Origin of the sequence: Streptomyces sp. NPDC048106 (assembly GCF_040706415.1) — a bacterium.
Lineage (GTDB): Bacteria > Actinomycetota > Actinomycetes > Streptomycetales > Streptomycetaceae > Streptomyces.
The window spans coordinates 1-57,671 of sequence record NZ_JBEZND010000045.1 but is presented as its reverse complement, the minus strand read 5'-3'; the positions used below and the strand labels follow the sequence as shown (position 1 = coordinate 57,671).

At 74.0% G+C, this 57,671-nt stretch carries 17 protein-coding genes and 2 pseudogenes (1 of these 19 running past the window's edge); 16 read left to right on the top strand and 3 right to left on the bottom strand.

The genetic code is table 11. The features are described from left to right. The 5 genes from AB0927_RS33375 to AB0927_RS33355 form a co-directional block, all read left to right on the top strand. Window positions 1-635, top strand: partial view of a hypothetical protein gene (locus AB0927_RS33375; RefSeq protein ID WP_366671550.1) — the final stretch only. The gene continues 2,608 nt to the left of window position 1, outside the view; 635 of the gene's 3,243 nt are visible here — the last part of the coding sequence; its start codon lies beyond the left edge, outside the window; its stop codon occupies window positions 633-635. 131 nt (window positions 636-766) lie between these two features. Then, window positions 767-1,567: a type VII secretion system-associated protein gene (locus AB0927_RS33370; RefSeq protein WP_366671549.1), complete on the top strand. Its 801-nt coding sequence runs from the start codon at window positions 767-769 to the stop codon at window positions 1,565-1,567. A gap of 53 nt (window positions 1,568-1,620) precedes the next feature. After that, window positions 1,621-2,055: a YbaB/EbfC family nucleoid-associated protein gene (locus AB0927_RS33365; protein WP_366671548.1), complete on the top strand. Its 435-nt coding sequence runs from the start codon at window positions 1,621-1,623 to the stop codon at window positions 2,053-2,055. Window positions 2,056-2,224: 169 nt separating this feature from the next. Then, complete coding sequence (locus AB0927_RS33360) at window positions 2,225-2,596, top strand: hypothetical protein (RefSeq protein WP_366671547.1); 372 nt, start codon at window positions 2,225-2,227, stop codon at window positions 2,594-2,596. Beyond that, window positions 2,593-29,610 carry a hypothetical protein gene (locus AB0927_RS33355; protein ID WP_366671546.1) on the top strand — a complete coding sequence of 9,006 codons (27,018 nt, stop codon included), beginning with the start codon at window positions 2,593-2,595 and terminating at the stop codon, window positions 29,608-29,610. The genes AB0927_RS33360 and AB0927_RS33355 overlap by 4 nt, the downstream gene beginning before the upstream one ends. 158 nt (window positions 29,611-29,768) lie before the next feature. On the opposite strand, the gene AB0927_RS33350 is transcribed toward AB0927_RS33355, so the two are convergent. Continuing rightward, window positions 29,769-29,981, bottom strand: a complete 213-nt coding sequence (locus AB0927_RS33350) for a hypothetical protein (protein WP_366671545.1) — start codon at window positions 29,979-29,981, stop codon at window positions 29,769-29,771. Window positions 29,982-30,648: 667 nt separating this feature from the next. On the opposite strand from AB0927_RS33350, the pseudogene AB0927_RS33345 reads away from it, so the two are divergent. The 4 genes and pseudogenes from AB0927_RS33345 to AB0927_RS33330 form a co-directional block, all read left to right on the top strand. After that, window positions 30,649-30,987: pseudogene (locus tag AB0927_RS33345) on the top strand (L-asparagine permease); the annotation flags it as partial. A gap of 208 nt (window positions 30,988-31,195) precedes the next feature. Continuing rightward, complete coding sequence (locus AB0927_RS33340; protein WP_366671544.1) at window positions 31,196-31,345, top strand: hypothetical protein; 150 nt, start codon at window positions 31,196-31,198, stop codon at window positions 31,343-31,345. 278 nt (window positions 31,346-31,623) lie between these two features. Then, entirely contained in the window at window positions 31,624-32,823 is a 1,200-nt protein-coding gene (locus AB0927_RS33335; protein WP_366671543.1) for a cytochrome P450, read from the top strand. A gap of 207 nt (window positions 32,824-33,030) precedes the next feature. Further along, on the top strand, window positions 33,031-33,165 hold the full coding sequence (locus AB0927_RS33330; protein ID WP_366671542.1) for a hypothetical protein: 135 nt from the start codon (window positions 33,031-33,033) through the stop codon (window positions 33,163-33,165). 102 nt (window positions 33,166-33,267) lie between these two features. On the opposite strand, the gene AB0927_RS33325 is transcribed toward AB0927_RS33330, so the two are convergent. Then, window positions 33,268-36,288, bottom strand: a complete 3,021-nt coding sequence (locus AB0927_RS33325) for an amino acid adenylation domain-containing protein (RefSeq protein WP_366671541.1) — start codon at window positions 36,286-36,288, stop codon at window positions 33,268-33,270. 260 nt (window positions 36,289-36,548) lie between these two features. On the opposite strand from AB0927_RS33325, the gene AB0927_RS33320 reads away from it, so the two are divergent. Genes AB0927_RS33320 through AB0927_RS33300 form a run of 5 tightly spaced genes read left to right on the top strand, consistent with a single transcriptional unit; the run spans window position 36,549 to window position 52,656 of the window. Further along, window positions 36,549-40,583: an amino acid adenylation domain-containing protein gene (locus AB0927_RS33320; RefSeq protein WP_366671540.1), complete on the top strand. Its 4,035-nt coding sequence runs from the start codon at window positions 36,549-36,551 to the stop codon at window positions 40,581-40,583. Next, a complete protein-coding gene (locus AB0927_RS33315) occupies window positions 40,580-49,996 on the top strand; it encodes an amino acid adenylation domain-containing protein (protein ID WP_366671539.1) in 9,417 nt (3,138 codons plus the stop codon). Before AB0927_RS33320 ends, AB0927_RS33315 begins: the two co-directional genes overlap by 4 nt. Before the next feature lie 8 nt (window positions 49,997-50,004). Beyond that, window positions 50,005-51,066, top strand: coding sequence for a GSCFA domain-containing protein (locus AB0927_RS33310; RefSeq protein ID WP_366671538.1), 1,062 nt, complete (start codon window positions 50,005-50,007; stop codon window positions 51,064-51,066). Further along, entirely contained in the window at window positions 51,032-51,739 is a 708-nt protein-coding gene (locus AB0927_RS33305; RefSeq protein WP_366671537.1) for a hypothetical protein, read from the top strand. Before AB0927_RS33310 ends, AB0927_RS33305 begins: the two co-directional genes overlap by 35 nt. 41 nt (window positions 51,740-51,780) lie before the next feature. Continuing rightward, complete coding sequence (locus AB0927_RS33300; RefSeq protein ID WP_366671536.1) at window positions 51,781-52,656, top strand: TauD/TfdA family dioxygenase; 876 nt, start codon at window positions 51,781-51,783, stop codon at window positions 52,654-52,656. A 48-nt stretch (window positions 52,657-52,704) separates the two neighbouring features. Here the strand turns inward: AB0927_RS33300 and AB0927_RS33295 are convergent, their stop codons facing one another. Continuing rightward, window positions 52,705-53,508, bottom strand: coding sequence for a SpcZ (locus tag AB0927_RS33295; protein WP_366671535.1), 804 nt, complete (start codon window positions 53,506-53,508; stop codon window positions 52,705-52,707). Between the two features lie 308 nt (window positions 53,509-53,816). Here AB0927_RS33295 and AB0927_RS33290 point away from each other — a divergent pair, with 308 nt between their 5' ends. Further along, window positions 53,817-55,985, top strand: a complete 2,169-nt coding sequence (locus AB0927_RS33290; RefSeq protein WP_366671534.1) for a hypothetical protein — start codon at window positions 53,817-53,819, stop codon at window positions 55,983-55,985. Between the two features lie 397 nt (window positions 55,986-56,382). Further along, window positions 56,383-57,519 (top strand): annotated as a pseudogene (locus tag AB0927_RS33285) (alginate lyase family protein); the annotation flags it as partial. Between the last annotated feature and the right edge of the window lie 152 nt (window positions 57,520-57,671).

Genomic DNA, 57,671 nt, shown 5'->3' with positions numbered 1-57,671 from the left:
ATCGGGAGGCGACGGAGGGCACCAAGAGGCGGGTCGCGGCGGAGGCCGCCACGGGGCCGGAGCCGGCGGAGGCCGTGTCCGGCAGTGGAGCGCCGGCGGTGCCGCTGCCGGACCTGCCCGATGACCGCGTCCCCGTGCCGGTCCAGTCCGAGGCGGCGGAGGACACCTCCACCTGGGACGTGGCGGCGGCCGGCTTCGGCATGCTGATGCTCGCGTTCGCGGGCCAGGGCTCGGCCGACGGCGAGCACCAGGAGAGCACCACCGGATACGCGACCGCCGCGCCGGCCGTCTGGGACGCTGAGGCCACGGGCACCGTCCGTGCCGCCGAGCGCACGGTGGACCCGGGCACCGCTCCGTTCGCCGAGCCGGAGCTGACCACATGGCGGCCCGCCGCGCGGGCCGCCACGACGGCCCAGGGCCCAGCGGCCCAGGGCTTCGCCTCCGATGTCGAGATCCGCTGCGGGAACGGGGACGGTGAGCTGCCGGAGGAGCCGGAGGCCGAGGGAACCGGGCCCGGAGCGGACGGCGAACAGGAGGAGGACGACGACGCCGACGGCAAGGGCATGGTCGACCTGCTGACGCAGGACGCCTCGACCTGGGGCACGCGTCCCGCCGTACCGGACTCCATCGGCTGACTCCCTCCACCGGGCAGCATCCGCCCGATGTCCCCTCGCCCGTGCCGGACGGCCCACCGCCGTCCGGCACGGGCGGAACACCTCGTCCCGCCGGGGCACCGGCCGCTTCGGCGGCCCAGGAGAACGGACCCATGAGCGACACCAGCACCCCGCCCGCCCCGCCCGCCCCGCCCGCCACGCCGGCGACGCCGGCCACGCCCGCCGCACCGGCCGCACCCCTCGTGCCGGAGCCGCCCGAGGACATCCGGGAAGCCGCGCGCCAGGCCCCGGACCACTGGTTCGGGATGGTCGACCCGGCCTGGGACGAGGCGGAGGGACCGCCGCCGGGCTGGGCCGTCATCGGCCGGTGGCGCTCGGACGCGACCGGAGAGATCGTCGAGTGGCAGGAGAACGACAGCTACCGCCCCTCGCCCGCCGCGCTGGGCTGGGCCCCGCCCACGGACCCGGCGGACCGCGCGGTGCAACGGGCCGCCACCGGCTACGGCCGCCCGGAGGACGTGGTACGGGCCCTCGTCGGCAGTGAACTCGCCGTGCACGTCCGCCCGGACGGCGGAGTCGTCACCGCCGTGACGCCGGAGGGCACCGCGGTGGTGCCCGTCTTCACCGCTCAACCCCAGCTGGACGCGGCCGGGCGGCTGGCGTACGAGGTCATGTCCTGCCGGGACGTCGTCGGACTGCTGCCGCCCGGCCATCTGCTCTACCTCAACCCGGCCGGAGCCGTCGCCCTCACCGGAGTCGCAACCCCTTCTCGACGCGCTGTCCGAGGCCGGGTCCGAGGTCGGTGCCGAGGCCGCCGCCCGCGCGGTGTGAGCCGTCCGCAACAACGATCCGCGTCTTTTCGTACAAGGTCGGTGTTCGCGCGGGCACGCCTCATGGGCGGCGGTTCTCGCCCGCCCGCCGGTCGTGTTCCCCTGAGTGGGCAGAGGCTGTGACCGCCTCATGTGTCCCCGAGTCCGCGCCGGGTGACTGTCCCAGCGTCCGACCCATGAGGAGCGAGCAGGTGTCCACGCCGTTCGACGAGGAGATCGAGGAACTGCGGGCGGCCTACCAGGCCCAGTTGGCGCAGATCGGTGAACTGCAGGCCCGTATGCGCGAGGTGACGGGGACGGCCACGGCCAAGGCGCAGGCCATGAAGGTCACGGTCGGCCCGCAGGGCGAGTTGCTGTCCGTGGAGTTCCCCACCGGCGCCTACCGCGGCATGGCCCCCAAGGAGCTGGCGGATCTCATCGTCTCCACCGTCCGGGAGGCCAGGGAGAAGGCCACCGCCGCCCTCGCCGAGATCATGGCCCCGCACCTGCCCCAGGGTCTCGACGCGGAACAGCTGCTGCGTGGTACGGGCGATGTGAAGCAGCTGATCCCGTCCGAGGCGGCCATGCCGGACGCGGTGCGGGAGTACGTCGACCGGGGCCGCCCCGCCTGACGGGCCGGCGACGGCCCCCGGACCGCCCGGAACCGGTTTGTCGCACCCGTCGTATCCGCTCTGCCCGTCGTCCCCGTCCGTCTCGAAAGCCGCGGCGGCACCGGCCCGGCCCACCGGCCGGGCTCCTTGATCCTCCCGTCGGCCCACTCGTCCAGAACGGAGCCCTGCCATGCCTGAGAACACGTTCATCGTCAACCCCCAAGGGCTCACGAGCGGGTGCGTGCCGCTGGAGGATTTGGCCGGGCGCTTGAACAGTCTCTTCAAGATGGCCGGGGCCCGGATCGCCGCGGACGGGTCCAAGGCGTGGGGGAACGACAAGCCCGGCCAACGGTTCGCGGCCGGATACCTCCCCGTCGCCGAGGACATCCTCAAGGCCGGCAGCGGTATTTACGAGGCGCTGGCCGCGTCCGTGGATGACCTGCGCACCATGGCCAGGGTCTTCACGAACGCCAATGAGGGTGCCATGCAGAGCACGGGCCGGCTCAACGGGCAGCTCGGCGGTACTACCCAGGGCAGGGGCAGCGGCGGCGGGCGCAAGTGAGTCAAGTCCCCGAGCCCCTTCGGTGGGCCGCGCTCATCACCGGCACCCAACTGCCGGAGGCCGATCCCGCCCTGCTGCGACAGCAGGGCGAGGTCTGGGGCGACCTGGCCCGGCAGGTCCAGGGCATGATGAGTGAGGTCAACTCGGTCCGCACCACGGTGCTTGCCAACATCAACGGGCAGCCGGCCGAGTCGTTCGACAGCTACATGCGGACGCTGGGCTCGACGCTGCCCGATCTGGTGCAGGCGGCCGACAACCTGCGTCTGAGGAGCGACGAGTACGCTCTTGAGACCGAGCACGCGACCGCGATGACCGAGGCGATGCTCGCCTGGATGCTGGTCGAACTGGCGTTCCTGGCGAACACGTTGTTCGGGCTGGCCGCCGTGCCCGCGCTCATCACCGGTGTGCGGCAGGTGATCCAGGCGATCCTGCGGCGGCTCCTCATGTCGGCGGCCGTCGGAGCGGCCTCCATGACGGGGCTGGAGACCCTCCTCCAGGGCATCGAGATCCTCAAGGGCACCCGTAAGCACCTGGACCTGAACGCCATCAAGGACATGGCCCTCGGCGGAGCCATCGGCGGCGCCGTCTTCGGCGGGTTCTCCGGCGTCGCCTCCCACTTCATGCCCAAGTTCGCCAACTCGCTCATCGGGCGCACCCTGATCGGTGGCGGGGCCGGCGTCGTCGGCGGTGTGGCCGTCAACTCCGCGCTCGGTGCCGACCAGGACCTGGGACTGGCCTTCCTGGCCGGCGCGGCCGGTGCCATGCTCGCCGCCCCGGGCACGGGCGGGGGCGGCAAGCCGGAGCGGGTCACGCCGACGGAGCGACTGGCCGACGAGTTCAAGTCGCTTTCCACCAAGGACCCGTTCACTTCGCCCGACGGCGTGAACAGCGCCGGTCTGTCCGCGTTCGGCGGCGCCGGCGGCCCGGGAGGCACGAAGGACCTCACCACGCTCGCCCCCGACTCCGCCTCGGGTACGCCGGGCGTCGTGCGGGCTCCTGACCGTTCGTCGTCGCCCGGCGCCTTGCCGCCCCATCCCCAGACCGTCGTTCCCGCGCCCGCGGCAGCCGTCCCTGCGGGTGCGGGGGCGGCTCATGGCGCGGGCGCCGAGGCGTCGGGCGCGGCCGGCGTCGGCGCCGGTGCCACGCGGACGGAACCGGTGGCGCGCGGTGGTGTCCCGGACCCCGCCGGGACCGGAGCCGCATCGCCGGCCCCCCGGGCGGCACTGGGCCTGCCAGGCTTCGAGGAGACGGGGACGGAATCACCGTCCGGCGCCGCGGGCGCGAGTGGGGCCGGTGCCCGTACCGGGCTGCCGGATTCCACGGCGCCTGAGCACGTGCGTGAGACGCCGGACGCGACGGTGAGCCAGGTGGGCCAGGCAAGGACTGGCAGGGAGGGTACCGAACCCGGAGGCCGCGACGTGCGGACGGACCCGGTCCGTGCGGCGCAGCCGGACGGCACCCAGGGTGCGGTGTCGTCGCGGACCGGCCGACAGGGCTCGGAGACCGTCCCGGGCACCGCCGGTCAGCCCGGCGCGTTTCCCGGTCGTCCGGCTGTCGCCGACTCCGGCGAGGTCGGAGACGGCGGCGAGGGCACCTCGACCGGCGGGGGTGCGACGCTCCCCGCGTCGCACCCGGCTGTGCTCGACAACGCGTCGACGACTTCCGGACGGCAGGCCGCGAACGCTCCGGCGCACGAGGCGGAATCGTCTGTGGCCCCCGACGGGACCGCCGCACCGGCCATGCCGTCCCCAGCCGCGCGGCAGCCTGGACCCGCCACGACGGCACACGCGTCCGAAGGGCAACGTCCGGGTGTCCCGGGTCGCGGCGCGGCTCCGGAGGTGCGTACGGAGGCGTCGTCTGGTCCTGGCGCTGCCGCGGTGGTTCCGTCTGGTGATGGTTCTGCTTCCCCTGTGCGGCCTGTCGGTGATGCGGCGGCGGTGGCGGACAGGTCGGCGGCGCCCGGTGGGGCGAGGTCGGTGGGGCGGCCTGACGTCGTAGGTGGCAACGTGGCTCCGCCGGTGCGTACCGACGCGTCGCCGGGTGCCGGTGCGGCGGAGCGGCCTGGTGAGGGGGCTGTCTCGGGTGTGCGTGCCGAGACGGCGGGGCCGGGGCGTGAGGTGTCCGGGACCGGCGGTGCGGGGTCGCGGGCCGGAGCCGGAGCCGGAGCCGGAGCCGGGGCAGGGGGCATGGGGGCTCCTGCTGCGCGTACGGAAACGGCGCCGGGTGTCGGTACGGCAGCGCGGCCGGGCGCGGTGGGCGGGGGGCCTGCCGACGCCGCCGGCGTGCGCGCTGGGGGTGGACCGGCGCGCACGAGCGAGGGCGCCGGTGCACGGCCCGACAGCTTGGTCAGCCCCAATGGGGACGCACGGACCGTGACCACGGCCGAGCGGGCCGCGTCAAGCGGTCGTACCGAGAGCCGGGTGGCCGCCGCCGACGTGCGCGCCGACGCCCCGGGCGTCACGCGGACCGAGACGCGGGGCCCACTGTCCCCGGCGGACGGCCGGGATACCGCGACGGCGGGCGGCCCCGCGCGGGCCGTCCACGGCGGGGCACCCGCCGATCGGGTCGACAAGCCCTTCACGCCCGAGATGATGCGCGAGACGGCAGCCCTGCCGGACATGGTGACCGGCAGGGGCCGGGACGGGAACGACTTCGGCTTGCAGCTGCCGGAGGGCTCGAAGGCGCTGTTCGACGGGTCGGGTGAGCTGCGGCACGTCGTGCTGCCGGACGGGGTGAGTTTCGAGCGCGGCTTCGACGATCTGTGGGGACCGCCGCGCCACAGCGCTGGTGAGGTGATCTCCAGGAAGACGGACAGCGATACCGTGCTCACCCTGCACGACGGCAGCACCGTGGTGCTGGGCAAGGAGAACGAGCGGATCACCGACACCGCCGCGGACAAGGTCCTGATGTACCGCCAGATCAAGGACGAGAACGGGGCGTGGCTGGCGCAGCCGAGGGTTTTCCTGCCGCACGAGAAGGGCGGCTGGGCCGAGCGCACCGGTCTGAACACCTCCACCTACGAGGGCTTCCTGGCGAGCGCCAACAAGGCGCATGAGGCGGCGCAGAAACTGTTCGACATCGGGGCCCGGTCGGCGCGGAGCGTGCCGGAGCACGAGCGGCTGGACCGCGTCGGTGAGGAACAGCTGAAGGAGCTGTACTGGCGTGGGACGGAGGATGACAAGATCGCGGCGCTGTACGAGTGGGTGCGGCGCAACCAGGGCGTGTCGCTGCGGTACACGCAGTTGGACGCGGTGATCGGCCTCGGCCGGGGCGAGATGGTCAACATGGCCGCCGGTGAGGGCAAGTCGTGGGTGTTCTTCATGAACGCCGCTCTACAGGCCGCGAAGGACGGCGTGTCGGCGTCGTACCTGATCACGCCGAGGGATGTGCTGGCGAACCGGGAAATCCTGCACTTCGAGAAGGTGCTGGGCGACTGGGCCCACGTCCACCGGATGAACTCCGACACGCCGCCTCCTCCGCCGGGCGGCGACAAGCCCACGATCTACATCGGCACCTCCGAGGACGTGGCGTTCGGGAAACTCAAGCACGGCCTGTTGCAGGGCCAGAGCAACCCGGGCGACGAGATCCGTGTCCACGTCGCCGTCGACGAGGCGGACGAGGCGTTCGTCTACGCCAACCCGACCTACATCCTCAGCGAGGGCGCCCAGCACGAGGCCACACCGGAGACGGTGACCGAGGTGAAGTGGGCCGGCGAGACGCTGAAGGACAGTCTGGACAGGCGGGTGCTGGACGAGACGGACTTCGGTCTGCGCACCGGTCATCTCGGCGGTGGTGGAGCGCAACTGACCGACGTCGGCAGGGCCAAGCTGGAAGCGGCGCTTCAGCGCGGCCTGAGCGAGCAGGAGGTGCACCGGCTGAGCATGGCCGCGCTGGCGCGGTGGGTGTACAAGCCGAAGATCCACTACGCGGTGCACGACGGCAAGATCTACATCATCGACCAGAACTCGCACAAAGTTCTCTACGACCCGGTCACCTCCTCGGAGTCGCGGTGGAACAACGGCCTGGCGCAGGCGATCGAACACCATCTGGGGCTGACCGTCCGCGCGGACTCGGACAGCAGCCGCAGCCTGACCGCGCAGGGCCTGGTCAAGCTCACGGAGTTCGGCCAGACCAGCGGCGCCTCCGGCACGGTCAAGGGACACGACTTCGGTGCGCTGGGCCTGTCGGACACCGTCCGGGACGTCAACCGCTACTACGAGCACCGGTTGGAGTTCATCCCGGACCGGATCAGTGAGGATCTCGTTCACAAGCTCGACGAGCTCGTGAACGACACGCTGAACGGTTACCCGGCCGACCGGCGCCCGCCGCAGCTCATCCTCGCCCACCGCAACGACCTGGTCGGTGAGATCGCGGCACGGCTGGAGGCCGCAGGCATGGAGCACACGGCGATCGACGCGAACTGGTTCCTGGAGAAGGGCAGGTTCCAGGAGGACGCCTTCGAGGAAGCCATCAAGCACGCAGGCCAACCCGGCAAGATCACCGTCATCAACATGACCGGCGGCCGCGGCGTCGACATCAAGGTTGCCGATGCGGCGAAGGAACTGGGCGGACTGCACGTCCGGATCACCGGCCGCTCGCACATCTCCGCCGACATCGACATCCAGGCCGAGAACCGGGCCGCCCGTGGTGGCGACCCGGGCAAGGTCACCTACTACGGCACCCCGCACGACGACATCTACCAGCTCTCCCCCAACCCCGACGTGCACCACGTCGTGGTCCGGTACACCGACGCGGTCAGGACGCACCAGGAGTCCCCCGCCCCGGAGACCGCGGAGGCCCTCGGCCACGCCGAGCAGGACCTGCGCGACCTGGTGCCGCAGCTACAGGACGGCGCGGCCGCCGCCCGCCGCGCCCAGTACGCACACGATGCGCTGCCGAACGCACCGCCCGCCGACACCACCAGCCCGGCCTCCACCACCGGCCAGGACACGCCCACCCGACCGCCCCAGCAGCCGGTGGAGCAGTCCGGCACGGGCTCCCGAGCGGACGTCCCGGCGCCGACCACCGACTCCGCCGGGGCACCGCCCAGGACGGCCGGCTCTCGGGACGAGATGCCGACGGCCCACGCGCCCCTGCTGGATGCCCTGGCCGGGCTGCGCGACAGGGTCGAGGCGCGGGAACGGGCGTACGAGGAGTTCGAGAGGCGGCTGGCGGAGTACCCCCCCGAGCTGCGCTCTCCCCTGGCCGCGGAGCGGGTCGCCGAGGCTCGCGAGACGTTCGCCGACGCGTGGGCGCAGGACCACCCGGCCGTGGGCCCCGCCGAGCTCACCGCCACCCGTACCCGCGCCCTCACGGATCTGACCGCGCACCTGGCGTCCGCACATGACGCCCTCACGGCACGGGAACAGGCGCAGACGGTCTTCGACCGTGATGTCGCCACGGTGGTGGTGCCGGACACACGGATCCGTACGGCCTTCCAAGGCTCCCCACAGGCGACGGCGCTGGCCGAGGACTTCCGGCAGACGGTGGCCGACTCGTCCGGCGGCACGGAAGCGGCGGTACGGGAATTCCGGCAGCGCTATGCCGAGGCGCACACGGCCGGGGCCGCCGAACGGCGGGCAGGCGCCGCGTTTGACAACGCCCTGCGGACCACGGGCCCGGACGGGCGGCGGATCCACCTCGCGGACGGCCTGGCGCAGTGGAGCGACCCGGTCCGCCGCTGGTACTCCGAGCGACTCGTCGCCCTGCGGGAGCAGTACGTCACCGAGCGGGCCGAGACGCTGGCCGTCGCGGACGAGGCCGAGCGTCAGACGCGCCTGGACCGGCTTGACCGCGACATTCGCCAAGCGGCGCTGTTCCAGCAGCAGCGGGCGCGGGCGGCGGTCGCGGAGAGCCGCCGGTTCACCGAGCACACCGCCCAGTTCGCGGCCGACCCGGCCTGGAACAGCGAGCTGACCGCCTGGTACGAGCACCGGCAGCGGGCACTTTCCGAGCCGCTCTTCGGGCAACTCGACCTGTACGGCCCCCAGGAGCAGGCGGCGGCCCTGGCGCGCTTCGACGAGCAGGCCACCGCACTGCGCAAGGTCGCCGAGTCCCGCCACCTGGCACACCAGGACTTCGAGCGGCTGCTGGAAGGCCACGCCGAGCACACGGGGCCGACGTCCCACCCTGCCACGGTCGACTTCACCCGCCGCCAGATCGCCGCCCTGCGTGACACCTACCTGGAGACCGCCCGGCAGGCCCGGGAGACGGCCCTGCCGGCCGAGTTCCTGGCCGCGCACCCGCAGGCCACCGCCGAGGACGACTGGCGCGTCCCGGCGTGGCAGGAAGCGCAGCGGGAGCTGCACCGTCACTATGCCGACCTGCTGGCCCAGGACCGTACCGAGGACACCACCACCGACGCCGATGGCGAAACCGTGGCGGAGGAGCGGGAGAGCGCCTTCGGCGAGGCGTTCCGTCAGGGGGCGCGGGAGCAGGCGCCGGGGGTGTCCGAGGAGCGGCCGGCCGCGGTCAGGGACCGGGTCAGGGAGAACCCGGACCGGTTCGGCGAGCCGACCGCCGACGGCACGGCGGCGGACCGGTTGCGGGACGCCTTCGATCTGGGGGCGGCGCGCGAGCTGGCCGCGGTCCGCGGTCAGCAGGCGTTCGACGCCGCGTTCCGGCGCTGGGGGCGGCGGTTGGCGGATGCCTGGCGGGGTCGGCTCGCCGACGGCACGCCGGCGCCGTTCGGGCTGGTCACGGAGATGGCCGAGTCGGTGCGGGAGCTGGCCGGCGGTGACTTCCGTGACCGGTGGGAGGGGGTGGTCCGGGACATCCTGGTCTCCGGCACCGATCTGCGTACCGGCGGCGGGGAGGTGGTGCGGGAGTCGGCGCGGATGCTGCGCGGGCTCGTCTCCAACCTGGAGGGGGAGTTCGACCGGTACGCGTTGCTCTTCGGCCAGCTCTCCCGGCTCGACGCGGTGTTCGAGCAGCTGGCGGACGGAGCCTTCCGAGACCGGCTCGACCAGAGCGGCCGTGACCTGCTCGCCGCCTTCGACGCCGAGCGCACCGAACTGTCCGAGGCAGGCCGGATACGGATCCTCGAAGACACCCGCCGGGCGCTGCGGGAGGCGTTCGACCGGATCTTCCCCACCGCGGCGTCCGTGGCCGGGCCGATCGCGAGCCGCGGGGCGCTGCCGCGCGTCTGGCAGGACCAGGTGCGTGCAATCCTCGACGGGCTGCCCGGCCGGCTGGCCCTCCAGGCGGCCCGCGAGGCGGCCATCCTGCGCTCGCAGCAGGACATCGCGGACGCCGTCACCACCTGGACCGACTCCGGCCCCGCGGCGGCAGCGACCTTCCTCGACCGCTTCCCGGTCTCCTTTGGCCAGGTACGCCCCACGCTGCGGCGCACCCTGGACGTCTCCGTCGCCGCCGCCGTCGACGACCACTTCGAACAGCTCTTCGGGCACGATGGTGTGACCACCGGACTGGAGGACGCCCCGGCCCGGCTGGAGCGCTGGAACACCGCGTACGGTGAGCTGACCGGCCGGGACCGGCTGCACACCTGGCTCACCGTGCGGCACGCCCGCGACAGCGTGATCACCGTCTCCGGGCGCCTCTTCGACGAACAGCTCCAGCAGTGGCAGGCGGCCCACGGCCACCAGGCTCTCACCGAGGCCGACATCACCCGCGCCCGCTCCGGCCTGGACGAGCGGCTGCTCACCGCCTTCGACGCGATCTTCACCAGCCGTCCGGTCAGCCCGGACGAGATGGCCGGCGCCGTACGGCAGTGGGACGCCCTGCTCGCCGAGCAGGCCCGGGCCCTGCCCGCGCACCTCACCTTCGAGTCCTGGACCGACGCCGCACTGCACGACGCCGCACGGTCCTTCCACACCCTGCGCCCGGACGACGACACCGCCCGGCAGCGGTGGGAGGAACACGCCGAGGACTTCCGCGCCGACTTCCTGGCAGCCTACGAACTGCTCTGGGCACCCCAGAAGCTGTCCACGTCCTGGGCCGCCCACGAGGCCGAGTACGCCGACGCGTTCGGCGCGGGCCTGGAGGCCGCGCGTCTGCGTGTCCAGGGCGGCGACGACAAGGGCAAGGTCCGGGCCGCCGGCGAACGGCCGGCCGAGTCGCTGCCGCAGGAGCTGCGCGGACTGGACCACGGGCGGCTGGCCGAGCTGATCGGCAAGGCCAGCCAGCTCGTACCGCCGAAGCTGACGATCGGCGGCGAGGCGGAGACAGAGGCGCTGCGCGAGGCCCACCGCAGGCGCGTGCTGGAGGTCGCCGCCGTCCTGCACACCCAGGACGAGCGCGCCGCCCGGAACCGGGCCACGGAACTCGGCGCCGACCCGGCACCGACCGGCATCCGCGCCGGCGCCCCGCCCGCGGACACGACGCGGCACGTCGGGGCGGGGCCGGCCCCGCTGCCCTCGGCGGCGGACGCGGTGGCGGAGCCGGACGCGGCGGTCGTCGGCGCGCGCCCGGACGAGTCGCGCAGGCTGGACGCCCTGCTGGCCCAGACTCTCGCACCGGAACCAACAATCGTCGCACCGGAGTCGGCAGTCGCCGTACCGGCGCCGCAGGCTCCTGTCCGCATGACGGCCAACGGGCAGATCGGCGGCGCTGACCGCGTCCTGCTTTCCCAGGAGACCACCCTCACCGTCACACGGGACCTTGTCGGGTACTTCGACGACGACGTCCTTACCCAGGCCCAGCGCGACACGCTCCGCGCCGATCTGCAGGCACAGCTCAGCAGGGAGGTCTGGCCGTCGCTGTCGGCCATGACCCGCGGTGAACTGCGCACCCTCACGATGGATGTGGCCGGCTTCAGCGGTGACATCACCGTCCGGGCCAAGGTGACGAGGGCGGAGACGGACGGTGCCTTCAAGAGCCTGGAGTTCGAAGACGGCAGCGAGTCCCTGGTCCGCGACGGCTTCCAGCGCGAGACGCGTTCCGCGGTCACCGCCGGCGTGCTCGTGAAGGGCAAGGCCGCCGCATACACCGACCTGACGGGATACCTGTCCTCGAACTGGTCCCGCTCCGCATCGCACCGCATGGTCTCCAGCGGCCGGTTGTTCAGCCGTACCAAGACCCCCGAGCCGGCGCTGAAGCTCGACGTCGAGGTCCGGTTGGAGTTCGACTTCTCCGCGGTCCGCGGCACCTTCGGCAAGCCCCTGCCCCTGCGCACCGGCGACGGCGGACCCGTGAGCCGGGTCAAGGTGTCGGCCAATGTGCCCGTGGCCTCCGCCGAGGCAGACCTCCGCCCGCCGTCCGGGATGCAGCACTACCTGCCGCCGGCCCGCATCGAGCAGACGCTCGCGCTGGGCGGCATGGACACCGTGCGTGACCTGTTCCTCGTGAACGCCGAGGGCGAACGGGTCTCCGGCACCCTGCACGAGGCCCTCCTGGGCACCCTCGACGACCCCGACTCGCTGGTGTCCTACGGCAAGCGCGCCTTCGGCGACAGCTGGCCCGGAGTCCGGGACCTGGTCCTCGACCGCCTCGGCTCCCTGGACTCCCTGCAGTACCGGCTCAAGGGCATGACGGCCGGCGAGACGCTGGAGATCGACCTGGGCCCGGACGCGGGAAGCCTGCTGGTGAACGCCGAGATCTCGTCGATGAAGCACCTGCGCAACACCGAGAAGACGGAGTTCAACACCGGCTCGGACGTCACCCGGGTCTACACCTACACGAAGAGCTCCGAGCACGGTGTCCGGGCGACGATGAACGTGCAGAGCGCCGACCTGCACGCCGGACCCACCACAATCACCGGCGTCGGCCAGGGCGAGTTCGAACGCGCGGGCGCCGTGATCGGACAGCAGTCGGTCCGCACCGGTACCGCAGTCAAGACGAAGGTCCCCGGCGCCGTCTTCGACGGCGTGGTCACACTCTCCTTCGTCCACCGCGCCGATCCCCTCGGCGCCGCGAAGCCGACGGTTCCGCGCACCTCGGCGACGGCCCACGGCGCCACGTCGGACACCGCTCGCGACGCGGCTCACCCGGTGACCGCCGCCCCGCACGGCGCCTCGCCGGAGGCGACCGGCGGGACGGTCCGCCCGGTGCGCGGGGGACGGGCCCAGGTCGGCTTCCAGGTCCTGGTGGACGCCGCGGACGCCCGTCCGGTCTCCGAGCCGGGCTCCTTCTCCGCGGCCACCCGGCCCCGGGGACCGCGCCGGACCGAGGCCCCCGCCCTGCGGGAGGGCGACCACGCCTGGCAGCCCTCGGCCGCGGTCTGGCACGACGGACTGCCGTCCCGCACGGTCGTCATCGACGTCCTCGCCGGTGAGGAACGCGCCGTCGGCGCACCGCAGCTGCCCCGGCTGAACGATCTCGTGGACGGTATCGGTCGCGACTACTTCGGCCCCGGCTGGGCCGACGCACGCCCGGCCGCGCAGGACATGGCCACCCGTGAGCAACTCGCGGCGGTGCTGCCCCAGATGACCCGGGGCACGAGCGCCCGCAGCGCTCCGCTGCCCATGCCACTGCGCTCCAATGCCCAGTTCACCCTGAACGGGCGACTGGAGTTGCTGGAGTTCGTGCGGACCCTGGACGCAGCCGAGATCAACCTGCTCAGTGACGTCGCGGACGAGCTCGGCGGCCGACTGGGATCCGGCTTCGGGCACGGACATTTGGCGCAGGGCGGTGTACAGCCGGAGCTCGCCGACAACGTCACGTTCGCCTTGCACGCTCCCGGTGGCGGTATGGCGCACCGGTACCGCAGCGGCAACGGCGTGTCGGGCGGCCAGAGCAGCGTGGCCGGCGCCAAGTACCCCGAGCCGATGGCGCTGTACATCGCCACGGCCAGTATCGACGCACACGTCGGACGCGTCGGGGAGACGGCGGCGCACGGCGGAAGCACGGACGTCCGCTTCGTCGTCGCCATCCCGAAGAGTCACACCGAGCGGTACGAGGTCACGAAGGCGGGTGTGGGCCCGCAGGTATTCCACCGCCCGGCCCCTGCGGAGGGCGCCGCGACCAGTCAGCCTGTGCCGGAGCCCGCCGCGACCAGTCAGCCTGTGCCGGAGCCCGCCGCGAACGCCGTGCGGTCCGACCTCACCGTCCGACCCCCGGACCGGGTGACCGGTTCCGGACGGATCGGCAACGGTGACGTCGTGGTCGAACTGCCCGGCGACGTCGTGGTCAAGGAACTGAAGAAGCAGCTCTCCGACACCAAGGAGCTGAAGCAGCAGCTCTCCGACCTCGCAGAGCGCTGGGACCAGGTCGAGGGCGAGGTGAGCCGGTTCTTCGACTCGATCGCCCTGCAGCCCAGGACCGCCGGACTCACCGGCGGCGACATCTGGGGCGGCACCTTCCGCGCCGGTCCGGTGACCGCGGACATCCACATCACCGCGGCCAAGGCCAAGATGACCGAGTACGTGAGGGTCGAGGAGAGCTTCGAGTTCGAACAGGGCACGGAGTCCGTCACCGCGGCCGCCGTACAGAAGGAGACGCACGTCCGGCGCACCCTGTGGGAGCGTGCCGGGTTCAAGGCCCCGTACGTCTCCTTCACTCTCGGCCACGTGCACCACAAGGAGTCCGTCGAGGGGCACAGCGTCGACGTTCGCGGTGGCGTCGTGTCCAAGAACAAGACCGTCGAACCGGCCGCCCTGTTCAAGGGCCAGGTGACCTACACCGTTCAGGTCAAGGTCTCCCACGCGCTGCCGGGCCGCGGCGGCGAGGTGACGTTCACCGCCACCGGTGACGGACAGTTCGCCTTCCCGGTCCGTGATCTGCCCGCCGCCCCCGCGACCGGCGCGGCCCACCAGGTCGACCAGCACTACCGGGTGCCCGAACGCATCGCCCAGTCGCTGCGCCTGGGCGCCGAGGACATCGTGCTCGACACCCGCCCCGCGCGTGCGGACGTGGCCGGTCGCGCGCCTGCCGCCGACCTGGTGGAGGACGTCCTGCGCCAGCTGGACCCGAGCGGGCCGAAGGTGTTCGGCTCCGCCGCCGACTGGCAGGTGGCGCGGGCGAAGCTGATGGAGCGTCTGCCCGCGTCCGAGTTCCAGCGCCGGCTGAAGTCGATGATGTCCGGCCAGCCCTGGGTGATCCGGGTCAAGGGCCGTGAGCTGGCCATCAGCGCGAGCGTCAAGGAGATGACCCACACCGCCAACACCAAGGCGACCGAGTTCAATTCGGCGACTGTGGACATCGCGGGAGGCAGCCGTACGGAACCCGGCCTTTCGGGTCCGCAGATCACCTCCGACGCGATCAACGTGACCGTCGTCGGCACCTCCGACCCGATCGGCGCCTCGCCTGCCCAGGTGTTCGGCGGCGGCACCCTGGCCCACACCGTCCAGACGGAGCACTTCGCCGACTCCTCCTCCGGCATCCGCTCCGCCGTCGGGACCAAGACCAAGGCCCCTGGCAGCGTCTTCGACGGTGTGGCTCGGCTGCACTTCGAGGTCCGCGACCGCTGGCGGCCGTTCGGACGGGCGGTCGACCCCCGTGTGTCGAAGGACGCCGTCAAGGCGCAGACCGTCCTCGACGCACTGCGCGACAAGATCGCCGACCTCGACCAGCAGGTCAAGGCACTGGAGGGCGGCCGGCCCGGCGACATCCCCGAGACGTCCGGCGCGGGCGTCGCGACGCGCGACCCGCAGGCCGACGCCGGTGACGAGGTCCGCGCGGGCGACCCGGCGGCCGGTCCGGCGGGCGGTTCGACAGGCGTTCCGCGGAGCGAAGTCGACATGCTGAAGGATGAGCTCGCGGCGGCGAAGGCCGACTTCGAGGCGCACCTCGTCAAGCAGAACGCGGACATCAAGACGGCGCTCGACACCCGGCGCACCGGCCACGGCCCGCTCGCCTTCTCCTCGATGACCAAGCGCACCTTCGGCGTCCGGGTACGCCGGATCGGCGAGGCGGAGATCGGCTTCCAGGCCCTGCTGCCGAGCGCCGACGCGGTCGAGGTCCCCCGCGCCGAGGACGCGCTCTTCCAAGCGCCCGAGCCGGGCGTCGGACGACCGCAGCCCCCGAAGCGCCCCGGCCAGGAGCCCCCGAGGGTCGAGATGCCCAAGCCGCCGGAGTCACTGCTGACCGACGGCATGTCGGGCGGGCATCTCGTCCGCGACCTGCCCGACGTCCAGTCGCTGCGCGGCCTGCTCGACCGCGAGGGCGGCAGGGCGTTCGGCAGCGCCTGGTCGGAGGCGACCCGGGCCGGGACGCCGCGCAGCGAACTGGTCATGGGCGAGTTCACCAAGGACCGTCTGATGGCCGAACTTCCGCAACTGACCCGCGGCGGCGAGCTGAAGGGCGAGACGTTCCGGGTGAACGGCCGTGAGGCGTGGGTGTCGGCCAAGGCGGAGATCGTCGGCCTGACGCACGTGCGTCCCGAACCCAAGGCCGAAGTGGCCCTGGCGGGCGAGAAGTTCTCCGTGTACACCCGGCGCGGCCTGCACTCGCGGCAGTTCTTCCTGCTGGGCCAGCTCGGAGCGTCCACCAGCGCGCTGCAGAACAAGCTCGGGGCGGCGTTCACGTTCGGCGGCGGCTTGCGTCGCCGGACCCGCGGCGACCAGGTCACGGGCGGCCGTACCTTCTCCAACGCCAAGATCCCGACGCCGCTCGAACACTACGACGGCCACGTCAAGTTCACGTTCACCTTCCACCACGGCGGTACGCACACCAAGGTCTCGGGCGTCGTCCTGGCCGGCGTCTCGGTGCCGTCGTCGGAGATCACCGAGCTCGTCGTGGTCAAGCAGGGCCACGTCTTCACCCGGCCGGAGATCCCCGACCACGAGCCCACCACCCCGGGCACCGGCCACGCGGTCGACCCGACGGATGCCACCCCGGACGTGCCCGAGCGGCTCGGGTCCGAGGGCCCCGTACCGAGCGCGCCGACGCGAGGGGACCGGTCCTTGCCGGAGGCGTCCGGCAACGGCGTGCGGCGGCTGCCGACGCTTCTCGAGGTACCGGAGCCGGCCGAGGAGACCGTCACGCACCGCGTACCGCACATGCTGTCGACGGACCCGACGACCCCGAAGAGCACCTCCGCCCACCAGTATCCGCCTGCGGAGACGTCCGCCCACACCTCCGTACGCGAGGGGGCGTCCGTACACACCTCCCCGCACGAGGGCTCGTCCGTACAAACGTCCTCGCACGAGGAAGCGCCCGCAGCCACGCCCGCACACGAGGACGCACCCGGGCACGCCGAACCGTTCCCACACCCCGGCGCCCATGGCGCCGACGCCCGCGCCTTCGCCGACGCACCTCTCACCGACGCCCCCCGCGTCGACAAGGGCAAGGGTCGTGCCGAGGCCGCGGTGGACGAGCACGAGGCGATCGAGGCCGGGGCGGCGCTCAGTGAGGCGCGGCGTCTGCGGGCGGAGGCCGAGCGCGTCCGGAGCCTGATGGACGGTCGGCGGACCGCGGTCGTCGGCAGTTCCGCCGACGGCGACGGCACCCGGCTCGCCCACGCCGACGAGCGGCTCGAAGCGGCGAGGGCCGCGGAGAGCCTGGCCGAGGCCCACTGGACCGAGGTGACGCACGGCAGGCCGCTTCCGTTCGCGGTGGAGCGCGACGGAGCCCTGCCCGGCCTCGGCGGCGGTGCGCCGCACTGGTCGCGGCCGAAGAACGGGAGCGCAAGGGCCGCGACGTCAGCCCCCGAGGGCGTCGTGGTCTCCGTGGACCACATTCCCTCGGTCAGCCATACGGTCGTCGACACCGACGACGGGGATGCCTACGCGCTGGTCCCCGGCGGCACGGACCTCACGGTGGCGCGCCGGGTGAGCGACCCGGCGTCCGCCCACGGCCGCCCCGCGGATCCGGCCACCGGCACGGAGGCCTACGAGGGCGACATCGTCGTCCAGCAGGACCTGCTGAACAAGACGCTGACGGCCGCCGAGGACTCGCTGCAGCCCGCGGAGACCGGCGCGCGGCCCGCGGAGGACTCCGCACAGGCCCGGGACCGCCGCGACGCCGGCCTGGTCTTCGCTCCGCCCGCCTACACCGTGTCCCCGGACTTCCGGCACGGCGTCGGCGCCGAGACGTACGCGTTCGCCGACGACCGGCTGCCGGCGGCGATCCGGGAGGGCTTCCTGGCCCAGCTGCCCGAGCGGTCGCGCGAGCGCGCCGGAGAGGCACTGGCGGAGTACTTCGACACCGCCGGCCTCGACAACGCCCTGCGCCAGGCCGTCGGCGACCGGCTCTCGCTCGTGCTCGGGCTGCCCGGCGGCCCCGTGGCCGTCACCGTACGACTGCGGCTGGGCGACTGGACCCAGCTCACCGACCCGCGCGGCGAACCGTTCGCCGAGAGCGCCGGCACCGCCCGGCGGGAGACCCGCGGCCGGAGCAACCCCCAGGTGCTGGACTGGCGCGAGACCTCGTCGGCCAACCGCACGGTCAACCGCAACCGCGACACGGCCGCCGGCCTGGCGTTCTCGCAGGCGCTCGCGCTCGTACCGCACCTGTCCCAGGCCGGCACCGCGCTGCGGACGCTGCTCACCGGGCTCGGCAGGAACACCGACTTCACCGTCTCCTCCACCATCGGCAGCACCCGCACCCTGCGGCCGTCATCAGGGCGGGCCGTGGACTTCCGGTACGACGTGGGTGTCGACCTCGTGGTCCAGCAACGCGGCCAGGCCCCGCAGCGGTGGCAGACGGTGGTCGAGCGCTCCCTGACCGCCCGCTACCCCCGTGCGGCCGTACGCGAGCTGCCACGCCCGGAGGGAGTGCGGCACGCCGGCTCTGCGCTGTGGCAGGAACTGTCCGGCGCGGCGGAGGCCGGCACCGCCGGGCTGCACCGCGCCCTGGAGACCGCCCGGGACAGCCGTGCCCTGACGGCCGACGCGCACCACCGGTGGGACGCGGCCGGCCGGGCGTCCCGCCCCGCCGTCGTCGGCGAACCGGTCGCACTTCCCCGCATGTCGTGGCTGGACTCGGTCACCGGCGCGGCGGACTACCGGGCCGCGGTGTTCGCCGCGGTGGACCCCGCCCTCACCGACCCGTTCTCGCCGGCCTTCGCGCCGTTGGACGCCTTCGCCCGGGTGCGGACCCTGACGGCCGGTCTGCACCAGGCCGCCGCCGGCGGATACCAGTCGGCGCCGATGCTCTCCGCCGCCGGCCGGCCCGACGCGGTGCGGGTGCGCGCCTCCTTCCACAACCCGAGGGTCGTGGACGACCTGGACGAGCTGACGCGGGTGGACGCCGAGGACGTCCGCGCCGGCACCGTGGGCGCGCAGGTCAGCCAGTTGGACGGCTCCACCACCGGGGTCTTCGATGCCCTCTCGCTGGCGGCGACCGCGGTCGGGGTCCCGTTGCCGCTGTCCTCGGTGCTCTCGCTGTCCTACGCACGGTCCGTGCGGTTCTCCCGCCCCGGCCAGCAGGCCGGCAGCGTGGAACTGAACAGGCTGAAGCACACCGACGAGCCCACCACCGTCGTCGAGTTCGACGTCAGGGTGGACACCCGAGGGCTCGGCGGGCGCAGCGGACCGGAGACATGGCTCACCGCCCGGGTACGCATGCTCGCCGCCGACGCGGACCGCCTCGGCCTGCGGCCCCAGGACCCGGCGGCGTCGTCCGCGGGCCGGACCGCCGCCGACCCGGACGCCCTGGCCAGGACCGCCCCGGGCCGCACCCTGCGGCTGCCCACGCTGTTCCGCGACTGGCTGCCGCCCACCAGCCGCGTCAGCCGTTTGGACGGGACGGCCGCCGAGCAGGTGCGGCTGCGGACACTGCGGCTCGTCCACGGCAGCTTCCCCGGCTTCCTGGCCGGCCACGACCCGTGGCGGGACGTCCCCGTCCCCGACGCCGTCGAGCTGCCGGCCCGGGCGGCCGGCGACGCGCTGCTGGAACACCACGTCCGCAACCAGCTGGCCCTGGACGAGGTCCTGAGCGAGACCGGCCTGACCCACCGCATGCACCTGATGACCGGTCCGGGCCACACCGTGGTGCTGACCCGGACCGGTCTGGGCGGAGTGGACCGGATCAGGGTCACCATCCGTGCCACCCTGGACCCGGACGACTTCACCTACGTCCGCTCCCAGCGCGGGCAGACGGACGTCTACTACGGGTCCTCCTTCGACCTGACCAGCTCGGCGACCCGGCAGTGGAAGCTGTCCGCGGAGTTCAAGCTGGGGACCAACCTGCTCGCGTCCGAGGACACGGCCACGGACGCCACCGGTGGCCGGCTCACTCCGGGGGCCAGCTGGAGCCGCTCCGTCACCGAGGCCGGCGGGTTCTTCGCGGGCGGGGCCTCCGGCGGCGGATCGCTGTGGCTGTCCGAGTTCAGCGGAGCGGTGCGCTTCCACGTCACCGTCGAGCAGGCCACCGGCCCGGGGCAGCCGGCACCCGTCCCGGCCGTGTCCGGCCCGCTGCCCGTCGAGGCGGGCCTGCTCGTCCCCGAGGACCTGGTCCTGGAGGACGACGGCGGCGGCCGCCTCGTGCGCACCCTGGACCTGGAGAGCAGGGCCGACGGCAGCGGCAGGGCCTTGCGGGCACCGCGCTCCACCGGGGACCGCCCGGCCCTCACCTGGACACCCGAGGACGGACGCCTGCCGCAGGACATCCTGCATATGGTGCGCACCGACCACCTCCTGCCGCACATCACCGACCTGCTGCGGCAGGTCGGCGTGCCCGCCCTCGACCCGCTCGACGAGGCCGCGCTGCGCACCGCCGTGAACGGACTGGGGCCCCGGGTACGGGACTTCACCGGAGCCCCGTACCCGCTCTGGACCCGGCCGATGGCCCAGAGCGTGTTCGGCCGGCCGCAGTGGGTGGAGGTGTCGGTGCAGGCCACGGCCGGCCCGCTGACCGCGATCGGGGAGAGCGATCACGCCTACCTCCACCACCACAGCATGGGCACCGCCCTGGTCCGGCACACGCAGACCGACGACGCCCTGTCCGCGTACGCGGCCCTCGGAATGTCCCTCAACTTCGCCGACGCGGCGGCGGAGGAGGGGGAACCCACCGACGTGCACCTCTCGGATGCCAACCGCACGGGGCTGAACCACAGCGTCGGGCACCGCGCCCAGGCGTCCGGGAACCGCGCGGCGAGCGGGCAGAGCGAACGGGTCGACATCACGACCGGCGGCCATGTGTGGGCCGACGCACCCACCACGTTCCGCGTCACGGTGCGCCGCTGGTCGGAGCAGTCGGTCGGTTTCCTCGGCCGCTTCAGCTCCCGGCGCAACTCCCAGCAGGAGAGCACCGGCGAGCCGGTGACGGCGCCCGGACTGGCGCTGATGCAGCGGGAACCGGCCCTGGAGCGCGGACTCGTGGCGGCACCGGCGGTGGGGTCGGCCACCGCCCCGGACACCACGGCGGCGGAGACGACGGCACCGGACGCGCCGGCGGCACTGGCCCCCGCCAACGTGCTGCGCGGCGACGGCTTCGACCACACCGCGCTGCTCGCGGTGCCCGACCTGCGGCCGTTCGTGCGCGATCTGCTGCCCGCCCTCCGCCGGGAGCTCTCCCCGGACCACGCCGACGCGGTAGCGGCAGAACTCTGGAAGGTGGCCGCCCAGCAGGGCACCAAGGCCCTGCTGGAGACCATGCTGGTCGGCCTGCCCATCCTGGTGCCCCACCGGCACGATTTCTGGACGACGATGGCCCGGGTCACCCTCACGGCCAAGCTCACCGAACCGCGGGCGCTGGGTCAGGAGCCCGGCGGGCACGTCCTGGAGGGCCGCAACGTGCGTGCCGTCGAGCGCGCCGACGGCCTGGCCGGCGACGGGAGCGGCAGCCTGCAATCCGCGTACACCGAGGACCGCACCCTGGCCGACTCCGACGCGCCGCCGCAGGCCGTGTCGGGCTTCGCCCCCACGGTCCGCCACGCCTTCTCCCCGGGCGGGCAGGCGAGGACCGGCCACCAGACGAGCGCCGCCCTTCTGCACGCCACCCGGCCCTGGACGACCGCGTTCGACGTGGAGGTCACCGCCCAGCTGGACGTGCACTGGGCCCTGAGCGCGGCCTCGCCCGCCGTCGGCATGGCCCTGCCCCTGATCGGACGGCACAAGCACCGCGAGCTCGGGGACCGGGTGCTGCCCGGCGCGCTGCGCCTCGCCTACCGGCAGGAACTCACCCAGCCCCACCCGCGACCGGCCCCGCGCCCGCCGGCCCTGGTGGCGAAGGCACCGGCCGCGTACGAACGCCAGGGAGCGCGGCTGACCCCGGACCTGCTCCGTGAGGCGTACGTGGGTACCGTCGGCGGCCTGGGGGCACTGCGGGCGGCAGCCGAGGACCTGTTCACCAGGAGCGGGCCGGCCTCCGGCGTGTCCCCGGCCGCCCACTCCTGGCAGGGCGGTCTGTTCGTGCTGCGATCCAAGATCGCGGCGATCTTCAGCCCGCCCTACATGAGCCAGTGGTTCCTCGACCTCGCCGCGCAGGACACCCTCCGCGAGCCCGTCATCCTGCCGGGAGCCAGCAACGACCTGGGCGGCCACCTGGAGATCACCGCCGACATCCGCGGACTGCGCGAGTCGGGACCGCGTCCGGACGGCGGCAGCACGCTGCCCGGCACGACCATCCGGGACGACCAGCGCTCCCTCACCGGGGCCTCGGGCAGCCTCGGTTCGGCGGCCCGGACGGCGAGCGCGCTCGGCGCGGGCACCACCGCCGACGGGGAACCGCTCCGGCAGGAGAGCCGCCCGTTCTCCCGGGTGGAAGCGACATCGATCACCTGGCACATCGTCCACCGCCCGGAGACCGGCACGCCTCGTGCGGTCGACGTCACCGTCAGCGACGAGGCGGCCGTCTTCTACATGCCCACCGAGACGCTGGAGACCCTGCTCGCCCGGGACGGCGACGCGGCTCACGCGCGGCCCGTGCCGGACAAGGGCAAGGCGCGGCAGGAACCGGAGGAACAGGAGCAGGCGGAGCCGGCGGCCACCGCACGCCTCACCCCCGAGGAGGAGGCACTGGCCTGGCAGGAGTACGCCGACGCGGCCATCGAACTGTCCCGCGCCGAGTCGGCGCTGGCGGCCCTGACCGCGCACACCAGCGCCGCCCCCGCGGCGGCCGTCGCACGCGTGACGGCCGCCGGCCGGCGGCTGGCGGAGGCGGCGGCGGCCACGGCCGCCCTGGAGCACGAGAGCACACTCGTGCCGCCCACCGAAGCCGAACTGAGAGCGCGGCCACGGTTGCCCGGCGGCAGTCCGCTGGACCGTTTCCGCGAGCCGCAGGACGACGTCACCAGCTACCGGATCGTCTCGGACGCGGGCACCGTCGTCGGCCGTGCCTACTTCGGTGCGGCCGAATGGGCGGACCGCTCGCCTGCCTGGGCGCAGTACGACCCGGCCACGACTGGTGTTTTCATGCGGCAGCGGCAGTCGTACGACCCGTTCGTCCAGCAGCCCGTGCCGTGGTCCGGGGCAAGCCACTACTTCGTGTCGTCGCACGCCAGTGCGGCCTACCTCGCTGTCGAGGACGCGGCGGGCCGGCAGCGGCCCCTCTTCGGTCCCGAGGTGGCCGCCATGCTGCGGCGTCGGCCCAGTCTGCGCGAGTTGCGGGCGCGGCACCCCGACGCGGGTGTGGTGCTGGTCGCCTGCGAGGTGGGCGCGCACGACGACGGTCTCGCCCAGCAGGTGGCCGATCACCTCGGCACCACGGTGTACGCGCCCACCGGAGAGGTGGACCTCAGCGGAATCGCCGAGCACGGTTCCCCCCGGCCTTACGTGACGGTCGGCGACAACTCGGCCCCGGGCGACTACCGCACGTTCCGGCCCCGGTCCGCCGCGGCCGCCACCGTGGTGTTCGCGGAAGACTCCGGCGAGGTGTCGGCCGACCAGCTGCCGGTGATCGAGGCGCTGGCCGCTCGGGTCGCGCCGGACGCCGTACAGGGGTTCTCGGACCCGCTGCTGCGACCGGTGGTCACGGTGACCGGCTACGCGGCGGGAACGGGTGCCGACGGACTGGGCCTTGCGACCGGCCGCCGCCGTGCCGAGGCGGTCGCCGCGGTACTGCGTGCGTCCTTCGCCCGGCGTGTCGCCGCGCTCGGGTACGAGAGCACGGGTCCGAGGGAGCCCGTCGTGGTCGTCGCCGTCTCCCGTGGCCAGGACCTGTCCGAGGACGACCTGGCCACCGGTCAGGACCGGGCGGCCTTGCTGCGCCGTGCCACGGTCACCGTCCACGTCCCCCGGGTGCCCTACCGCGAGGAGGTCTTCGAGGACGAGGACCTGGGCGAGATGTCCTTCGGAGCGCCTGGCGGAGCCGACCACACCGACAGTTCCGACGAGGACTTCGCCGGCGGCGCACCGCGCGACTTCCACCCCCTCGCCGTGGAGCCGACGGAGCCGGACTCCCTCCAGGCCGAGGCGTCCTCCGTACCGCGCGGTGCGGTCGCCGAAGCCCCGCGAACGGATCAGGCCGAGGCGTCGTCCGTCGCCCCGTCCGGCAAGGACGCCGCGGCCGAGCGACGGTCTCACCCCTGGTACGTGGATCACGGCCCGCTCGGGCACGCGACCGTGAGCGACGTCGACCCCTTGGACAAGACACGCGCCCAGACCTGGGTCGAGAATGTCACCACCGGACTCCCGGACCGGCGCCTGACCGGTGACATCCAGAACGCGCTGCACGCCATGCTGGCCACCACCGACCGGCACGCCTGGGACGACCTGCTGGCCCACGGCTCGACGCTGGTCTCCCACGGCCGGCTGGTCTGGCTGCGCCCGCTGCTCGCGGACCTGCGTCCGGCGGACGCGAGGACGTCGGACGTACGCGAGTACAACGTCCGGTTCGCGACGACCGCCGGGAGCGGGCAGCGCACCCGTGGGCGCACGCTCGGCGCGGACTCGTCCCTGCTGCTCGGCTTCAGCATGGCCTCCTCGATAGCCTCCTCGATGGTCCTCGGCCTGCCACAACTGCGGGCCGAGTCGGCCGCCGAGCGCTCCGAGACCCAGCGGCGCAACGTCATCTCGGGACGGACGCTGTTCATCAGCGAGAACAAGCCGTTCCTGGCCGGGCTGCGCGTGCAGATCTTCGTGGACGGTGTTCCACACAAGCCCGACGTCGTCCACGACCGTGATCTCGTCCACGACCGTCGTCTGCGGGTGGAGTTCCCGCGCGAGTACACCGGCGCCGAGGCCCCGAATCCCCCGATGCGCGCCGTTGCCCCGCCCGGGAGGCCCAACGCGGCCCGGCCCGAGGCGTCTGATGTTGCCCTGCCCGGGAGGCCCAACGCGGCCCGGCCCAAGACGCCCAGTGCGGCCCGGCTGGGACCGCACCGGGTCGTGCTCAACGCCGTCGACATGGGGCCGCTGCTGGCGGCGCTGCACGGTCGGCTGCGCGCGGTCGGCCTCGACGCCGCCACGGCCGAGCGGTTCCTGACCCATGCGCGGGAGCTGCTCAACGAGCGGACCGCCCGCGCGCGCAGCCGGTGGTGGCTGACCAACGGCGACATCTCCGGCGAGTTCCATGTGCGGGGCTCGGTCGGACAGCAGTCGTTCCGTCTCCGGGTGCAGGCCCGGATCGACGACCTGGAGTTCGCCGGGGTCAGCCAAGACGTCCAGACCCGCGAGGACCTCGGCGGCGGCAGGGCGCAGGGCGTCGGCCGGGCGGGCAGCGGCTCCGCCGGGATCTCCTTCGGCTACAACGCGTACGGCTTCGCGATGCCCGTCACCGACGGATCCGGCGGCTCGGCGGCCAAGGGCCTGCTGCCGCTGTTCGGCGTCGGTCTGGACGCCGGTGCGGGCAGCGGTCTGTCGGTCACCTCGCAGACCCTGGGCCACACCGTCGTCAACTTCCGCGAGGACCAGGCCCGGTACCGGGCCCGGCTGCGGATCACGGTCACGGTCGAGTCCCGGACGCACGGGGACATCGGCACGGTGTCCGAGGTGAGCGAGGCGGAGATCGGGGTGCCGTGGCGCGACAGTCAGGGCGCGAAGGACCTGGAGCAGTACGTGCTCGGCGGCGTACGCACCCCAAAATCCGATTTCGAATCCGTTCTCCGGAAAGCCAGGGGGCGGTCCGAGCCGGTGGAGACCTCCCCCCACGTGCAGAAGCTGCTGGAGGTGTCCGGCACCGAGCCGGTACGGGCGATGACTCCGCCGCAGGGACTGCCGCAGGGACTGGACCCGGCCGACCGGCAGGAGCCGGAGGCGGCAGGCGAGTCCGAGCCGAGGCCCGCCGAGCCGTCGGCTCTGGCCGCGCGGCGCGGCTTCGGCTTCGCCATGGCTCTGGACATGGCGGGCTCGGAGATCGTCATGGAGCAGATGCTCTCGGCACTGAAGCGGATGGTCCCGTCCGCCGTTTTCCGCTCCGCCGACTGGACGGCGGTGGAGGCCCAGCTCGGCCTGCACTTCAGCAGGCCCGCGCTGGAGGGCAAACCGCCGCTCGATGAGACGGCACAGATGGTGACCGTGGGCGGGGAACGCTACCGGGCGTCGGTCAAGGCCATCCTCGGGAAACGGACCCTCGGAGGCGTCCTGGAGGTAACCCTCAACGCACGGGCCGCCCGCACCGAGACGGTGATGAGCCGGCGCGGCACCGAGTGGGGCGTCGTGGCCGGCGCGGGCGGTGGCGCAGTGGTGTCGCTCAGCGACTCGCTACGCGCGCGGTTGGGCGGCGTGACGTTCCGCGGCGGTTTCGAGCGGTCGCAGGAGGACCAGTTCACCGCCGCCAACACCGTCTACCGCCGTACCGAGACCGACGGCAAGGCCGACGAGCACGTCTACCAGACGGTCTACGAGCTGTCGCTCAGCCCGGAGCGCCCAGACCAGCACCGGAAGGCCGAGCGCTGGAGGATCGAGAAGTCCGACCTCACGACCTCGGTCGTGGTGCCCCGGCAGAACGTCCCGGCCGAGCCGCGGGTGCCGGTCCCGGTCGCCGAGGTGGGCCGGACCAGGTACCAGCGGGACTGGTCCGCCACCGGGGACGAGGTCGCCTTCGCGCAGGGCGGCACCGGTGGCGTGTACCCCGCCTTCCTCGTGATGCCGGAACTGACGCGCCTGGCCGCCTCGGGTTACGCCCGACTGGCCGAGCTGCCGGGCTACTGGCTGACCGACTCCGCCTACTGGCCGCAGGAGCTGACGGAATCGACCGATTCGGCGGCTCTCGCCGCCCGCCTCGGCGCCCTGACCGGGCCGGACGGGCACGTGATCATGCTCCCCGAGCGGGACGGCCGGCGGTACGAGGTGCGGCTGAGGCTGCGTGCCTTCGACGGCAAGGACCTGGGCGAGACCGCCGGTGACTCGGAGATCGAGCAGTACTCGCAGGCGACCGACCGGTACGCCCACTCGGAGAAGACGGAATGGCACGCGGGGCTGAACGCGAACGTCGGGCCGCAGATCAGCGTCGGCGCCCTGGCGAGCGGCGGCTCGCACCACGAGAGCGGGTCGGTGCCGGCCCGGCAGGAAGACGACGGGGGCGCCGGCCACGGGAGCAGCCCGCGGGGCGGCGTGGGCCTTCAGGCCGTCGCGCTGGCCCAGACCACGGCGCGGTGGGCGCGGGGGCGCGGCCGGGAACGTATGCGGGGCATGGTGGAGATCAGTCGCGCCACCTACCGGGAGAAGACCCACGTCATCACGGCGTCGCCGGTCTTCGAGGTGACGGTGGTGCGCTCCAGGGGCAGCCGGCGGGAGGAACTCGTCCGCTATATGCGTGTCGAGCACGGGATGGAGATGCTTGTGCCCGCCCGCCGCGTGCGGGACCTGCTGGCGCCGCAGGCCACACCGGCCGCCGCCCCCGCTGTGACGGCCGGGACGGGTGCGCGGACCACGCCGAGCGGCGTGACCCAGGCCGGGCCTTCGCACACCCCGCGGACGACGGTGGCCGATCCCGTCCGACCCGGCCCGTCCGAGGCCGGCCCATCCCAGGCCGGACAGGCGAAGGCCGGCTCGTCCGAGGCCGGACGGGCGAAGGCAGTCGCGTCCACGTCCGCCCCGGTCACGTCCGAAGCGGCCACGCCCGTACCGCCGCAGGCCGACCCGGTCACGTCCGACCGGCCCGCCACGCTTGCCCGTAGCCACCTGCTCGGCCGCCCCCTGCCCGGCGCCGCCCACGTGGAGCGGCTGCGCGCCGACAACGTGCTGACGACGATCGTGAAGCGGCTGGAAGAACGGGGCGCGCTGGCCAAGAGCGGGTCGGCGCGCGAGCACCTGCTGCGGGCGCTGCGCACCACGTTCTCCTCGGACGCGCTCCAGACCCAGTACACGGCCCTGACCGGTACCGGCGTCGCCCGCTGGTTCCCGGTCAGCGGCCCGTTCGGCAGCACCCGGTACGTGTGGGTCATGGTGACCGCCCACCTGAAGGACCCGCACGCCCACCAGTCGCGCCCGAAGGTCAAACTCACCCTGCGCTCCGAAGGAGTCACCGAGGACAAGAGCGGCAGCGAGCGCTCCTTCCACGTCGGCGCCGGCCTCAGCGCCCGCACCCGCATCGGCGACCACGACGCCCACGGCGGCACCGAGCTGGAGGCGTCCTACGGCATGAGCCGGGGCCGGTCGCACGAGACCGCCCGCCAGGTCGTCGACATCTCGCGCGCCAACACCCGGGAGGGCTCCGAGGAGTTCGAACACGATGTGACCTTCCACATCCAGATGGGCGCGACCACCGAGCCGCCCGCCGCCTTCTCCGTACCGGCGCAGGCCGTGCGGGACACGGCGCTGCGCCTGACGGCGCTGGCGAGCGGGCGGAACACGGCCCGCCGGACCGATCCGGTGCGGGTGTGGACCTGGCAGGACGCCGGCCACAGCGTCACCGGCGACGTACGGCTGCTCGTCCCGGCGCACCTGACGCTCCCCGTGGAACAGCCGGTGCCGCCGGTCGTCGCACAGGAGCCGCCGGTCGACGCACCGGTGCCGCCGGAGGGGACGCCGTCGTGGACGGACCCGTTCACGGACCGGTCCACGACCCTGCCCAAGGCTCTGACCGACTACATCCACCCGTGGGACGTCCCGGCCGCGCACATCACGCAGCGGTGGGCCAAGGTCGCGGCGCAGACGCCGGTACGGGCACCCGACCTGACCCGCGAGGGTGCCTGGGAGGTACCCGGGCTCGATCCCTTCACCCCGGCCGGGTTCAGCTACGGCCACCACACCTCGACCGCGATGCTGCGGGCCAACATCGCCGAGCTGCTGCGGCACCGCTACCAGGTGCCGGTCGGCGACCGCACCGTGACGGTCGGCTTCGAGCTGACCGCGGCCGAGGTGGTCGGACCGGTCGAGGGCGTCGAGTTCAAGGCACGCCGGTACCAGCAGGACCACACCAGCCCCAAGAGCGAGCACGGCAACTCCCGCGGCGGGGTGCTCACCCTCGGCCCCGAGGCGGGCGGCATGGCGGACGGGAACCGCGTCTTCGAACGGCTCGGCTTCGATGTGTACGGCGTGAACACCGGCGTCAAGGAGGGCTTCGAGGCGGGCGAGACCCATGAGACGAACCGGGAGGCCACCCGCAAGTACCGTCACTACAAGTTCCTCGTGACGGTGACCGCCCAGCTCTCGACCGGTGCCCGCCGGGCGCTGCGCGTCGAGGTGCCCGGCGGTCTGTACGCGATGCTCCCGCTGGACCCCGACGGCCACCTGGCCGGCGGGCTGGAGGACGCCCTGCCCCACCTCTTCGGGACGTACCGCGAGCGGATCGGCCTGGCCTTCCGCCTCCGTCCCGGCGACACGGCGGTGGCGGCCCTGGAGGAACTCCTGCTGGCCGCCGGACCCGGCGCCCGGTCCCTCGTGGTGCCGGAGCCCCACCAGGCGGGCTCCGGCGGCCCGCTGTACGCCGTCAACGACGAGGGCCGGATCGCCTGGTCCGACCACAGCGGCGAGGTCCGCCCGCTCCCGCGGCCGCCCCGGCTCACCGGCATGGTGGCGTCGATCGACCTGAACGCGCGCGGAGCCCTGCTCCACCCGCCCCCGGAAATGCTGGCCCTGGGCCCCGACGCCGCCAGCTTCCCGCAGCTCGCGCTCGGCGCCGACCTGCCCCGCCTGCTGGGCTTCGGCGAGAAGCCGCAGCCGTCCGACACGGCGGCCGGCACGGACTCGGCGGGCGACGCGGCCACCGCGGCCAACCCCCAGCCGGCCGATCCCGCCCCGGACTCCGACCCGCGGCCGGAACAGCCCCCGCACCGGCGGTCCCGCACCGGCACCAGACACCGTTCCCCGAGCCGTCACCACCGTGACGACCGACGCCGAGGAGTGCGATGACCAACGCTGACGCGCCCGGGACGGCGTCCGACACGGCGGGGAGGGGGCGTCGACGTGCGGTGGCAGGAGAACGAGGAGTACCGGCCCTCTCCTGCGGCCCGTGGCCGGCCGCCGCCGACCGACGAGGCCGATGAGGCCGTCCAGCTCGCCGTCACCGGCTAGGGCCCGGCCGAGGAGGTGACGCGACGCCTGGCGGAGGCCGAGGTGGCCGTACCGGTCGACGCCGACGGACGGCCGCTGCTGGTCGCCATCCCGGACGGCGTCTCCTCATCCCCGTCCACACCTCCGCCGCGCAGGTCGACGCCCTGGGCCGGCCGGCCTACGACGCCGTACCGGTCGCCCTGCTGCTCGATGTCCTGGAGCCGGAGCACCGCCTGCTGCTGGAGACGGACGCGCTCGGACGAGCAGTGGCGGGGGAGCGGCCGACTCTCTGCACGAACAGGAGCAGTCGTTGCCCTTTCGGGTCGGCTGAAAGTGCATGGCGAGGACTGTCCGAACCATGGCTGTGATCGTGATCGGACTTTTCCTCCTTCTGTCACCTGCTCCGATGGGCGGCCGGCTGGAACGGCGATGCGGCCGGTGAAAGCATGTGGTCCAATTCGCTCGGACTGGGCGGCTCCCATGCCCTTCTGAACGGCTGGTTCAGGAATTCGAGAATCAGACAGTCACTCACCGCCGAGGAACGCCAACTGCTGGACATGGCGTTGAGCAACGGGCGGCGGGGCGGAGCGGAGGGCGTCCGTCCGCCCCCGGACTGCTCCGAGCGGTGCGACCTTGGGCACTTTCCGCAGCCCCACGGCACGCCGTCGGCGCCACGTCGTGGTGCCCGCACTTTATGTCATGAACCGAGCAATCCGGTGGCCGTGCGGCGTCCGCCGGTTCCGTCCTGCACTGCTCCGCCTCCCGCTCAGCACAGACACCCCGAAGGCGAGCGGCCATCATGAACGAACCCCTCACGACCACGACCGATCTCCCGAAACCCGCTGTCGCGGCGCCGGCCGCCACCGTCACCCACGTCGACGCGGGTGACGCCGCGCGATGCCGGGCAAGGCCTTCGAGATCGTGATCAACTTCGCCTCGTTCGGCATCATCGGGACCTGGGGCATGATCATGATCTGTTCGCTGCTGTTCTGGAAGCGCTCCCAGGACGGCACCGTGACCCGCCCCGCCTTCCGGCTGCCCTGGGCCCCGTGCACCCAGGTGATCACCCCCGTCTTTCTCGCCTCGATCGTGGTGCTCATGTGGCAGGACGGCGGGGTCTCCCGCACCACCGTCGAATGCCTCCCGCTGGTGGTCGGTGCCCTGGCCGGCGGCTGGCTCGTGGTGCGCAGGAACGTTTCCTCGCAGGTGGCGGCCGATACGACGGGGCAGGAGTGACGGCTTGCTGTCCGAAAGGGCACAGGGGGGAGCGGGGCGCGCCGGGGGTGGTGTCCGGTCGGATAGCTTCCTCATGTGTCCGCTCGTCCCGGCCGTAGCGGATGGGCTCCGGCACGAATCCTCCCTCGTGAACTGACCCACGGAAGGGCCGACGGACGCTAACGGGTGCCCGAGCAGGGCGCATCTCTCACGATGGAAGGACTGGACAATGCGACGCAATCGCCGTACGAACCTGGGCGTGTTCCTGGGCGGTCTGATCGCGGCAGTGCTGGCGTTCGGCACCGCGACGGTGGTCACCGCGGCCGCCAACCCCGGAACCACGCACGACACCGCCGGGGTCGGTTTCCCGGGCTGGTGACGACCGCCCCCCGTAGGGGCGAAGAGTGCGCCTGATCCCGGGCCCGCCCCTTCGGCACGGGAATTCCCAGGTGTGCGGGGGCGTCTCCTAGGAGCTCCCCGCACACCTGTTTCTCCCAACGGCCGGACGGGCGCGGCGGACGGCCACGGACCGCCGCCTCCTGAAACCCCGGCCGGCGCACCGCCCATCGCACGTGCGCGAAGGCACGCCGTCCCTCCTCACCGGGCACCCGCCCGCCCCCGCTCTGCCCGCCCGCACCACACAAGGAGCTCCCTCCCATGACGACGGCCGGCATCCTCGACCTCGCCGCGCTGGGCGAGGACTTCGTCGACGACCCCTACCCTGTGTACGCGGCACTGCGCGAGACCGGCCCGGTGCACCGGGTGCGGGTGCCCGAGGGCCACGAGGCGTGGCTCGTCGTCGGGTACGAGGCCGCGCGGGCCGCGCTCGCCGACCCCCGGCTCGCCAAGTCCTGGGACCGGGCCGCGCCGACTCTCTCCGTGGTGCGGCCGGCCGCCGGTCCCAACATGCTCAACTCCGACCCGCCGGACCACGGACGGCTGCGCAAACTGGTCGTCCGCGAGTTCACCCCGCGCCGCGTCGAAGCACTCGCCCCGCGCGTCGAGGAGCTCACCGGGACGCTGCTCGACGCGATGCTCGCGCGCCCCGACGGACGCGCCGATCTCGTCGATGCCCTGTCCTTCCCGCTGTCCATGGCGGTGATCTGCGAACTCCTCGGCGTGCCCGAGCTGGACCGCGTCGCGTTCCGCACCTGGACCACCGACGTGTTCTCGCACCCCGACCCGACGGTGCGCCGGGCGGCGAGCCGGGACATGGGTGCCTACCTGGCCCGGCTGCTGGACGACAAGCGCCGCGAGCCCGGTGACGACCTGATGAGCGCCCTGGTCCGCACCAGCGACGACAGCGGCGACCGGCTCAGCCCCGAGGAACTCGTCGGCACCGCCTGGCTGCTGCTGGTGGCGGGCCATGAGACCACCGCCAACCTGATCTCGAACGGCGTGCTGGCGCTGCTCACCCACCCCGAACAACTGGCCGCCCTGCGCGCGGACATGACCCTCGTCGACGCGGCGGTGGAGGAGATGCTGCGGTACGACGGACCGGTGGAGGCAGCCACGTACCGCTTCACCACCGAACCCGTCGACATCGGCGGAACGGTGATCCCGGGCGGCGGCGAACCGGTCCTGGTCGTCGTCGCCGACGCCGACCGCGACCCGGTGCGCTTCGCCGACCCCGGCCGCTTCGACATCAGCCGCCCCGAGCGGGGCCATATCGCCTTCGGCCACGGCATCCACCACTGCCTCAGCGCCCCGCTCGCCCGCCTGGAGGCGCGCATCGCGGTCCGGGCCCTGCTGGACCGCTGCCCTGGCCTCGCCCTGGACACCGACCCGGCGGCCGTGACCTGGCGCGCCGGCATGCTCGTGCACGGCCCCCGGCGGCTGCCGGTGCGGTGGGTGTGACCCGCGCACCGCGACGAGAAACGGGGGCGGAAAAGCGGGGGCATGGGAACGGGAGCAGAGGAACGGGGACGGAAGAACAGGGGTAGGGGAAAGGGGCGTAGGGGAAAGGGGCGTAGAGGAAACGGGTGTAAGTGCAGAACGGCGCGCACCGCCGCCCCGAGCCACCGTTCGGACGCCGACGGACTGTTCGGCGAGATCCAGGACATCGTGGCCCAGCAGATCCCCGTCCTGCCGGTGTGGCAGGCCAAGCAGTACGCGGTCGTCGGCGACGGCGTCCACGGCGTCGACTGCTGCCTGGCCACCTCCACGGTGTTCCGGTTCTGGAAGATCAGCAAGGGCTGAGCCGCACAGCCGTCCCCGCCCCCTACAGCTTCCGCCCGCGGCCGCCACCGCGTCTGTCGCCGGGGGCCGCCATTCTCCGACGGCGGCCCCCGGCCCGGCGGGTCAGCCCCGCGCGCGCAGGTCGGCGACCACCGAGGCCAGGCCCCGGACGGTCGGCGCGTCGAAGAAGGCCAGCAGCGGTACCTCGACGCCCAGCCGCTCGTGGATGCGCGCCGAGATCCGAGCCACCGTGACCGAATGGCCGCCGAGGTCGAAGAGATCCTCGGTGTCGCTCACGTCCGGCACCCCCAGGACCTCGCACCAGATCCGCCGTACCGACTCCTTCGGGTCCTCCGGGTCCTCCGGGTCAGCCCCGGCCACGGAACCGGTCCCGGTCACGGGGTCCGTTCCGGCTTCCTCCGGTGGTGTCGGGAGCGCCGCGCGGTCGAGTTTGCCGTTCGGGGTGGTCGGCAGGCCGGCGAGGGCGACGAACGTCTCGGGCACCATGTACGCCGGGAGCGCCGCCGACAGCGCGCGCCTCAGCTCGCCCGGGTCCGCCCCGCCGACGACGTAGCCCACCAGTCTGCCCTCCCGCACCGCGGCGGCGGCCTGGCGCACGCCGGGTACGGCGAGCAGCCGGCCCTCGATCTCGCCCGGCTCGATCCGGTAGCCCCTGAGCTTGACCTGATCGTCGGTGCGGCCGAGGAACTCCAGCCGTCCGTCGTCGAGTCGCCGCACCTGGTCCCCGGTCCGGTACATACGGCTGCCCGGCGCCCCGAAGGGATCGGACGGGAACCGCTCCCGGTCCAGCTCCGGCCGGCCGAGGTAACCGCGGGCGAGCCCGGCGCCCGCGAGGTAGAGATCGCCGGGGGCGCCGTCCGGCACGGGCGACAGGCGCCCGTCGAGCACGTAGGCCCGGGTGTTGGCCAGCGGGCGGCCGATCGTCACCCGCTCCGGCTCGGGACCGATCTCGTCCGCCGTGGCCCAGACGGTCGCCTCGGTCGGACCGTACAGGTTGACGAGTCTGCCGACCCTCGGGCGCAGCCGCCGGGCCAGCGCCAGGGGCAGTGCCTCGCCACCGGTGATCGCGGTGATCCCGGGCGCGGTGAACCCGGCGTCCAGGAGCATCGTCCAGCCGGTCGGCGTCGCCTGCATGTGGGTGACCCGCTCGCGGTCGATCAGCTCGCGCAGCGCCGACCCCTCACGCGTCCGGGCCCCGCCCGCCACGACCACCGTGCCGCCGGTGACCAGCGGCAGGAAGAACTCCGGGACGGACATGTCGAACGCCGCCGAGGCCGCCGCCAGCCAGCGGTCGCCCGGCCGGCAGTCCAGCAGGTCGCGCATCGACAGCAGCAGGCTGACCAGTGACCCGTGCTCGATCCGCACGCCCTTGGGACGGCCGGTCGAGCCGGAGGTGTAGATGACGTAGGCCAGGTCGTCCGGGGACGGGGACACCGCTGGCGACGGGCGCCGGGCCGGGGACGGCGCCGGGGCCGGGACGATCGCGGGTGCGGGTGCGGGTGCGGGTGCGGGTGCGGGTGCGGGTGCCTGTGTGGGTGTGCGTGTGGGTGCCGGTGTGGCTGGGGGATGTGGTGCGGGTGCCGGTGACGCGGCGGGTGAAGGCGCGGTTGGCGCGGGGTCCTCGGTGGCGGCCGCCAGTTCGGCGTCCCCCAGTTCGCCGACGGCACGGGAGTCCGCGACGATGAACTCCAGCCGTTCCGCCGGGTACTCCGGGTCGAGAGGCAGATAGGCCGCTCCGGCCTTCAGGACACCGAGCAGCCCGGCCGGCAGCGCCTCCGTCCGGCCGGCCCGTACCGCGACGAGGTCTCCGGGACCGATGCCCTGGCCGCGCAGCCGGCCCGCGATCCGGGTAGCGGCGGCGTCCAGCTGCGCGTAGGTGAGCCGCCGGCCCTCATGGACGACGGCGACGGCGTCGGGCCTGCGGGCGACCTGCTCCGCGAACAGTTCCGGGACGGTCGCCGGGGGGCGGTGGACGGCCGTGCCGTCGTGCTCCGCGAGTGGCCGGCCCCCCTCCGTCCCTGCCGTCCCGTCCTGCCGCTCCTGCCGCTCCGGCTGGGGCAATTCGGCAAGCACGGTGTCCGGGCCGGTCGCGACGCGGGTCAGCACCGACAGCCAGTGCCGGCCGACGCACCGGACGTCGTCGCCGGTCAGCGAAGGCGAGGAGTACCGGAGTACCGCGTCGATACCGTCCGGCCCGTCCAGCAGGGAGAGGTCGAGGGCGTGGCGGACGGCGGCGGTGCGCAGCCCCCGGTCCACCGTGGCGACGACACCGGGGAAGCACGGCGCCGGGGTCGAACGGTGGTAGGCCAGGTGGACGGCGGCCGACGGCGTCTCCACCCCGGCGCGGGCCGGCGGCACGTCGCGCACCCGGTGCAGCGCGCGCAGTCCGGAGCCGACCGCGCGGGCGAACTCCGCGAACGATGTGTCGTCGCGCGGGGCGGAGGAGAAGGGCAGCTCGTTGACCAGGGCACCGATGCGTGCGTGCTCCCCCGGGGCGCGCGTGTCGAAATCGAGGGCGGTGACCGGTGCGGTCCCGCCGTGCCGGAACAGGACGGCGTGCACGGACGCCACCAGCAGCGCGTACGGGGTGACGCCGATGCGCTCGGCCACGCCGTGGAGGGCGTCCCGCAGCCCCGCCGGCACCCGCACCTCCGCCGTCGCGCCCTCCCGCGCGTCCTGCGTGCATGCCGGGTCCCAACCGGCCCCGGCCGACCCGGGAAGCAACGGGCCGCTGCCGACCGGGTGGTCCGCCCAGTACCGCCGCGCGAGCGGGAGCGCGGCCGTGATCCGCTGCTCCTCGTTCCCGGCGGGGGCGAGTTCCGGCAGGCCGGGGTCGGCGCTCCACACCTCCGCGCGGTGGAACGCGGCGAGATCGCTCACGAACACGTCCACCGACCTCTGGTCGAAGACCCGCCGGGAAGCGACGATCAGCAGCCGGTGCTCGTCCGCGCCGAGCCGCTCCAGCACCGGACAGCACAGCGGACCACCGACGAGGGCCGGGTGCCTGCGCAGTACGGCGGCGCAGGCGCGGTCCAGCGCGGCGGCGTCCAGGTCGCCGCGGAAGTGGACGGAGAACGAGAGGCGGTGCTCGGCACCATCCTCGTCGGGCAACGCATCGGGCATGGAAAAGGTCCTGTCACCGTCAAGAGGTTACGAACTGGATCTGCCTGATCTTCGCTGCCTCGGCAATTATGTCGCGATATTCGGCCGACCCTGCCCGAACACCCGCTGCATGTGCCCGAAAAGCCATTGACCGGCACTTCGGGCGGACCAATGATTCGGAATGTCGACAGCGTCCAAAAGTAGCTGTCCGAATTCTTCCCGCCGTCCTTCACGTGCGCCACCGCACACCAAGCGGACCACCCCGAGGGGAAAAGCCGGCCTTGCCGCAGCACATCACCACCGAATTTCCATGCTCGTTCTCACAGCGGCGGCTCTGGTTCCTGGCGCAGATGCCCGGTGCGGGCGAGGCGTACCACATGCCGCTGGCGTACGAGCTGCGGGGACCGCTGGACCGCGGCGCGCTGACCCGGGCGCTCGACCGGCTGGCAGACCGGCACGAAGCGCTGCGCACCCGCCTGGTCGCCGTGGCCGGCGAAGTCTTCCAGCGGATCGAACCGCCCGGCAGGGGCTTCCCGCTGCGGGTGCACGACCTGACCGGCCGCCCGGACGCGGAGGACCGGCTCGACGCACTGCGCCGGGAGGAGGCCACCGCGCCGTTCGACCTCGCCCGGGGCCCGCTGTTCCGCGGTCGGCTGGTGGCGACGGCCGCGGACCGGCACGTCCTGCTGGTCACCGCCCACCACGTCGTGTCGGACGGCTGGTCGACCGGTGTGTTCACCCGGGAACTCGGTGCGCTGTACGCGGCGTTCCGCGCGGGCGGGGACGATCCGCTGCCGCCGCTGCCCGCGCGCTACGCCGACCACGCCGCCTGGCAGCGCGAACGGCTCTCCGCCGACACGGTCGCCCAGCAGTCCGCGTACTGGCGCGACGCCCTCGCGGACGCGCCCGTCCTGCTCGACCTGCCGACCGACCGTCCGCGCCCGGCCGAGCAGGATCACCGGGGCGCGCAGCTGCGCGTCGAGTTCGACGCGGAACTCATCGCCTCCCTGAGGACCTTGAGCCGGCGCAACGGCAGCACCCTGTTCATGACCCTGCTGACCGGGTGGGCCCTGGTGCTCTCCCGGTGGTCCGGGCAGACCGATGTGGTGATCGGCACGCCCACGGCCAACCGGGGCCGAGCCGAACTCGAAGCGCTGATCGGCTTCTTCGTGAACAGCCTGGCGCTGCGCGTCGACCTCTCCGGCGAACCGTCGGTGGCCGAACTGCTGAAGCGGGTACGGGGCGTGACGCTGTCGGCGCTGACCCACCAGGACCTGCCGTTCGAGCAGGTGGTGCAGGTGGTCAAGCCGCCCCGCAGTCCGGCCCACACGCCTTTGTTCCAGGTGATGTTCGCCTGGCAGAACACCGAGGGCGGCGAGCCGGTCCTGCCGGGCCTGGACGTGACACGGCTGGAGGAGTCCGGTGCCGGGGCCAAGTTCGACCTGGCCCTGTCCCTGGCGGAGGAGGGCGACCGCGTCGTAGGCACCCTGGACTACGCGTGCGCGCTGTTCGACCGGGAGACGGTGGAGCGGCACTGCCGGCAGCTGCGGCGGGTGCTGACCCAGATGGCCGCCGATCCGGAACGGCCGGTGTCCTCCCTGGAGCTGCTGTCCAAGCGCGAGCGTGCCCAGGTGCTGGACGACTGGAACGACACGGGACCCGCCGTCCCCGCGGTACCCTTCCCCACCCTGTTCGAGGAGCGGGTGCGCACCACCCCCCTGGCGGTGGCGATGGAGTTCGGCGCGGTCTCGCTGACCTACGCGGAGCTGAACGCCCGGGCGAACCGGCTGGCCCGGCACCTGGTCGGGCTGGGCGTACGTCCCGAACGCCTGGTGGCGGTGGCCCTGCCCCGGTCGGTGCGGTGGCTGGTGGCGATCCTGGCGGTGCTGAAGGCCGGTGGCGCCTATCTGCCCGTCGACCCCGCCTACCCGGCCGACCGGATCACCTACATGCTCACCGACGCCGACCCGGTCTGCGTCCTCACCGACGCGGCCACCGCGCGGACCCTGCCCGGCGCGACCGCCCCGCTCCTCCTCCTGCCCGACACCGACACCGACCCGCTCCACCCTGCGACCCCGCCCCACCCTGCGACCCCGCTCCACCCCGCGACCCCGGCCCAGCCCGCGACCACGCCCGCTCCCGCCCACGCCGCGGACGCCCCCGCCCACCCCGCCGATGCCCTCGATCCGACCGACGCCGATCGTGGTGCGCCGCTCCGGGCGGTATCGCCGGCGTACGTCATCTACACCTCCGGTTCGACCGGCCGGCCCAAGGGTGTGGTCGTCACCCACGCCGGTGTCGCCGGGCTCTGCGCGAGCCAGATCGAGCGGCTGGCCGTCACCGCGGACAGCCGGGTGCTCCAGTTCGCCTCGCCCGGCTTCGACGCCGCCACCTGGGAGGTGTGCATGGCGCTGCTGTCCGGCGCGCGGCTGGTGATGGCCCCGGCGGACGAACTGCTGCCGGGCGAGGCCCTCGCCGGGGTGCTGCGCCGACACGCCGTCACCCACGCCACCCTGCCCCCGACCGCGCTGGCGGTGCTGCCCGACGACGCCCTGCCGGACGGGATGACCCTCGTCGTGGCGGGTGAGGCGTGTCCGCCGGCCCTGGTCGGGCAGTGGTCGGCCGGCCGCCGCATGATCAACGCGTACGGCCCGACCGAGACCACGGTCTGCGCCACGATGAGCGACCCGCTCTCCGGAGCCGTGACCCCGCCCATCGGCAGGCCCGTGGCCGGCACCCGGGTCTACGTCCTCGACGCGCACCTGCGGCCGGTCCCGCCCGGCTTCCGCGGCGAGCTGTACGTCGCCGGCGCGGGCCTGGCCCGCTGCTACCTCGGCCGGCCGGAACTGACGGCGGAACGTTTCATCGCCGACCCCTACGGCCCGCCCGGCACCCGTATGTACCGCACCGGCGACCTGGCCCGGTGGCGCGCGGACGGCCGGCTGGAGTTCGTCGGACGCGCCGACCACCAGGTGAAGGTGCGCGGCTTCCGTGTCGAACCCGGCGAGGTGGAGGCCGCACTGCGGGAGCAGCCGGGCGTCCTGGAAGCCGCCGTACTGGCGGAGCCCGACGAGGCCGGCGGCACCCGTCTGATCGCCGGGGTCGCCCGCGACGGGGCCGTACCCCGGCCGGCGGCCGAGTGGCGTGCCGCGCTCGCCCGCCGCCTCCCCGCCTACATGCTCCCCGAGCTGGTCGTCGAGATGCCGCGGCTGCCGCAGACCCCCCACGGCAAACTCGACCGCGAGGCGCTGCTGGCACGGGCGCGGACGGCCGGGCCGGCCCAGGTCAACACCTCGACCCCGCGTGACCACATCGAGCTGGCGCTCTACCGGATATGGAAACGGCTGCTGCTCCACCCCGACATCGGCATCCGGGACGACTTCTTCGACATCGGCGGGACATCGATCTCCGCCATCCGACTGGCCCACGCCGTCCGCGAGACGTTCGGTGAGCCGCTGCCCGTCCGCGACATCATGCTGCACCCGACCATCGAGGCGCTCGGCGGACGGCTGCGGCAGGGAGCCGCGGCCCAGCCCCCCGGCAACCTCATCGCCTTCCGCCAGGGCGACGGGTCCCGCCGCGTCGTCTGCGTGCACCCCGGCGGCGGTACGGCCTTCTGTTACCTGCCGCTGGCCAGGGCCCTGCCCGAGGACTGCGGCGTCTACGGCGTCCAGTCCCCGGGGCTGAACCCCGGCGAGGACTTCCTGCCCACGGTCGAGGCCATGGCGGACGAGTACCTGCGGCTCGTCGAACCACTGCTCGACGGACGACCACTGGTGCTCACCGGCCTCTCCTTCGGCGGCCTGGTCGCCCACGAGATGGGACGCCGGCTGGCCCTGGCCGGGCACACCGAGCTGAGCGTGGTCCTCCTCGACACACACGGCGGCGGCGACGACGGCGCCGCGCGCGCCGCGATCGAGCCGGTCCCGATGGCCGAGTTCCGCGAGAAGCTGGTCCGGTTCAACGGCATGTACCCCGGCATCGAGGACGAGCAGATCGAGCGGTACCACCGGGTCTACAACCACAACCGGACGGCCGCGAGCGCCTACCGGGCGCCGGCCACCCCGGCCCGGCTGGTCCTGTTGCAGGCCATCCGAGGACTCGACGAACCGGCGGTGCGGACGGCCGCGGACCACTGGCTCCGCCGCGTCGGCACCGGCCGCCTGCGGGTGGAGCATCTGGACTGCGACCACTGGGAAATCCTGGAACCCGCCGGAATCCCGCGGGTGGCCGCGCTGCTCGAATCCGAGCTGGTCCGGTCGGCGACCCGCCCCGTACCGAACGAGACCGGGCCCGGCCTGGCGGGGAGAGCATGATGGAACCGACACCCACCGCACCGACCGCACCGGTCGCGCACACCGCACGGATCGCACCCACAGCTCCGGCCCCGGCGGCCGGTCTGGCCGCGAGCGTGCTGGCCCAGGCCCGCCGCACCCCGGACGCCGTCGCCGTGCTCGACGGCGCCCGGCGCCTCGACTACGCCGGACTCGAAGTTGCCAGCGCCGCCGTCGCCGACAGCCTGCGCCGCCGTGGCGTCCGGCCCGGCCAGAGCGTGGCGGTCTGCCTGCCGCGGTCCTGGCAACTGGTCTGTGCCATGCTCGGCGTCCTGCGCCTGGGCGCGGTGGTGGTACCGCTCGACGCGCAGAGCCCGCCCGGACGGCGCGGCCACATCCTCACCGACTCGGCCGCCGTGGCGCTCATCCACGGCGAGGTCGTACCCGACGGCCTGCCGGACGGCGTGACGCCTCTGGCGGTCGCCCACCTGCTCGCCGCCACCCCGGTCCCCGCCGAAACCGCTGCGCCAACGGCCCCTGCCCCCGCCGCCCCCGCGCAGGCCGCCCCGGTCGGCTTCGTCTTCTACACGTCCGGCACGACCGGCCGGCCCAAGGGCGTCGAGGTGCGGGACGCCGGCATCCTGCGGCTGGCGCTCCCCGGTTACCTGCGGCTGCCCGAGGGCGCGCGCTACGCCTGCCTGTCCAACCCCGCGTTCGACGCCCTCAGCTTCGAGGTGTGGGTACCGCTGCTGACCGGCGGCTGCTGCGTGATCTTCGACGACGAGGTGGTGCAGACCCCCGACGTGCTCGCGGCCGAACTGCGGCGCCGGCGCATCGACACCCTCTTCATGACCGTGGCGCTGTTCAACACGGTCGTCGACAGGGTCCCGGACTGCTTCGCCGAGGTCGGCCAGGTGCTGGTCGGCGGCGAGCAGCTCAACGCCCCGCTGATCCGCCGCTGGTACCGGGACAACCCCGCGAGCCCCACCCGGCTGCACAACGTGTACGGCCCCACCGAGGCCACCACCTTCGCCCTGTGCCACCCCATCCCCCGCGACTTCGACGGCGACGTGGTGCCCATCGGCCGGCCGCTGCCCGGCACCGAGGCACTCGTGGTGGCCGACGGCGCGCGGCCGGCCGACACCGGGGAGCCGGGCGAACTCCTGCTCGCCGGGGACGCGCTCGCGGCCGGCTACCGGAACCTGCCGGAGGAGACCGCGCGCCGCTTCGTCCGGCTGGACCGGCACGACGGCGGGCGCACCCGGTGCTACCGCACCGGCGACCTGGTCCGGCGCGGCGCCGACGGCCTCATCGAGTACGTGGGCCGCGCGGACCGCCAGGTGAAGGTGCGCGGCTTCCGCATCGAACCCGGGGAGCTGGAACGCCACATCCTGACCCACCCGGCGGTGCGGCAGGCGTACGTCTGCACGCGCCGGGACGAGCAGCAGGGCGTCAACGAACTGCTGGCATACCTGGTACCGGGATCGGCCCTCGACTTCGACGACTTCGACCGCCATCTCGCGGCCGGGCTGCCGCCGTACATGCGACCGCACCGCATCCACCTGGTCGACGAACTCCCGCTGACCGCCAACGGCAAGACCGACCAGGCCGCCCTGCTGCGGCGCGACGACGAGCAGCCCTGGCGACGCGCCGATGGCCCGGCCGCCGCGACCACCGGCGCCACCGCGACGCAGCGTCGGATGCTCGACCTGGCGCGCCGGATCCTGGGCGTACCGGGACTGTGCTTGGACGACCGCTGGATACCCAGCGGCGGCGACTCGCTGAAAGCGCTGCGGCTGCGCTCCGAGGTGCGTCGGCTCTGGGACCGCGAGCTGCCGCAGAGCCTGGTCCTGCGGGCGGACCTGGCGGAACTCGCCGCCGCCGTGGAGGACGGACGCGGCACGGACCGCTCGCCGTACCCGGCGCCCCCCGTCCCGGCGGACGCCCGCTGCGCGCCGGCCACCTCCGAGCAGCAGCGGCTCTGGCTGCTGCACCAGCGCGACCCCCTCTCCCGCGCCTACGACGTCACGCTGTCCTTCACCGTCCGCGGCACCGTCGACAGCGCCGCGCTGCGCCGTGCGCTGCGCCGGCTCGTGGTGCGCCATCCGGCGCTGCGCACCGCGTTCGAAGCCACCACCGAAGGACTGCGCCAGGTGGTGGGCGAGCCGTACGACCCGTGGACGGAGCCGACCGGGGACCCCGGCGGGGGCGAGGGCGGCCACGGCGACCACGCCCGCCGCTTCTTCGCCACACCGTTCGACCTGGCCCGCCCGCGCCTGCTGCGGGCGAGCTGGCTCCCGGACGGCGAGGGCGGCGTACTCCTGCTGCACCTGCACCACATCGCGGTCGACGGCTGGTCGCTCAACGTGCTCTTCCGGGAACTCTCCGAGGAGTACGCGGCCGTGCCGGACGAAGACAAGGGCGAGGGTGCCCCCGCCGACGTGCCGACCCCGCTCGACTTCGCCGCCTGGCAGACCGACTGGCACACCCGGCCGGACTACCGCACCCAGCGCGCCGAACTGCGCACCCACTACGCCCGGGCCGACGAGGAAGCCGAGCCGGCGGCGGTCACGGCGCCGTGGGAACCGCTGCGGCCCGTAGCCGACACCGCGGGGCGCCTGCTGCGCACCTCCCTCGACCCGGTGCGCCTGACCACCCTGGACCGGCTCTGCTCCGCACTGGGCCTGACCCGTTTCCAACTGCTGCTGGGCGTCTTCGCCTGGAGCCTTTACGGCGTCACCGGCCGCTCGCGGCTGCGGGTCGCGAGCCCGGTCGCCAACCGGCCCGTGCGAGAGTTCGAGGACAGCGTCGGCATGTTCGCCAACACGGTGCTGCTGCCTCTGCGGGTCGCGCCCCGCGAGACGCTGCGCGCCGGGCTGCTGCGGCACGCCGCCGCCGCACAGGCCGTACTCGACCGGCAGGACGTGGCCCTCGCCGACGTACTCGCCGACCGGGACGCCCACGGCGACGGCACGCCGTTCGACTTCCTGTTCGTCCTGGAGAACACCGACTTCTCCGCGCTCGCCCTGCCGGGCTGCGACGCGCGCCCCGCATGGCCGGAACCAGCCCACGCCAAGTGCCCGCTGACCCTGTCGGCGGTCGAGCACGCCGACGGCTTCGACCTGCTCTGGGAGTACGCCGACGGCCACTTCGACGCCTCGGAGGTGCGGGCCATGGCCGACCTCTTCCAGGACGCGCTGGACCGGCTGGCGGGGGAGCGGGACAGCACCGTCACCGACCTGGTGACGCCGTACCGGCACAGCCTTCCCGACCCCGGCCGCCCCACCGCCACGCGGCAGACCGACGCCACTGTCGCCGAAGCCTTCGCCAGGCAGGTCCGCCGGACGCCCATCGCCCCCGCGCTGGTGTCCGGCGACCGCACCGTCAGCTACGCCCGGCTCGACACCCACGCCGCCGCGCTGGCCGCCGAACTGCTGGAGCGGTTCCCGGCACCGCCCGCGGACGACGACCGTCCGCGCGCCATCGCGCTCCACCTCGACCCTTCCGTCGAACACGTGGTGGCGCTGCTCGCCCTGGCCCGCCTCAACATCACCGCCGTACCGCTCGACCCCGGCTACCCGCCGGCCCTGCTGCGCCAGATCCTGGACCAGGCACGGCCGCTGTGCGTCCTGGTCCCGCCGGGAGGCGAGGCCGCGCTCGACGCGATCGCCCCGCCGCACCTGCCCCGCCACCCGGTCCGGCTGTCCACCGCGCCCGCCCCCGCGACACCGCCGCACCAGGGCCGACGGCCGCTGTACACCCTGTTCACCTCCGGCTCCACCGGCACCCCCAAGGGCGTGCAGGTGGCCGACCGCACCCTGTGCAACCTCCTCCAGTGGCAGCGCGAGTCCGGTGACCTGGCCGCGCCCGCCGTCACCCAGCAGTTCTCCATGCTGTCCTTCGACGTCTCCTTCCAGGAGATCTTCGGCACCCTGTGCGGCGGCGGCTGCCTGCACCTGGTGCGCCCCGGCTGGCGTCAGGACCCGCCCGCGCTTCTGGCCCAGCTGGAGTCGGCCGGCGTGGAACGCGTCTTCATGCCCTACGTCGCGCTGCAACTCCTCGCCGAACACGCCGTCCACCTCGGCCGCTACCCCGCCCGGCTGCGCGAGGTGATCACCGCGGGCGAGCAGTTGCTGTGCACGGACGCCATCCGCCGGTGGTTCGCCGGAATGCCCGGCGCCCGCCTGTTCAACCACTACGGCCCGACCGAGACCCACGTCGTCAGCGCCCTCTGTCTGGACGGCGACCCGGCGCAGTGGCCGGAACGCCCCGCGATCGGCCGCCCCGTCGCCAACACCTGGCTGCGCGTGGTCGACGAGGCCGACCAGCCCGTACCCCCGGGGCGCCCCGGCCGGTTGCTGATCGGCGGGCCGCTGGTCGCGCCCTGCTACCTGGGCGACGCCGCGCTCAACCGTGCTCGGTTCACGGAACTGCCCGGCCTCGGGCTGTTCTACCGCACGGGCGACCTGGCCCGGTTCGACCACGACGGCCTGCTGCACTACCTGGGGCGCGACGACCAGCAGATCAAGTTCAGCGGCCACCGGCTGGAGCTCGGCCAGGTCGAGGCCGCGCTGCTGCGCCACCCGGGGATCGTGGCCGCCGTGGTGGTGCGGGACGGCGAGCAGCTGGTGGCCTGCGTCCAGTGCCGCGACGCGTCCCCCGCGCCGGAGGAACTGGCGAGCCACCTGGCCCCGCTGCTGCCACCGCACGTACGCGTCCAGCGCTTCCGTCGGCTGACGGCGCTGCCGCGCACCCCCAGCGGCAAGCTGGACCGCCGCACGGCGCTCACCGCGCCCGGCGAGGAACTGACCCCGCGCGCCGCCGCCGCGCCCCGCCCGTCCTCGCTGGAGGGGCGCCTGAGCGAGCTGTTCGAGGCGGTGACCGGCACACCGGTCCAGCCCGAGCAGCGCTTCTTCGAGGCGGGCGCCTCCAGCCTCGACCTGATGCGCTTCCACCTGCGCTGCACCACGGAACTGGGGCTGCCGCTGACCGTCGCAGACCTGTTCGAACACGTCACCGTCCGCCGTCTGGCCCGCTTCCTGACCCCCCTGCTCCCGCCCTCCTCCGCCCCCGCGCCCCGGCCGTCGGCGACCGTGACCGAGCCACCGGCGTCCCCGCCCCGGCCGTCGGCGATCGCGCCCCAGCCGTCGGCGGCCGACGAACCCGTCGCCGTCATCGGCATGGCGGTGCGGCTGCCCGGCGCCGACGACCTGGCCGCCTTCTGGCGGATGGTCCGCGACGGCGGCATCGGCGTCGAGCACTTCGACGCGGCGGACGGCCTGGTCGGCGCCCGCAGCCAGATGGCCGGGCTGCTGGCCTTCGACCCGGAGCACTTCGGCATCAGCCGCCGCGACGCACGCCTCATGGACCCCCAGCAGCGCCATCTGCTGATGAGCTGTGTCCAGGCGCTCGCCCACGCCGGCATCGCCGACCCCGCCGGGCAGCGCGTCGGCCTGATCGCGGCCTGCGGGGAGAACACCTACTTCCAGTCGATCCTGCGCGAGGCCGATCCGGCACACCTGCCCGACGGCTTCCAGATGGCCCTCCACCACGAGAAGGACTTCCTCGCCACGAAGGCCGCCTACCACCTGGGCCTGACCGGACCGGCGTTCACCGTGCAGGCCGCCTGCGCCAGTTCGCTGGTGGCCGTCCACCTCGCGGCCGGCCTGCTGCGCCAGGGCGACGCCGAGGTCATGCTGGCCGGGGGAGTGCTCGTCGACACCCAGCTGACCGACGGCTACACCTACCAGCCCCAGCACATCTTCTCCGCCGACGGACACTGCCGGCCCTTCAGCGACGATGCCGGCGGCACCATCGGCGCCAGCGGCGTCGGTGTGGTCGTCCTCAAGCCCCTGCGGCTCGCGCGGCGCGACGGCGACACCGTCTACGCGGTGGTCACCGGCTCGGCCCTCAACAACGACGGGGCCGGCAAGCTCGGCTACAGCGCCCCCTCGCTGGCCGGCCAGCGCGAGGTGATCCGGGCCGCCCTGCGGCGCGGCGGCCGTACCGGCGCCGACATCGGCTACGTCGAAGCGCACGGCACCGGCACCCAGCTCGGCGATCCGGTCGAGGTGGGCGCGCTGCGCCAGGCCCTGGACCTCGACACGCCGGACAGCTGCGCGCTGGCGTCGGTGAAGAGCCAGATCGGTCATCTGGGCGCCGCGGCCGGGGTGGTGGGACTCGTGCGGGCCGCTCTGGCGGTCCACCACGGTGTGCTCCCGCCCAACGTCGGCTTCCACCGCGTCAACCCGCGGATCGGCGACCTCGCGCCGTTCCACGTCCCCACCGAGGCCCGGCCCTGGCCGGCGGGCCGGCCGCGAGTGGCGGCCGTGAGCAGCTTCGGCATCGGCGGCACCAACGCCCACCTGCTGCTTGAGGAGGCCCGGGTCCCGGCCGCGCCGCCGGCCGCCGTGCCCTGTCTGACGCTGTCCAGCAGCAGCGCGGAGGGCCTCGGCACCGACGCCGCGCGGATCGCGGACTACCTCGAAGCCCGCCCCGAGACCTACCCCCAGGTGCTGCGGCACCTCCAGGCCGGACGTCCCGCGCATCGCTGGCGGCTGGCCGGGGTCTGCCCCGACGCCGCCGCCGCGGTGACCTGGCTGCGCACGGCGGCCGGCATCGAGGCGGCACCGGACGGGGAGGGACTGTCCGCCGCCGGCCGTACGGCCCGGGAGCTGGCCGACGCCTGGCTGGCGGGACGGACCGTCCACTGGCCGTCCGGACCGGCACCGGCCCCCTGGGACTTCCCGCCGCCCGCCTTCCGGCTGACCGACCACGACTTCCCGCGCACCCCCTCGGCACCCGCGCCGGAGTCCGCGCCCGCACCCCGTTCCGTACCCGCACCGGCCGACGGCCCGCGGCGGCTGCCCGAAGCCGAGTGGCTGCACCAGCCGCACTGGGTGCGGCTGCGGCGGGCCCTGCCCGCCGCTCCCGCCGCTCCCGCCGCTCCCGCCCGCGACCTGCTGGTGGTGATGACGGCCGAGCCGCTGCCCGAGGCCGCCGTACAGCCGTTGCGGGCGGTCTACGCCCGGGTGGTGCGGGTCGCCGCGGCGGACGACTTCGCCCGGCTGGCCGACGACGCCTACCAGGTCGACCCGGCCGACCCCGGCTCGCTGGACCTGCTCCTCGACGCACTCGCCGACGTGACCTGGGCCGGTGTCGACTGGCTGCACGCGCTGCCCCTGGCCGTCGACGGGGCGGTGGGCGAGGAGTCGCTCGCCCGCGCCCACTGGGCCTGCGTCGACACCCCGGCCGCACTGCTGCGGGCGATGGCCGGCCGGACGGAGGCGGGGCCGCTGCGCGCCTTCTGGCTCTCCCACCGGGCGCAGCCCGTGGAGGGCGGTGTGGAGCGACCGGAACTCGGCCTCCTGGCCGGCGTCTGCGAGGTGGCCCGCCAGGAACGCGGCGTCGCCGGGCGCTGGCTCGACCTGCCCGGTATCGGCCTCGCCGACTGGGCGCCGCTGCTGGCACCGGTCCTCGCGGAGCCGGACCCCTCCGCTCCGGAGCAGCACCGGTTGGCGCTGCGACAGGGCTACTGGTGGCGGCAGACCCTGCTGCCGGTCACCGCGCCGCCGGGGACCGCCGGGCTTGTGGCCGCCGGGGACGGCGTCCACGTGATCCTGGGCGGCACCGGCGGCATCGGCGGCACCCTCGCGGCCTGGCTGCTGGAACGGACCGACAGCCGGGTGATCCTGGTGGCCCGGCGGCCGTCCCTGCCGGACCGCCTGGCACCCTGGGCGGACCGGGTCCGGATGGTCGAGGCAGACCTGGCCGAGCAGCCGCCCGGCGTGGTGCTGGCGACGATCGAGCGGTACACCGACCGGGTCGACGGCGTGGTCCACGCCGTCGGCGAGGCGGCCGGGAACCTCATCGTCCGGCGCGACGGCGCCGCCATGCGCCGGGCCACCGCCGCCAAGCTGAACGGCGCCCTGCTGGTCGAGTCGCTGATCGCGCGCTTCCGGCCGGAGTTCGCCGCGTACTGCTCGTCCATGGCGGCCCTCTTCGGCGGCGTCGGGCAGCTCGACTACGCGGCGGCGAGCGGTCTGCTGGACGGCTTTGCCCGCCACCGGGCCGCCCCGGCGGAGACCACGCTGCGGCTCGGCATCGACTGGGACGTCTGGCACGAGGCCGGGATGGCCCGGCAGGCGCTGCGGTCGGACACCCGTCACCAGGCACATCTGGCGGTCGGCCTCGACGTGGCCGAGGGCAGCCGGGTGTTCGAACGGGCCCTGCGGCTGCAACTGCCGCAGCTGCTGGTCTCCACCACCCCGCCCGAGCAGGCCCGCGGCTTCTACGAGGCTCCCGCCGGAGCACCGGCCCCGGCACCGCAGGAGACCAGGGCCCGCCCCGAGGAGACCCCGCCCGCCGAACGGCTCACCGAGCACCTGTGCCGCTGGCTGGGGCTGGAGGAGCTGGACCCGGACGCGTCCCTCTACGACCTGGGCGCGGACTCGCTCACCCTGCTCGACCTGATCAGCGAGGTGAAGCGGCACTTCGGCATCGACCTCGAACTCTCCCGGATGAGCCACCGGGTGAGCCTGACGGAGGTGCTGGCACTGCTCGGCGAATCGGTGCACGCGGAATCGGCGCACGCGGAAATGGAGGTGTCCGTCGAAGCGGCCCAGGCGGAATCGGCGCACTCCCGACCGGCGCGGGCCGAATCCGCCACCGACCGACAGGTGTCCCTTGAGGTGTGGCAGCGGGGCACCGGGCGCGACCTGCTCTGCCTAGTCCACCCGGTGGGCGGTGACATCCAGGCGTACCGGGCCCTGGTATCGGCGCTCGACCCGCGCCTCACCGTCTGCCTGATCGCCGACCCCGCCCTGCGCGGGACCGCGCCCCCGTGGTCCCTGCCGGAACGGGCCCGGCACTACGCGGCGGCCCTGCGGCAGCGCTTCCCGCGCGGCGAGTGGCGCCTGCACCTGGCCGGCTGGTCCTTCGGCGCCTGGGTGGCGCTGGAGATGGCCGCGCAGGCGGAGACGGACGGCCGGGCGGCGGACGGCCTCTTCCTCATCGACCCGCCCCCGCCGGGTGCCGGGCCGCGCTTCGCGGACTACGACGAGGCCCGTATCGACGCGGTCTTCGCCCACGAGCTGGGCACGGGCGGCACGGACGCGGCGCCGGGCCGGGCGGCGCAGGAGTACGCCGAGCGGCTGGCGCGCTGCTGCCGGGCCAACCTCGCGAGCATGGCGGGGCACGAACCGCCGCGCCTGACCGCGACGCCGAGCCGACTCTGGCTGGCGGCCCTCCCGGTGGCCGGACTGCCCGCGCTCGGCTCCGCCGACGAGCAACTGGACCTGTGGCGGGCCCACCTGTCCGGGTCGGCGCACCGCCGCGTCCTGGACACCGACCACTACGGCATCGTCCGGCCGCCCCACGTGCGGACGGTGGCCGAGGAGATCAACGCGGCGGCAGCCGCCCCGGACACCGCCGACGCGCCCCCGGAAGGAACCTGAGGCCCCCCGTGCACGAGCAGCAACACCCCCACCAGCAGCACCCCCACCCGTACCAGTCCCTGCCGTCCCGCTCGTTCTGGCGGTCCGCCGTGGCCGAGCCGGAGCCCTCCGCCATCGGAGACCTGTGGACCCCTCGGTTCTCCCTCGGTCAGGACGACCCCGTCCTGACCGCCGGCTCCTGCTTCGCCCGCCACATCGGCCCCGCCCTGCTCGACCGGGGCATGAACTGGCGGGTCACCGAGCCGGCGCCGCCGGGACTCACCCCGGCCGAGCGGGAGAGCCGCCAGTACGGCGCGTTCTCCTTCCGCACCGGCAACATCCACACCGCCGCCGCGTTCCGGCAGTGGCTGTCCTGGGCGAGCGGCGAGACCTCCCCGCCCGACGAGGTCTGGTACGAGGACGGCCGCTTCTTCGACCCGTTCCGCCCGTCGCTCGAACCCGACGGCCACGACTCGGCACAGGCCGTGCTGGCCGCCCGCCGGACGACCCTGGCGGCCATCGGCGGCGCCCTCGCCGGCGCCGCCTGCCTGATCCTCACCCTCGGTCTGACCGAGGCATGGGAGAACCGGGAGACCGGCGCCGTCTACCCGGTCTGCCCCGGCACCGTGCGCGGCACCTTCGACGCCCGGCTCCACGCCTTCACGAACGCCGCCTTCGCCGAGGTGCACCGCGACCTGTCGGCGGCCCTCGGACTCGCCCGCGCCGCCAACCCGGCCCTGCGCGTCGTGCTCACCGTCTCGCCCGTACCGCTCACCGCCACCGCCACCGGCGGCCACGCGCTCACCGCCACCACGTACTCCAAGTCCGTGCTGCGCGCCGTCGCCGGGCAACTGGCCCAGGAACACGGTTACGTCGACTACTTCCCCGCGTACGAGGTCATCACCGGCGCGCCCTTCAAGGCGGCGTTCTACGAACCGAACCTGCGCACGGTCACCCCGGACGGCGTCGCCTTCGTCATGCGCCAGTTCCTCGGCGCCCTCACCCCACGCCCCGCCGCCGGCCCCGGCCCCGACCGAGGAGAGGACATCTGGTGCGATGACGCCGTACTCGACTACTACGGTCCCCGCTGACGCCCCGGCCCCCGCCAGGTTCCTGCTGCTGGGCGACTCGCACGCCGGACCGGTCGGCCGGGCGGCGCGGGAGGCGGGCATCCCCTTCCACGGCGGACCGATCGGCGCCGGACGGGAGTTCACCGCCGAATTCTTCGACGTCCGCGGCGACGACATCATGTTCCGCAAGCCCGAGGCCGACCGCTACTACCGCCGCTTCCTGGCCGGGCTGGACGTCCAGGCCCTCGGCGAGCTGACCGTCCCACTGGTGTCGACGCTCGGGTTCAGCACCCACTTCGTCGCCACCGCCGAGAACTGGAAGGTCTACCGGGTACGCGGCGCGTTCCCCCCGGGCTTCCTGTCGGGCCGGCTGTTCGACGACATCGTCCTGTCCATGTCCCGCGGCGCGCTGGCCTTCTACCGCCGGGCGCGTGAACTCGGACTGCGCACACTCGCGGTGCTGCCGCCGCAACGGGTCCCCGGCCACGCCGACCCCGAGGTCTTCCGGGCCGCGCAGGACACCCTCCGCCGGGCCGTGCTCCCGCTCGGCGTGGAGATCGTCGACGTGCGCGACCGGAGCACCGACGCCACGGGTGCGCAGCGTCCCGAGCTGTGCGAGCCCGACGACACCATCCACGGCAATCTGGCCTTCGGCCGGATGATCCTGGCCGACCTGCTGACGCGCGGCCTGTGACCCGAACCGCCCCCCGTACGAGGAAGACGCAGAAGGACACCATGGAGAAGTTCGTACTGGACGCCGTCGAGCACATCACCACCAGGCCCAGGACGGTCTACGAGACGATCGCCGCCGACCCGCTGACCCCGGTCGTCGGCGCCGAAATCACCGGCGTCGACCTCACCCGTGAACTGCCGGACCGTCAACTGGCGGAGATCCGGCACGCGTTCCTCGAACACCACGTGCTCGTCTTCCGCGACCAGGCGCTGTCGGTCGAGGACCACAAGCGGTTCGCCGCGCACTTCGGTGAACTCCGCCCGCTCCCGGTGGCCGTCCCGGAGGGCCGCGACCCGGTCGTCCTGGAGATCAGCGCCGACAAGGACTCCACCGACGTCGACGGCCACGGCTGGCACGCCGACGGCACCTCCAATCCCGAACTGGCCCTCGGCTCGATGCTCCACATCACCCGCACCCCGGACATCGGCAGCGGCGGCGACACCCTCTTCGCCAACATGCACCTCGCCTACGAGATGCTGTCCCCGGCGATGCGGGCCTTCCTCGACGGCCTGACCGCGGTCCACGACGACGCCGTCGCCTGGCAGGGCCACACCCCTCCGCAGGGCTACGTCCTGCTCAGGAACGAGCACCCGGTGGTGGTGCGCCACCCCGAGACCGGCCGCAAGCTGCTGTTCGTCAACCCCGCCTACACCTCGCACATCCCGCAGCTGTCCGGCGCGGAGAGCAAGGCGCTGCTCACCATGCTGTTCGACCTGGTCGCCCGCACGCCGATGCTGAGCTGCCGGGTCCGCTGGACCCCCGACACGCTGGTGTTCTGGGACAACCGCAGCGTCCAGCACCACGCCGTCTGGGACTACTACCCCCACGCCCGCCACGGCCGTCGGGTGGCCATCAAGGGCCGCCGGCCCGAGGCGTGAGGTCCCGCGGCCGGCGGGGCGCCGGCCGCTCCCGCCGGGCCGGGCGGGTCAGGAGACCGTGCGGGTCAGGGCGTCGAGGAGCCCGTCGGCCAGCCGCCGGTGGGCCGACCGCAGCCGTGCCTCCCGCTCCTCCCTCTCGCCGTCCTCGTCCGGGGTCGCCGGGTGCTCGCGGCCGGCCCAGGCCAGGGCGCACACGTGCACCTGGGCGAAGGGGAAGGTCTCCGCGTAGGCGTGTACGTCGGCCGCGGCCCAGGCCGCCGCCGTCGCACCGGCGTGCGCCAGGGCGTTGCCGTCGGCGAACGACGCGGCGTTGGCGCCGGTGTTCGACTCGGCGTAGCTGCCCGCGAACTCGGCGGCCCGATCGGCCCCGTAGTCGTTCGCGACGGCGTACGCGTGGGCCCCGGCGTACGCGTCGGCGAAGGCGTCCGCGTAGGCGTAGGCGAGGCGGTAGGCCACCCGCAGGGCGGGCCCGAGCACGGCTTCCCACTCGGCCGCCGTGACGCGCTCGCCCGCCAGGGCCCGCAGATGCAGCTCCCGTACCGCTTCCTGCGGCCCCGCCGGCCGGTCCCGCCGGACGCTCGCCTCCGCCAGCATCGGCGCGACGGTGTGGGCGTGCCAGTCGTGCACGACGGCGAACGGCACCGGACCGGCCAGGCGGGCGAGCGCGCCGTGCAGCCGCAGCGCCCAGTCCCTCGCCACGGCGCCGTCCTGGCCGTCGTACAGCACCGCGCTCACCTGCCACAGCCAGTCGGGCAGAGCGGGATCCGAAACCGGACCGGCGGCGGCCATACCGGCTCCGAGCCGGGCGAGCAGCCGGTCGGACGACGCGGCGGCGACCGGGGAAGGGCTCATACGGTTCTCCTGTCGGGGGACGGGGCACAGCGCGCGCGGACGCGGCGGACGCGACGGCCGGGTCGCGGGCGGCCCGCGCAGCCTAGGAACGCCGCCGCACGGACTCCACCGACCGCGCGCACCCTGCCCGAAAGGGCACGGTCCATGCCCGCATGGCGCGAAGTGCCAGGTCACGCGGGGGCGCGGGGCGGGCGTGGTGGACCGCGAGACCGGCGCGTTCCTACAGTGGATCACTGGCCCCCGGGCGCACCAGCCGGTCGCGCACCGCCCATGGCAGGGAGATCGCCCTCTCAGGGAGAAGCAAGCGCATGAGCGGCAACCAGACCGGAGCGGAAGCCGACCCGCAACCGACGGCGTCCGCCCGCGCGGGCACCGCGCGGTCCATGGGCCGGCCCGGCGCCCCTCGCCCGGACGCGGCCCGTACGTCAGCCGGGCCCGGCCGGCGGCAGCAGGCCCCGGTGGCCCCCCGCCCCGCCACGCCGCGCGGTGGACCCGCGGCACCGTCCTGCCCCGACGCACGCCCGACGCCCGGACAGCCGGCCGGGACCGGGGCGACGGCCGCCCGCCCCCCCGGCGCCCGGGCGTTCACCGCCCACCGCGCGGGCCGGGCGTGGTTGGTCTCCCCGGCCGGCACCGCCGATCCGCGCGCCCTGTCCTTCGCGGCCGGCCTCGCCCCGGACCCCGAGTACACCGTCCTGGTGGCCGACCTGCCCGACGACGTGGACGACGCCACGCTGGAGCGGATGGCGCGGGCCGTGCCCGAGGGGGACGGCGGCCTCCGGCTGATCTTCGGCCGGCCGCCCCGCCCCGGGGCCGTGGCCGTGGCCCGGTGGCTCGCCGACCAGCTGGGCAGGACGGTGCTCGCGGCGGACGGCGCTCCGCTGCCCACCCCCGGCGGCGGCCTGTTCATCGGCGCCGACCGCGGCGCGGGATGGGTACGCTGCGCACCCGGCCTGCCCGACGCGCGGGACTCCAGGGCCTTCCCGAAACCGGCGTGGGAGTCCGCCCTGCCCGATGGGCCCTGGTCGCTCGGCACGACCGTGGCGGAACGGCTCCCCGCGGGCGTCTGGCTGCGCCCCGAGGCGCCGGACACCGGCCTGGACGAACACCGCACGTATCTGACCGGCCGGCCGGCGGTCTCCGCCGGACTGCTCACCGTCGTGGCCGGCGTCCCCGGGGCGGCGCCGTTGCCGCTGGCGGACGTCGCCCGGTTCTGGCAGGGCCTGCCCCCGCACGTACGGTCGGCCGTGCGGTTCGTCTGCTACGGACCCGCCCGCCTGAGCGGCGGACGGCACTTCGGAGACGTCCTCGCCCAGGTGGTCGGCGAACCCGTGCGCCTGTACAACGGCATGCCCGACGGAACCGGCGACGGCGCCGAGGTGCTGCTGGTGCGGGCGGACGGCTCGCCCGGCCGCCCGCTGCTGGGACAGGAGTTCGTCCACCAGCCGCCGGCCGGCCCCGCCGGGCCGCCGCCGACGTACGCCGTGGCGCACCGCTGGCCGCTCGGCGACCTGGAGGAGACCAGCCCCGGCACATACCTCCTCGCGCCGGACGCGGTCGTCGAGGTGGTGCCCGGCGGCCTGTGGGTGCGCCTGCCGCAGGACCCCCCGTACGCGGCCGAGGTGCGGTCCGGCGACCCGGAGCCCGGCCGGGAACGGGTCCTGTGCGACGCCGACTCCGAGGAGGAACTGCCCCGGCTGCGACGACTCGCCGCGGACCTGGTGGCGGGTTTCCCGCCCGACCTGCGCCGAGCGGTGCGCCTGGGCGTCTGCCGCCCCACCAGCCCGTCCCGCGGCCGGCCCGCGGCGGGCTCCGGCCCGCGGGCCCACGACGCCCCCGCCACCGGCGGGGCCCGGCCGCACACCGTCCCGGACAGCGGCCACGAGGGCTCCCTGTCCGTCGCGGCCGAGGTACTGCGCCGGCATCCCGAACTCACCCCGGACCCGCCGCAGCCGGACGCCGTCGCCGGTCTCGCGGCGGTGCTCCGCCGGCTGGCGGACAGCGAGGGGCCGGACGGCACCGGCACCGAAGCGGCGGCCGGTCCGGCGGAGCCCGACGGCGAACTGCTGCGCACCGGACTGCGGATGCTCCCCGTGCACCGCGGGGCGACCGGTCTGCGGGCCACGCTCGACGAGGCGGTGCGGCAGTGGTACGCCGGGCAGCCGCTCGTGACCGACCCCGACGTGTGCGAGGCGTCCGCCCTGGGCCCGGGCGACGGACCGGGCAACACCGACTTCCTCATCTGGTCGGTCGACGGCCGCCGCACGGACCTGCTCGACCCGCTGTGCCCGGACCGGGTGCTGTTCCTGCCCGGCTCCCGGTTCCGGGTGCTCAGGCCGGAGCCCGGCACCTTGGGCGTCGTCCTGATGCGCGAGGTCGGACCCGGGCAGCCGGCGCAGGACGCGGAGCTCGACCGGACGGCGGTACGCGAACTGACCCGGGCGTGGCGCGACTGGCGGGGCGGCGCCGGAACCTGACGCCGGGTCCGGCCCGTACCGGGGGACCCCGCGGTTTGTTCGGACAGATCCCCTGGCCTAACGGGCACGGTGACATCGGCACGCTGGCGGGCGCCCGCCGGCCGCCAGAAGGATGACGCGCGGGGGGCGGCTCCCTTCGACGGCGACCGGGGCGATCCGCGGCGCCCGGGAAGCGGCCTCCCCGTTCCCAGCCGGGCGAACCGCCCCTTCGCGCGACACACCGGGACGTCCCGCGTCACCGGCCGAGGGTGCACCTCGCAGGCTGCCGAACCCGATGGAACTGGCCACCGGCTCCTGGAAGGCGTGCCCCATGTTCAACGCACTTCTCCGCCGCCCGCCCGGGCGGTACAGGGAGAAGCAGAAACGAGTCGCCCTCGGCGTTCTGATCGCCACGCTGATGACAGCGGTCGTGGCGGTCCCCGCGCTCGCGGGAGTGGACGGGGACCCCGCCCCGTCCACGGCGTTCGCCCACCCCGGGGTGATGGAGAGCAGACCGCAACTGGACTTCGTACGGGAGAAGGTGCAGGCGGGGAGCCAGCCCTGGAAGGGCGCGTTCGACCAGATGATGGCGAGCCCCTATGCCTCCCTGTCCCGCGAACCCAGCCCCCGGCAGACGGTGGAGTGCGGCTCGTACTCCCAGCCCGACAACGGGTGCACCGCCGAGCGGCAGGACGCGATCGCCGCGTACACCGACGCCCTCGCCTGGTACCTCACCCAGGACGAGAAGTACGCCCAGAAGTCCATCCAGATCATGGACGCCTGGTCGTCGACGATCACCGCCCACACCGACAGCAACGCGCCGCTGCAAACCGGCTGGGCCGGGTCCATGTGGCCGCGCGCAGCGGAGATCATCCGCTCCACCTTCACCGGGTGGCCCCAGGCCGATCGCTTCGCGACGATGCTGCGCGATGTCTACCTGCCCGAGGTCATCAAGGGCTCGGACAGCAACGGCAACTGGGAACTGAGCATGATGGAGGCCGCGGTCGGCATCTCCGTCTTCCTCGACGACCGGACCAGCTACGACCAGGCGGTGGCCCGCTATCTGAAGCGGGTCGCCGCCTATGTCTACCTGGACTCCGACGGCGCCCTGCCCAAGGCGGCGCCGGGAGCCGTGGCCGACAAGTCGGCGACGGTCGACTTCTGGCAGGGCCAGTCCACCTTCACCTCCGGCCTGACCCAGGAGACCTGCCGCGACCTGACGCACACGGGGTACGGCATCGCCGCGATCTCCCACGTCGCCGAGACCGCCTGGATCCAGGGTCAGGACCTGTACTCCCAGGTGGGTGAACGCCTGAAGCAGGCACTGGAGTTCCAGTCGAAGTACGCGCTCGGCGCGGCCGTGCCGTCCTCCGTCTGCGGCGGCAGCCTGAAGCAGGACCTGGGGCCCGTGACGGAGGTCGGGTACAACGCCCTGCACACCCGGATGGGCCAGGACATGCCCGAGACCGGCAAGCTCACCGAGCGCAACCGCCCCGCGGGGACGAACGACCTGTTCGTCGCGTGGGAGACGCTCACCCACGCCGACAACACGGCCGGCCCCGGAACCACGCAGACGTCGGCGGCCACGCCGGTCGCTTCCCCGGTCACGGGCGCGCCGGCGCCGGACGCGTCGAACGGGTCGGGTTTCCCGTCGCGGTACGCGGCGCCGTACGTGGAGACGTGGGGCTCGCCCGACGAGTTGGAGAA

Bases quoted from the DNA above. Each gene is read 5' to 3' on its own strand.
- AB0927_RS33370 (WP_366671549.1), top strand. From the start codon at position 767: ATGAGCGACACCAGCACCCCGCCCGCCCCGCCCGCCCCGCCCGCCACG.
- AB0927_RS33295 (WP_366671535.1), bottom strand. From the start codon at position 53,508: ATGAGCCCTTCCCCGGTCGCCGCCGCGTCGTCCGACCGGCTGCTCGCC.
- AB0927_RS33325 (WP_366671541.1), bottom strand. From the start codon at position 36,288: ATGCCCGATGCGTTGCCCGACGAGGATGGTGCCGAGCACCGCCTCTCG.
- AB0927_RS33340 (WP_366671544.1), top strand. From the start codon at position 31,196: ATGCGACGCAATCGCCGTACGAACCTGGGCGTGTTCCTGGGCGGTCTG.
- AB0927_RS33365 (WP_366671548.1), top strand. From the start codon at position 1,621: ATGAGGAGCGAGCAGGTGTCCACGCCGTTCGACGAGGAGATCGAGGAA.
- AB0927_RS33315 (WP_366671539.1), top strand. From the start codon at position 40,580: ATGATGGAACCGACACCCACCGCACCGACCGCACCGGTCGCGCACACC.
- AB0927_RS33335 (WP_366671543.1), top strand. From the start codon at position 31,624: ATGACGACGGCCGGCATCCTCGACCTCGCCGCGCTGGGCGAGGACTTC.
- AB0927_RS33305 (WP_366671537.1), top strand. From the start codon at position 51,032: ATGACGCCGTACTCGACTACTACGGTCCCCGCTGACGCCCCGGCCCCC.
- AB0927_RS33300 (WP_366671536.1), top strand. From the start codon at position 51,781: ATGGAGAAGTTCGTACTGGACGCCGTCGAGCACATCACCACCAGGCCC.
- AB0927_RS33360 (WP_366671547.1), top strand. From the start codon at position 2,225: ATGCCTGAGAACACGTTCATCGTCAACCCCCAAGGGCTCACGAGCGGG.
- AB0927_RS33290 (WP_366671534.1), top strand. From the start codon at position 53,817: ATGAGCGGCAACCAGACCGGAGCGGAAGCCGACCCGCAACCGACGGCG.